This is a genomic window from Natronorubrum halophilum (genome assembly GCF_003670115.1).
GTDB lineage: Archaea > Halobacteriota > Halobacteria > Halobacteriales > Natrialbaceae > Natronorubrum > Natronorubrum halophilum.
Genome location: NZ_QQTY01000006.1, coordinates 115,344 through 167,779, shown reverse-complemented (window position 1 = coordinate 167,779; position 52,436 = coordinate 115,344). Strand labels below are relative to the sequence as shown.

The following is a 52,436-nucleotide window of genomic DNA, read 5'->3' as shown; positions in this document are numbered from 1 at the left end:
GGGGATCGCACGCGATGCAATTTCTGTACGTCCCATCGACGAAAGGAGAGGGTACAGCAGTCTTTGCGACGAATCTCTCAATCGGGCCAGACGAGGCCGAGACGTTTTGTCGCCGGTACAACCGTCGCTGGCAGATCGAGAACGAGTACAAGTCGATCAAGAACGACTTCCTTGCGAAGACTTCTTCTAAGGATTACCGCGTGCGGCTCTTTTTTTTTTCGTCTTCGCAGTGTTACTCCACAACGTCTGGCGGCTCACCGATTTCTTGTTGAAGACGGGTGTCGGATGTGAGATAGACTACGCACCGATTCTCACAGCCGGTGAGTGTGTCGAATTGGTTTGCTCAGCGCAGATACCGCCGGATTAACTTTTACCCAACTCGGGCCGCCCGTCGTGAGTGGCGACACTCTACGAGACGTCGAATTCTGACGCGTTTTCGCTCACTTGCTGAGATCAATCCGAGAAGTATAGCTGAGACCTCACTAACGTGGCCCATTCGAGCCACGATTGGCCCGGAAAACACGAGAAAATAGCCTATCCTCCGAAACTGTGTGAAAAAGGATTTCATCACGCAAGCGAACTGGTTGGTCTGGCACCGACTGACGTGGGATAACGATACGAAAGTCGCCGGGCGCGTGCTCGGCAGCGAGTACCGCGAGCGCGTCGCCGATCTCAACGATGGGGAAGCGTTCGTGCAAACCGACTGGGGAGCAGACCGCGTTGACCGCGTGCAATTCCGACGGAAGCGCACGTTCGACGCGGGTGCGACGCCCGGACTCGAGGATTTCGACCGCCCGGAACTAAAATCCGTCGGCGAGAATCTGGTTTCCGAACTCGAGGAAATCAGCGCCCAAGAACAGCGCCGACAGGACCGGGTGGCACAACTCGAGGCGGAACTCGAAGACCGTGAAAACCGAATTGACGAACTGGAGCAGAAGCTCGAGAGCCAAGACGATATCGCGGCGGCGGCCACCCAAATGGCCGATGCCCTGTCGAACCACGGGGCCGACACGGAGGCTGATACGTCCGCGCCCGTGTCTGAGGTCATCGAGGAAAAGAATCGCTTAGAACGCGACCTCGAAGCCCGCGAGGACCGAATCGCTGATCTCGAACGCGAGGTAGAATCACTCCGCGAGGAACTCGCCGACCGGCCGACGCTCGAGGACTTCGAGACCGCACGGGAGGCGACCGAACGACTCGCGGATGCGTTCGGCGTCGGAACCGACGGCGAATCGGGGAAGTGGAAGCGCAAGTTCGAGGCCGCACAAGAACGAATCGATGAACTGGAGGCCACGCAGCCGACGGTCGATGTCCCCGACGACTACGAATCGTTTGTCGACGACGAGTACGTGCAAGAGGTGATCGACGAAGCGAAAGACGAAGGCTCGCCGCGGTATGTGCGAGCGGTCGTCGCCAGTATCCTCCGCCGCGGTGGTCCGGTCCCGCGCGAGGAAATCGCCCGCGATATCGATATCAAGTCGGACACGAACATCGAGAAGGGAATTAAGCCGTTGGCCGATCGCGGGATAGTGACGACCGACGGCACCGGGCCGGGGAAAACGATCGACTTCGACCTCGAGAACGTCCAAGTGATTCACGAGCAACAGGCTCGGAAAGAGCGGACGGAAGAATTGATGGACCAGTTCTGACGGGTCCACCCGAGACGGCGAGATAATTGGTGATTCACCGATCGGGGTGCGAGGATCGTGTTCTCGTGTGGTTCGCAACTGAGCGAACCATGAACCTCGAACCAATCGACCCGAAAACCGCAGTTGAATTGTACCTCGCCGAGCGCGAGGCCGAAGCGGCCGAATCGACGATCCGCTCGCACGGAGCACGACTGAGCCACTTCGTCCGCTGGTGCGGCGAGCGCGACATCGACAACCTAAACGACCTCACGGGGCGGAAGCTCCACGAGTACCGTCTCTGCCGACGGAACGACGGCGACCTGAAGAAGACGACTCTGAAGACGCAGATGGACACCCTCCGGGTATTTGTCCGGTTCCTCGGCACGATCGACGGCGTCGATCAGGACTTGCACGAGAAGGTCCGATCGCCCGATCTCCGCCCGGGCGAGGGCGTCCGCGAGGTGATGCTCGACCAAGAGCAGGCTGAGGCGGTTCTGGACCACCTCGAGCGGTACGAGTACGCGTCACTTCCGCACGTGACGCTCGCGTTCCTTTGGCACACGATGATTCGGATGGGAGCCGCGCGCTCGCTCGACGTCGAGGATATCCTCCGAGAGTGGGGACAGGATTTTTGAGAGGCTCAATCAGCTATAAGTCCGAGAATCGAGTCATTCACTTTGAAAAGACATTTCAGTGAATAATATATAAGAGAATATTGATGCCCAATCGACTAGCTGTACACTTCACGGCAAGGCGCGAAAACAAGGTCCAGACATGTCACGAGGTACAGGAGGGTGATAACGGCCTCCACCTCGTTAACGACCATAGTGAACAGGTGGGATACGTTCCGTATGACAAACTTCAATTCGTAGAGGGACTGGTAGACGAGTAACAATCTCTTAAAACGCGGTTTGTTTGGTTGTGCTATTTTGCACGTAGAAGCTTAGAGACGTCTAATTTCTGGATTAGTGAACGTCACACAGACATACATCTTAATTATGGATGCGGCCCATTATGTATATGGTTCGCCACTCCCACCAAGACGCGCTTTCTGAGTCTGAGTTTGAGCAGCTCGTCGAAGCGACCGACGAACTCTCGAAACCGTACGACGCCGAATGCCTGTTCGTGTTAGTAGCGGCAGGACGTCTCGGCATGCGGGCCGGCGAGATCTCGCACCTTCGCGAGTCGTGGATCGACTGGGACACCAACCAGATCCAGATCCCACGGTTCGATCCGTGCGACCACGGCAAGGGCGGCACTGTCTGTGGCTACTGCCGGGCTCAGTCTAATCTGGCGGTCGAGAACGGCACCTACGAAACTCTCGAGGAAGCCGTCGAGAACCGCTGGGAACCGAAGACCGAGAATAGCGCACGCGCAATCCCGTTCGACTACGATGATTTCGTCGAGACCGTGGTCTGTGAGTTCTTCGACGATCGTGACTGCTGGCCTCACTCGCGCGTTTCCATCAACCGGCGTGTCGATCGGATCCTCGAGGCCGCCGGCTATCCGACGTCCAAGTGCTACCCGCACTCGTTGCGTGCGACCGCTGCGAGTCACCATGCCTATCGTGGGCTGCCAGCGGCCGCCCTCCAGTCGCTATTCGGATGGTCGAACCTCCAGACCGCGCAGAAATATCTCCGGCTCAGTGGCGGTGCAACGGCCAAGGCGCTCAAGGACGCCCACGCAGACTAATCTTCGAGGATAGCTTCTATCTGCTCGCGCGTCGCGTCGTCGAGATCGTCACGGCGCTCATCTAAGACCACGCGCGCAAGTACGCGATTCAGTCCTTCGTTCAAATTCTGGCTTCTCGGTACGGTTTCCTTCCATTCTGCCCACAACTCATCAGGGCAATCGAGTGTATACTTCGTCATTGCGCTGGTACTCATGTACGCCGCCACCTACTACTTATAGCCACTTGTAGTTATTGACTACAGTGAACAACAAGTGATTGTAGTCACCAACAAGTATTAGTTGTTGCATGTTGTAGGGGTTAGTATGGCAGAGACAGACAGCGATCAAGTTGAATCGTTCACTGACCAATACGATCCGTTGGTCGGCCACGCATCAACGATATGGGGAACGCAACTGCTGACGTTCGGTCTTGTGCTCCAGATGTGGAATGACATGAGGGGGCTTTCCGGGATCGGAGAGCCGACGGCGTTGTTGGTGATGATATTGGGAATCGTGGTGTTCGCGTTTCCCATGATCGTTGCGGCGTACAGAACAATCCGAGGTGGTTCGGAATGAACGGTGAATCCGAAAACGAGGTCACGCACTGCGAACACACCCTCCCGACGTGGGACGAACTCGAGGAGGACTCGGAGTGATGAACGAAAACGGGACTGGCCGATGCGGTCACGAAGACTGCAACCTCGAACTCGAGGATGGTGAGGCGGTCCGTCGGGCAGGGTCTAACACCCGGTTCTGCACGAGTGAGCACCTGCTCGCTGATGCGAACGGGAAGAATCTCGACGAGGACGGAGGCGTTATCGAGCCAAAACTGGAGGCAGAACAATGAACGGTGAATCCGCAGACGCAATCCAGCGCGCTGCCGACGAGATCGACGGAATGGAGTACTACGGTGTCACCCTCTTCGTGAAGGATGTCGATGCCGACGAAGAGCGTATTGAGGTGTCGTTCCACAAAGACCGGTCAACGCGTCACGTAGACAGCACCTCGCTGTACTATGGAACGTCCTACTACGAAGATTCGGAGAAGTGGCGTTGCGTGATGAACGACAACTACGCAGTCACGGACAAGGCGCTCGAGACCCTCGAGTCGGCAACTGGCCGAACGGAGGTTCCAGCGTAATGCCCGCCGATGGTACTCAGCGCGACTACTCGAACCCCTACGTGTGGGACCACAACGACGAAGTAGTCGAACGACACCGAATCAGGGGCATAGTCGACTACCGTTGCCGAGATTGCGGAATAGTCTGGCGCGAATGTCTCCCTGAGGAAGATTCACGCTGCCCGGAGAGTGAACAATGAGCGATTCATCTGGAAATGGGATTCAGCAAGACGCTGAAAAGAACATCAAGAGAGGCCAGTTAGTCCAGGCTTTTATCGTATCGCTTCTACTGACTCTGTTCATGCTAACGATCCTCTCGTCAGTGGGGGTGCTCTAACGAATGTCCGAGAAAGAAACAGAACGATACACGATCACGATCGGCGACATCCTCGAGTTCCACAACATCGAGGCGAAGAGCATCGAAGAGTCGGAAGTGACGGCAAACGGCGTCCTCGCCGTCGATTACGTCCCGGAGGACGAGTCATGAGCGGTCAATCTGAGAAAGAAACAAACCGGTTGAAGGAGATGGTCTACGAGTACGTAGAGGAACGCCAAGGCGTTTCTTTCGTAGAATTAGAGGGCCTTCTCGAGGATGAGATCGAGATTGAGGGCGAACAGTGGATAGCATCCACAATTGACCCGAAGATCAATTTCTGGGTAGGGCTGAGCGAGGAGTTCTCAGACTTAATCATAGACATGCTGTCTGACGAGGAACTCTACGTTGATCCGTGTCAGCCCATCGTCTACATGGTGGACGGAAAGGTTCCCGACCTGGACATCGTTAAACAACCACCGGCGGACGGTTACAAGACCGAAAGGTGGCTTCCTGTGGCGTTTTACACATACGATCCGGAGGATGGCCATGAGCGGTGAGTCTTCCCAGCAAGGCAATCGCGAATACACCGACGTCCGGGAGATCCACCCAGACTACTACGAACAAGAGTGCTGGAACTGTGGGTACAGCGCGCTCCGAAAGCGCTCGTTCCAAACCTGCCCGAAGTGCTTCATGGGACAGGAACAGCACGAGGACAGGGACAGCGAGATCTACACCGACGAGGGCTACATCGACTATCGGCTTCTCTGGTACGGCGACGTATCGATGGAAGAGGCACATCGTCGATATGGGGAGACGCAAGAAGACGTCTGGAAGAACATGAATCCGCCACACGTGGATAAACGGACGGTGAGAATCTGATGCAAGACACGGATACTCGACTTTGGCGCTGCCCCACTTGTGGGCACGAACAGAGTCGACACCACGCCGAGAAGGAGCGGCCGTTCTGCGACGAGTGCGACTTTCGAGACGCGCTCCTGATCGAAATGAGGCCGATCGGCCCTGGGCGTGAGAAGTTCTACGACGAAAGCGGAAACGCGGTGAATCCATGACAGCGCGAGATCCGGACCATCAGACAGAGCAGCGATACGAGTATGTAGTTGCCCGAGCAACGGAACGCATCAACGATTACGCCGAAGACGGTTGGCGTCTCGTCGAGACTGTCGAAGAACACGGTACGACGAAGAAATTGATCTTCGAGAGGCCTACCGATGACGAGTGAAACGTGCGCGGGCGAGGTGAATCGATGATCGAATGGGCTTTGACCGGGATCTTATTCCTGGTCTTACTCCTGATCACCAGCTCGCTGGTGACGGGTTGGCCGTTCGGTGGGTCAATCGGGTGGATCAAATGAGCGAAAAAGAGAAGAACCCAATAGTTCGAACACTCACCCGCCCACTTGCGATCGTGGCAGTGATGGCGTTCGTGACGCTGGTCGTAACGCTCTTCGAAGGGGTCGCGGTCGGCCTCGAAATGATGCAGATATCGTTTATCGCATTCGGCGGACTGTGGCTCCTCGAGAAAGGCATTGCGTGGCGGGAGGGAGGTGATCGCCATGTCTGATGTGCAGAAGAAGATCGATAAGAGGTCGTACGAGCTCAACACGCTCGACGATGGCACGGTACAGTCCGACATCGTCGAGGTGAATGAGGTGGTGGTTAGAGATGCCTCGAACTGCCGAACACTGGAGGAGTTCCATGAGTAGCGATAGACAGAAGAGCCAGATGAACCGTATCATCAAGTGGACGAAAAGGGCGATCGACAAAGAGAAAGTCGAGTCGTCGGGGGATACCTGGAAAGAGGTGTATCGGTCTCAGAGGAGAGTTCCTGGATTCGTCCTCGCGCTCGTCTCTATCTGGTCGTATTGGCTTTACCAGTCTGGCCGGCTCAACTGGATGGTTGTTGCCGGTGGTCTGGTCATCGTAGCATACTCGTCCGTTCCCGCGATCGGTGCGTACCAGTATATGATGGAGTGTGAGTGCCATGACTGACAGACAGCGAAAGAAGACAGATCACGAGGTGTGCTAAATGGCGCTGTCAAAGGAAATGCTCGAGGCGTACGGGCGAAAAGAGTTGGATAAGTACACTCACTGGGTGTACGCGCTGAATTGCCGGAATACGTATCGTACGTTTGACGAACTCGAACGAAAGGCAGAGAATCGCTTAGGAGATAAGCCATGGTGGCTCCGTCAGGCGTTTGAGGCCAATCGACTGTACTACATCGGGCAGACCGAGAACTTGGAGAAAAGGATCGGACAGCATTTCAAGAATCAAAACTCGTCTGACTTCACCACACTGTTCGGACCGGCCGGGATCGAAAGACTAGAACCGGTGCACAGCAGGAATAGCGCAGAATATACTGAAAAACAGCTACATGAGGCGTGGAAAGACGTCGATGACTGGTTCGTATACTCAAAATGAATAGTGAGAAAGACGACACGGAGGTCGATCACCCGTGGATGTACAAACCGATCCTGATGCTGATGGACTGGTTCGGAGAGAGACGCAAACGGAGAGAGATCGAGGAGTTAAACGAGAAGATCCATGACAAGTGAACAACCCGAGGCACGCGGCGAAACGGGAGTTGACCGCTCACTAAAGAACGTTGGCGGGCCCGTTGGTATGGGTCCTGCCTTCGTTATAATTTTCCTCGCTATCATAGCTGTCGCGGTGACTGCCCCTTATCGGTGGCTCAAGAGGTGGCTCAATCGTGACTGAAAGACCCGAGGCACGAACCTCACTGATAATCTGTTATCGCTGTCAAACCCCAATCTCCGGTTCTGTCGCACGATACCGCGGAGAACCGGTACATCGGAACTGTGACTCGCCGTAAGAAACTAGGATCTTGCCGTTGTAGGATTATGTATGGTTATTAAAACTGTAGTAGAGACTAGCAGATGCCAGATCAGGGACGTCCACAAGCGGGCGATCAACGCAGGCCTCGCCATCGGCCTCGTCGACGACATCGCGACGCTGCACATCGGTAACGTCAGCGTGGATTTCCGGACCCAGTCCCAGAAAGAGCGATGGCGTGCCCGCTCTGCAATGGGCGAGGCAGACATCTTCGAGTTCCTCGAGCGCCATCTCGAAGACGACGACGTGTTCTGGGATGTCGGCGCTGCGGTGGGAACGTACTCAGTATTCGCAGCGACGCTCGTCGATCGGGTTGTTGCTTTCGAACCTGAGCCGCTGAACCTTTCCAGAATCCGCGAGAACACTGCACTGAACGGGCTAAACAACGTGCAGGCGATGAGGTATGCACTTTCCTCCTCGCCAGGGTCAGCGCGACTCGAGCGGAAAGACGGTGTCGGGCATGGCGGTCACACACTCTCTCCGGAAGGGAGCTTCGAGGTTGACGTTATCCGTGGCGACACGATCGACCCAGCGCCGGACGTCATTAAGATCGATGTCGAGGGTCACGAGGCACATGTTCTCGACGGCCTCGGCGATCATCTCGATACAGTGCGGACGGTCATCGTGGAGGTCCACGAGGATGCGCTACTCAAGGACGTCCTCGAGCCGCTGGAGCGAGCTGGCCTCGAGGTTGAGGAGTTCGGCGACCGTGATTCGCTGCTTGGCGGCGGGTCAGGAGAGTTCCATCTGCTGGCTCGTCGGTGATCTTTTCTGGAGACCGGTTCCGAGAACGTTAGTCTGGGGTTTGACCGTCCAGATTGGTGTGTCGTACTCTCCCCACCAACAACTACGCCAGTCGCTGGTGGGGTAGTTCTTCTAATCATCATTTGGGCGTCATCCCGGTTGTATAGATGGCAAATAGATAGAAAGTACTTACGAGGTGGTGTTGTAGAAAGGAGTGGTTCTGATACACTACTGAATACTTATAGTTCTGCACGTATTACGTTCAGTTAGGACAGTGTTTTGCACATGAACGTAGCGGGCTACATTCGAGTGTCCACAGAGCAGCAACGAGACGAAGGTTCCCATGAAAGCCAACGGGAGCAACTCGAGGAGTGGGCCGACCGGAACGACCACGACCTCGAGGTCTTCGAAGACATCGCGATATCGGGCCAGTCCGAAGAGCGCGAAGCGTACGAGGACCTGATGGGACGAGCTGAGGACTTCGACGCGATCGTGGTTAGGGAACTCTCCCGCTTCGGCCGCTCACTCCGCAAGGTGCTCAACGATGTCCACGATCTCAGCGAGAGGGACGTAGACTTCATCTCGATTAAGGACCAGTTCGACACGTCGACCGCTCAGGGAAAACTGATGATGCACATGATCGGAGCGTTCAATCAGTTCTGGGCCGACCTCGCACGTGAGCGCGCGAACGAGATGGTCCAACGACGACGGGAGCAGGGCAAACCGATCGGCAGGCCAAAGAAAGTCAACGAGGAGCAGCTCGAGGACGTCCTCGAGTGGAACGAACGAGGCATGAGCTACAACGAGATTGCCGTGCTACTCGGAGAGATTCACGATGTGGATGTTGATCGAACGACAGTCTACCGATACTGCAAGCAACACGGAGCAGAAGCATGAACGAGAAATCAGAAACACAGACTGATCAGGTGGAATGGGAAATAGAAGCAAGAAGCACGAACATCGTCGAACTCACACTCGAGACCGACACGGAACGAGTGACTTTCCCGACGTCGCGGGAGTCGGCGAAGGAGATCGGGAGGGCGCTATTCGAAGTCGCTCACGAACTGGAAGAACTGGAACAGGAGGCTCTTGATGACCTCGAGTGACAGACGGCCATCGCAGATCATTCCGTCGATTGGACTCCCACGACCACCAATCGTGCTTTTGTCTGGTTTTCTCATAGCTATAGTTTCTGCTGCTATCGCTCACCGTCTCGAGTCCGAGGCTCTTCTCGTATCCGGTTTCGTTATCGGGGTAGCGATGTGCACTATCAGTGGGTACGAAATCCTACACGGTGGTGAGGTGAGCCGATGAGCGATAGTTCCCCATCACGCACTGAACGGCTACGTACTCTCGCGGGCCTCGTTCTTGGGATGGATGCCGAGAACACAAAGGAACTCGACGAACCGATCGGGAGTATCCACGATGCGCCGCAAACATTGAACGTCGCGTACGACTGGGTCGATAGAATCCTCATCGACGACCCCGAGACGGACAAAACGTACCAAGTGGTGAAGGAAGACGATGAACTCGCCCTCGAGGAGGTCGACGATGACTGCACCAATTGAATACGGAGATCGTGCCTGTAAGACATGTTGGGGGGACACAGTCCACTCCTACGAAATAACAGGAGACACGGTTTACTGCTTGGAGTGTGGCAGCGAGTTAGGAACCATCGACTGGGATCAAGACGCTATCGTAGAAATATGACTGATATAGAGCCACTGCGAGTCTTTCTGAGTTTTATGCGAGAGTATTCGTTGTTCTTCGCACTCTGGGCTCTCGTTCTGTTTGCAACCATAATTCTTGGTTGGGGCACGATTGACAGCGTCGCGATCTCCACTGGCCACTCTTTCGCTATTGGAGTGTCCTTTGGATTCGTGATAGGAGTGCTCGCGATGCTACTCGCCGTTCAGTTCTTCAGGACCGTCAGCCGGAAGGAACAGCTCGAGTCGGCGGTCTGAAACACTGCAGGAACGGATCTCTCGTCAGTAGGATCGGTTGTACTGAAACTGCCCGTCTCGCTTCTGTACGCGCAAGTTCCCACCGCGCTTGCGTGCGACCCTCTGCGCTTCGTCCTCTGCCGCTGATTTTAGCCGATGCGTCGAGTGCGTGGACCCGTTGACCATCACCGTCCACTGCCCTCCCTGGGATCTGACTTCTACCGTCATACATCTAGTACAGTCTCTTTCTAGATAGGTTTATCGACGGTGTACGTACGCGTAGGGTAGGTATGACATGGGTGGAGACCGTACTAAGATACTGTATGAATCTGATACCAGACAAGCCGATGACCGACGTAGTGCTCGAGAATATCCAGAGTATCCAAGTGGTGATTCTGTTCGGTTTGCTCAGTACGATAAGCTATGCCCTCGGCTGGGGACACAGCAATCGAGAGCAGATCAAGAATCAGGACATCACACAGAGCGTCTTCGCAGAGATGACCTCAGCAGCCCAACCGGCGCTCGTCCCCAGCTGGGTCGAGCCGACGATCGTCATCCTCGGCATTCTGTTCTTCGCCACAGTCGTCCTCGAGGCGTACGCTGAACTCCGTCTCGAGTCGGTCGATATCTGAGTCGCACGGCCCTGCCTGCGGAGATCTACGGTTTTCTGGTCGGATCAACCTCTGACGGGGAGTACATCTAACTCAATAAACAAGGGCGTCTTAGTCAGGGGGTGGGGGTAACGGTCGGTCACATCACGTTGTCGTCGACGTCCTTCTTGAGCAGCGCTTTGACCTTTCGTGATTGCTTGTCACCGATGTCGTACTCCAACTCAATTAGGTCACGGTCGATATACTGTTGCCCGTGATTGTCAGAAATATACTCACTAATGGCCCCCTCGGAGGTGATCTTATTGTAGATATCTTTGGGATCCTGATCCTCGTCTTTCTTCTTTTCTTCCTCCGCAGCGATCAACTCCTCGAGCAGCTCCTCGTTAAGATCTCTCGTGTACTGTGACTTCTTCTCCTCGTAGGCCTGACGGAGTTCCTCGGATGGCGGCCGGAGAGTGAGGTACTTGTATCGCTTTCCGTTGAGCGTGGAGTACTTCTTGTAGATCTTCCCCGTATCCGTGTTCTGCTGGCATCGCTTGTACTTCGCGATCGTGTACCCAGCATCCTCGTTCTTCTCGTGCATCTGGACCAAGGCAGACATCCGGCCTCGAGCAGTCTTCTGCAGCTGGCCGAACGCAGGCAGCGTAAAGATAGCTCCCCGGTTTTGGTGCCTCCAGGTGTCGAGAACGTTCGACAGGACCTGGTTGCTCTTCGAGTACCATTCGTGGGCAGAAGCCTCCACAGAGGCCTCTTCGAAGACGATTACACTACCACGACCCAGAGAGTCATCGGTCACGAGTTCCATGAACTCACGGACACCAAACGCCACCTGATCGATGCTAAAGTCCGGGTCAACGGCCTCTGCAATCCGGATAGAGGCCCAGGACTTCCCAGAGCCCGTCTCGCCGACAACCGCCGCCATCCAGTTATCGTTGTGGCGATGCATCTTATTCCACACCTTGTGCCGGAGAATCGGGTTATCTCTAACCAGAGGTGGAACGGCGTCTTTTGATTTTGTTTTCTCGATGGACATTAGACAATTGCGTCAGCAGGGTCTGCGATTTTCGTCTTTGTTGCCGCGGCGAATCCAAGGTCTCGAGCGACGTGATCGAACGCGTGGGACCAATACAGCAGCCACGAGCAAGGAATACGGTATGGCTCTTCCTGGGTGACCTTCTCAACTCGGCCTCCTTGTGTGATGACCTTCGTTTCCGTCGTCGTCTCATGAGCCAACACATCGACTCTCTCAAGCTTGTATTCCTCCCACATGTCCTCGACGTCCTCCTGGTAGATGTGGAGTTCGTCGTAGACTCCAACGACTGAGGCTTGGAAAGAGGCCTGTATTGGCATTGTGACGGCCCCTGCGATCTTCGCCTCACGGTATTGCTTCCGCCGCACGTGCATCTCTTCGAGGGAGTCGTTCACCAGCCGAGTCACGCGTTCGCTCCGCTGCCTGTCCATTTCGTCGTTATTCATCGTTGGAGGCCTCCGGATGCTTGCGGATGATAATGCACTCCTCATGGACGATCACGGGGACGATCCCGTTGTGGATCATCATCTGGACTGGTGAGCCGGATCCGATCCCTATGTTTGCACAGTAATCTTTCGGCAGCGTGGATCGGAGCGATCCATTGCCATTGTCCCGAACATTTCGGGGTTCTGTCTCTCTGATTAGGCTGTCCATCTCTGTCGCGCGCTCGAGATCTGCGAGTAGCTCTTGTCCTGGTAACTGTGCCATAGAAGGTTGTACGACGTGAAACCACTTAAAGCACCATTACAAGTCCATACTTGTGACATACCTATTCCACTAGCATCCCATTCTCGTGCCACAAAACTAGACTATACCCCTTAGGACGTCGGTAAATCAATTGATGCCTCAAAAAGACAGCCTTACCGCTGTTTTCCGAGACGCCGACGAGGTCGTCGACGAGAACCGCGAGATGGCGCACAGAATGATGGACAACCGCGGGATCATGCCCGAAGTACGCATGATCGGCGGTGCGATGGTCACGATCCTGATCATCGCACTCGTTCTGACGGAGATTTACAACGCGGTCTCGATTAACAACACCAGCGCGTTCTACTCGCTGGTCGAGGACCTCGAGACGACAGGTGTCGCCGCAATGTCACTTCTCGTGGTGGGGTTACTTGTAGTTGCTGCATCCGCGATCATGCGGTACTTTGGCGGCGGATTCGGTGGAGGTCGATAAATCATGAGCGTGACAGAAAAACTCAAAGAAGCGACCGAGATCGAGCCGAAACGAAACGCAGCGGAATCTGTCGTCGACATGGACGGCCGAGGGATCATGAACGAGGTCCAGCTTATCGGTGGTGCGATGGTCACGATCCTGATCATCGCACTCGTCCTTTCGGAAGTCTACAGTGCTGTAGACATTTCCGAAGGTCCGTTTTCCGAGATTGCAACGGACCTTGAAACCACAGGTGTCGCCGCCATCAGTTTGCTCGTGGTGGGGCTCCTCGTAGTTGCGGCGTCGGCGATCATGCGCTACTTCGGCGGCGGATTCGGCGGAGGACGGTAACCCCTTCGCGGTAATTGCGACATTTTGTCATGAAGGGCACCATTTGGACTGTAACGATAGTTGCGATACTGGCCGGCGTGATGTTCGCCGGGGTCAGCATGCAGTATGGCGAATCGTTCCAGACCCGGGACGTCGTCGTCGAAGAGCACACGCTCTCGGATACTGAGCCGATCACTCTCGAGTATGCCGATGAGTGGCGGAACATGGTCAACGGAAGCGAGGAGATCAGACGAAGCAACGGAGACGTACTCACCCGCGGGGTTGACTACGAAATAAACTACGAGACAGGCGAAGTGACCGCAAACGAAACGCACGACGGCAGAGACGTAGAAATCGATTATCAGTACCGGGTTCGAGACGATGACACCGAGGCGATTAGTGCAGTCGTCGGCCCGCTCTCGCCATTAATCGGATTGCTAGTCCTCATCGCATGCGGTGGAGTGTTGCTCAAATGGATCGGCATGCTGCCATCAGGAGGTGGTTCCTGGTGACGTGGAGCGGCCTCTTCCTGGGCGTCTTCGCGTTCGCGACCGTGATGACACTCCTGTTCGCCGTCTACGAGGACGCAGTCGTGTTCTCGAGCGCGATGTCGACGGTGTGCTGGATCTACCTCGCGTTCGTCCCCGAGATCGTCGTGATCTCGGATGGCACGGACGTCCCGGTCCAAATCGGCCCCGTCCGCTGGCTTTTTGCTGGCATTGCGATCCTGTCAGCGCTGGCCCTCCTCGGATCGATGATGGGCTGGTATCCGGCGGAAGAAGCGCCTGAAGCTAGTCGAGAGGGCATGATATCATGAGCGACAGAGAAAGCGCACGAAAACAGGAGCAACAGTTTCGAGAAAACATGCAGGAGATGTCGGTCTCGTCGTCGCAGTCCGCACGACAGGCCGAGAACCTCGTCGAGGAAATGCAGAGTCGAGAGTTCCTCGACGAGTTCCGCGACATCAATTTCCCCGCTTGGCTCGAGGACGAGCTCGGCCCGGAGATCTCGCAAGTCTATCCGATCGCGAACGAAACGCGAGCGGACTATCGACGACACCGCTGGCTCAACGAGAACCGTGCAGAGCGGATCGTCACCGAGCACAGCCCCGGACGACTGTGCCGAGGGCCACTCCTCGAGTTAGCCCAGGGAATCAACGACCGACCGGACCAGTCTCCACGGATCCAGCAAACGGACCAGGAGCGCCGCCACGTCCGAGAGGCCGAAACGGCGAAGACTGCGATGCAGTCGCTCGGCCAGGACGCTCGAGGCCTCCGGGCAGTCACCGAGGCTGTCCACACCTCGCGGGTTGAGAGATCCGACAGCGACGGAGCGGACGGATCGGGCGGCCGCGTACGCGGGGCACTAAATAAGGTGTTCAAATAATGACAAGCAGTGACGACGAGCAACCAATCGAGATCGAACAGGCCGAACAGGCCGGAGACAAGACCGGGGGATTCCTGGCCATGCCAGTGCAGATCTGCATGGCCTTCTTCGCCTCTCTACTGGTAGGGGTAACGCGCCGAATACCCGGTCGCAAGCGGATCCAGAAGGGGATGATCAAGTCCGGCATCGAAGGCCTCTGGAAAACCAGCAGTGCGGCCGTCATCGTGATGGTGATCTACGGCGACGGCGTCGTGGTTCCCCGACCGGGAGAGATCGACAGCGAAGAAGGAAAAATCCGGACGGACAACGACGAGGAATGGACGCTGACCGACATCAACATGTGTCGGATGGGGAACGCTCCAGTCGTTTGGGGAGTCGCCGACGACCACGAGCTGGCGAGTCCCGTCGCTGCTCGAGTCGCCGAAGCGGTCGACTCCGACTGGGGACGAACGCAGGCAGTCAAAGAGACTCCTGAAGGGATCAAGCCCGTCGACTACCAGACGCCGCAGCAGGCAGTCGCCGACGGCGGCCAGCAGTCGATCCGCGAGCCGTTCGACGATGTCTGGGTCGACGCACGCAACCCCGTCACGGGAGCCGCCGGCTGGATCGTCTCGATGGCCAAGGGCTACGAGATGCACTGGAGCCAGTCGAGCACCGAAGAGATGCAGATGCAGGAGACTCGAGGCCGACTGGCCGAGATGGATCCGGAGAAATACGATAACCGAGCGATCAAACTGCTGATCGTTGCCGGCGCGTCGCTGGCACTCGGCCTCTTCGGACCTGCTCTGGCCCAGCGAGTCGCAGGTTCAGGGGCCGCAGAAGGCGCATCGTCACCGATCGGGTTCTGGATCATGCAAACGCTCCCGACTCTGGGGGTGATGTGAATGCGAATACCAGGCCGCGGAGGCGGTAGTGATGACACATCGACAGACGACGGTGCAGACGATACGGACGACCGGCGTGAACGCGAAAGGGAAGCAGTTGAACAGGACCCTGGTGGTGACATTGACACTGGGGATGACAGTGGAAGCAGTGGCGGGGGAAGCGACTACGATCGGCGTGACCGCGAACGTGATGCGGTAGAGCAGGACCCCGGCAGCGACGTTGATCCAGACGACGGCACGGACGATTCGGACCCTGGAGACCGACGTGACCGCGAGCGAGAGGCGGTCGAACAAGATCCGGGGTCCGATACCGGAGGTGACGGATTCGACGGAGGTAACACGGGGAACACGTCTCGGACTCGAGAAACACAACTCCAAGCTGCAGAACAGCAGCATGAGCGATTCAATCCAGGCACACGTGGCCCATCCGGAATCTCAGGGCTCGAAGACGACCCGAATCGGGTCGAAGACATCGGGGCGAATCAACAGTTCCGCGTAGGAGGAAGCACCGTCAGCGCATCCACAGCAGTGGCGACCCTCGAGCAAGAAGCGCAGGCCGCGGGACTCCAAGAGGGAGACTATGCTGTCGAATATGTGGATGGCAGTTTCGTCCTCGATGTCGCCGATGACCGGGTGGCACAACGGCAAGAAGAAGAATTAGAAGATGCTGCTGCCGATGAATGGGGAGTCAGCCCAAGCGACGTCATGGTGTCCGATGGGGAGGCGCAGCTAACCCCCAGTGCGGCAGAAGAGTTGCAGGCGGACACCGAAAACGAGCGAGAGACCGGTATCGGACAGTGGCTCGAGGTACAGAGCGACCGGTGGCAATCTGGTGCAGAACAGGTCGGCAGTGGCCTAACGAACGTCCTCCCCGATGTCCCAATGATCGCTGGAACGGACAGCATGGGCGTCCCTGTGATGTCCGATGACGAGGAGATGGATGACGTCTTCGGCGGCGCTGTCGAAACCGGCCTCTCGACGCTCGACCCTGCAGGAGCCACATTAGCCGCTGGAGACGCAGCACAGACCGCAGGCGAAGAACTGTACAACTATCAAGAGCACCGCCTCGAGACAGGCCTCGAGTTCCGAGATGAAGTGACGAGCGAAAATGTGGATGCCGGGGAAGCCGCCTCTCTGGGCGGAGAGGCACTGACCGGAAGCGGCTATCTGAGAGAGCGGGGTGAGGCTGCCGCTATGCTCGGCATGGAAGCAGGGCAAAGCCTCAGTCAGGACTTCGACGACCGGCCGCTGGAAACCAGCTTCCGGGGTATTGGCGCGGGCACGGCCGCCGTTGTCGCCCCGACGGCCGCGCGGTCGGCCGTTGGACGCGCTCGAAACTTAGACCTGTCCCCTCGAGGAGACATGATCGGACGTGGCGCGAATCGGGGTCAGATGGAACTGACGCTCCAGCGCACACGCACACGCACACGCGACCCCGACGAGTTGCCTGTTCGCGACCAGCCTGCAGATCCAACCGCACCGACTGCAGCAGGGCGAACGCCCCCCAGAGACGCGTTCCCGTCCGACGACGCATATCAGCAAGCGGTCAGGCGACGGGAGGAAGAGATCGCTCGAGAGACGGCCGACTCCACTCCCGTAGAGGTGGGTCCCGACGCGACTCCCGTCGAGCAAGTCCGGGCCAACCGTCATCTCTTCGACGACCCTGCGGAGTTCCAGCGCGAGCTCGAGGCAGCCCGTCAGATGCAGCGCTCGGATGCGCAAGACATGGATTCGCCGTTCGGAGATCCGTCTCCAGGCGGCTCAACAACGACTACTTCCGCGGCCCAGGATCCGGATTTCGACTCGTCGCAAGGCATGGATTCGATGTTCGGGGACCCGTCTATCGGCGGGACAACAACCACTGGAGTCACCACAGAGCCAGACACTGAGTCGATGCTTGACTCTGGGATGGCGACCGGAGACCTCGGCGGAGACACGACGACGTCCACTGACGAGTTCATGGGCATGGACTCCTCGGCTACTGCCGGGGGGCAGACGACGGACACCACGACCACGACGACCACTGGGATGGCCGAACCATCCCCCGCAGTGACAGAGACAGCGATGCCTGAGCCGATGCGGACAGTAACCCGCACCCGTCTCGGAGATGGTCCTGGTCAGTCTGCCCGACCGATGTGGCCAGAGCCTGAGCGAGATCCCGGCACGACGGATTCCGGATTCGGTACTGAGTCCGGGGGAGAGGGCTGGCAAACCGGATTCCTGCAGCCGGAGGATATTGACTCGGACTTCTTCGGCGGCGGTGCGTCCACCGATGAACACGAGTGGTGGTTCTGATGTTTTGGATCCTCTTCCGAGCGATGATCCTTGCCACGGCGGGCGGCCTGATCACGCTGGTCGCGATCGTCGCAGCAGACCCGTTGCTGGAGACCATGTTCGCAGTCACCACCAACCCGAACTCGCGTAACGCGTTCTGGGCTGACGAGGCGATGACGTGGCTGCCGGCGATCGTCTTCGGCTCCATCGTGATCAAAGTCCTCGCGGGCGCGGCTGTCCGCAGAGGTGCGATCTAATGGTGTTCGCTGGTATCCGGCGGTTCATCATCGGGATCTCGTCCATGTTTGCCGTGCTGATCCTGGGGTTGGTCATGGACACGGCTGGAGCCGAGCTCATCTCGATGAACCGCCAGTACGGCGTCGACGAGGGTCCGTTCGCGCCAGTGCTGTCGATCATGGACAATATGGTCTGGTTGATCGTCCCGGCACTGTTGCTCGGCATCACGCTCTGGATGCTCTGGAGTCCCGTCCGAGAAGAGCGCCGCGAAGAGCAGATGCGGAGGGTTGGCCCGCCATGAGTGTCGACGACCTCGAGCGCCTCCAGCTGGAGTTGCTCGCAGAAGAGAGAGCACAGACGACGGAAACGAAACTCGCAGCAAAAGCGACCATCCGAGGAAATCATGAGTGAGAGCAAGACAACGTTCAACGACGAGCAGCAAGCACAGATCCGGGAGATCATCCGCGAAGAAACGAGCACTAACGTCTCGAGACGTGGCGTTCTCGGCGCAGCGGGGGCCGGGCTCTTGGGCATCGGTGCTGGTGCCTACGGCGGCAGTCAAAGGGCAGCAGCTCAAGAAGCAGGTAGCGGGACGATCGGCACTGCTGAGGAGCCACTCGAGGCGATCTATGTAGATGACCTGTTCAACACGACGGATAACATCAGTACGGACAGCATACAGAACAACATCGGCGGTGCGGACATACAAACTGCATGGGATGGCCTTGTGGTCCCTGTCGGTCCCGGACTTGGGATGGACGATGCGATCGATCCGAATAGCTCCTCGTCTCCGGTACAGGACGCAATTGATTCGATCAATGTCGCAAGCGGCCAAGGAGCGGTCTTGCTCCCGCCAACGACCGTTCAAGAGACGGGGCCGCTCACAGATTGGGGTGGGATTCGTTTTCAAGGCCATTCATCCGATGCTGGCGGCTCTGAGATCGAGCTAACAGGATCTAACCCACTGATACAATGCACAAGTGCGAACGACCGAAGTAGCTATTGGGACGGGATTCAACTCGATGGTGACGGTGCATCACAGCCCGCGATGCAATTCGACGCAGACCCGGCCGGGTTCCATATCGGGCGGTTGCGCATCGACAATTTCACGCCGGGTTCAGACGGCGTAATCCGATTTAACGGAGGGGCACCGTGGGCGTCCGAATGGGGATACGTTAGAATTGGGACTGGTTGCACAGGCCGGGGAATAACGACAGTTCCAGCTACGGGGACACCGGGAAGCCCACAGCTTAGCATCGGCTGCTTCGAGTACTACGGCACTGGTGGGAATACCGCTATTTACGACGAGGACGGGCCGGATATTCATATCGGAGCGCTGAATATCGGCGGAGAGCCGAGCCAAGCAGTCTATTGCGACAAGAACTTTAGCCGCCGGCTATCCATCGGTTGGATCAATTTTGATCCGACAGGAGGGACTCATCCGAATATTGTCGAAATGCAAAACGAGGGCCAGGTGAAGATAGATTACATCAAAAACCGGAGCGGCGTAACTGTTGACTCAATGGTCCAAGGGGAGTTCGAACACGGGAATTCGATCATTGGACAGCTCGCAAACGACGGGACGGTAAACAACAATAAAATCGTTATAGACAGTGCCCCGAACGGTCCAAACTGGTACTTCGGACCCGCGAGTGACATCACGAACAACACGGGGACGGACAGTTGGTACGCTCTGGAAGGGGCCGGAACGACTGTATGATCAGTCCTGACGAGTAGTGTCCACTCATGAAAACACCCAGAAACTGATACAAAACAAATGATACCAAAACATAGTCGCGGGGGCTGGTAAGATGGTCGACCGGCGGAAAATCGCGGTCGCCCTCCTCGTCTTTGTCGCAGCCGCCGGAGCCGGATACGCACTCACGTCCGATTACACATTGGGATCGGAGACGCATCTTGAAGCCTCCAATGGCCCCGAGGTCGTCCTCAGTTCGGACACCATAACCAACTCCCAGCAACCGTTCCCGGACTCCAACACAGTCTACATCAATCCACACGGAACGATCTCGAGCGACGGCCCCACCCACGTGCGCGTTGATCAATGGGGTAGCGGATCGGGATGGACGCAACTCTCAGAGATCGACGCCAGCAACGAGCTCGAGATTAACATCTCCGATCGTCAGACCGTCTCTGTCCAAGGCGATGTCGACCAACTCGAGTACGGCGATATCACAGTAGACGATGGCCACCAACTGACCATCAACCAGACAGGGACCACAACGCTCCGAGTCCACGATATCGGGGAGGCCGCTGCAATCGACTCCGACACTGGCGAACTGCTGGACGTCGGACAAACAGATAGCGGTGTCACCACCTTCGATATCGAAGGGAGTCATAACGTCGAATTCACATCGCCCGATGGCGGACCAGTGATCGATGACGGCAGTGCCTTCCCGACAGGCGAGCAATCCACTGCACCGGACGAACTGGCCGTCAACGTCTCGAGTGAGACAGGCGGAGACATCGAAGTTGAGTTTACCCTCGACGGTGATGTGGTCGGAACGGATACGGTCGCTTCCGGCGAAAGGGCCTCGGTCAGTATCACAGAAGAATCCGCTGGGATACATAACTGGTCCGTCACGGCAACGGACATCTTCGGAGATAATGACTCGTCCGATTACCAGTACGGCCTACCGAACGAACTGGAAATCCGTGACGAAGAGACAGGCGACTTGATAACCAATGAGACCGAGGTGCGGTTCTTCCCCAGTGGCGATGAAGACGAAGTGTTTACGCGGAACACAACGACCGGTGTAGTGGACATGACCGGCCTTCCGGTCGATACACGTCTCATTGTGGACGCACAGACAGACGGCTACCACCCGCGTCAATTGGTCTTAGATTCGCTGGTACAGCAATCCAGTATCTACTTACTCAATGAATCATCGGATACGGTACTGACCGAATTCGAGATCATTGATAGGACCAATGACTTCGGTGCAGAAGATGGAACGCACCTGAAGATCCAACGTGCGATCCAACTCGACGGTGAAGATAACGCACGGTACCGCACGGTCATGGCAGACGAGATAGGGGCCAACGGCCGCGTGGACGCATACCTATCCGTTGGAGACCGCTACCGTCTCGTAGTTGAAAACGAAGATGGACAGTCGCGTTCGCTGGGATCGTATACGGCGGAACGTGAGGAGCTTGTCCAACTCGAGATAGGTAACATTGACATCACCCAACCGGCGGACGACGGATACGTGTTCTCGGCGGGGATGGCGGATGAAGAAGAGTTCGGCGAGAACATGGTCAAGATTACCTATGCGGACGATGCTGGACTTACCAGCGAACTGGAGTACTTCATCCACGCTCGCGGTAACGAGAACGATGTGGTCAGCGGTGTTGTGACCGTCGACGATCCCACAAGCTACAGTGAGCTTGTGGAGGTGCCTGAGAACGGAACCTACTCCGTAACCTGGACAGCGGACCGTGACGGCGAAGAGATCGGCGGGACGCTACCGGTCGGAACCGTTGGACCACTCGACCTACCGATATCCTCAACGACACTGCAAGCGCTGGGCCTATCGGCGCTTGTCTTGCTTGGCGGACTGTTCGGTGGGTCCATGAGCCGCACAGGTGCGATCGTGCTTGTCGTGCTCGCATCGGGCATGCGGATGCTTGGAATTGTGTCCCTCCCCTATCCGTTGCTGGTAGCCGCGGGGGTTGTGGCATTGATGTTCAAAATAGGCGACGCGAGGTATGGAACATGAGAGGAATGCCAGTCGTTGCGTTTGTCGTATCGCTCGGGCTCATACTGGGGATGTACTCAGCAATCGGTATGACCGATTTGGTGGGTGGGCCACAAGACACAGAACTGCAAGGCGAAGTCGAAGAAAAGGCAGAGGAACAAAACGATTCCAGTATTAACCCTGACGAAGCAGGGGAGGGAGGATTCCTTAGCTTCACTGTCAGTGCAATCCGGGAAGTCATTGGAATACTTCAGTTGATCGTATTCCTTCCGAAGACACTGGAAGCATTAGGATTCCCGGGGCCGTTTGCAACAGCAGCGGGCCATGGATCGCAAATCGTCATTGGGATCATGATAGCCAACGCGTGGCTGGGGGATGGTCTACGATGACTGTCGCAGAGGAATTCAACTGCATGTGGTCCGACGACTGCAGTTGGATTGACGTCGTTCTTAGCCCGTACACTGACTTGCTTGGAGATCCGACTGTAGGCATGGTGACGGCCGCTGTGGTCGTCCTTGCGTTCTACATCTATAACAACGACTTGGCCATGCCGACGGTCATTACGCTCCTGCTGGGTGGCTTCTGGATGAGTGTCGTACCAGGCGATATTCAGCAAGTAGGATTCGGGTTCCTCGTGGTTGGCGGTGCCGCGGGCGCAATGGAAGTGTGGCGGCGCTACGTGCTCTGACCGCCTCGAATTAACTTTATTCGATGTTCTCAATGTCCTCTGCATCGAGTTCGCCATCAAGATACTTCCGTCCTTTCTCCGTGATCGAATAGAAACCACCGGGCGGGTATTCTTTGACCACCAGCCCTGCATCGGTGAGGGCCGGTAGGCGACCGTTTATCGACGAATACGAGATCGATTCGTCATAGCGCGTTTTCATGTTGTGTTCAATTGCCCGCGGCGACAGCGCCAATCCAGTATCCTCCAAAAATTCAAGGAGGGTGTCATCTGTCCGGGTCATCCAAGGAGCTCGCGGGCGCATTCATCCATATGTTGGTTACCTCCCCGCTTAATTACATCGTTCTTCTGACTGGTTTGGACCATGAATTATGTGCCATTGCAACGTACGTTCCAAAGGTATAAGTAACCTTGGTGAGAAGGGTGATACGTCAGCGAATACGACCCTCTGGGTATGGTGACTATCCGGATAAAATACCGGACGTCCGTGTGACAGCACGAACGCCCAAGGCACCGCTGACAGATACATGATGAGATACGACCCGAAACCACATTATTATGCCGTCTGTAGAGACGGTTCAGCAGTCCGTAACAGTCGCACAAAATACAACCAATCCGATCTGACGCGCTCTCGTGGAAAGGTGCCGCGCCAGATCGTGGTCGCAGCCAACCGCCGTCCAGTATCTTGCGATAACACAAGCCGTAACGGAGGTGGCGTCTGTGACATCCTCAGGTGACGATTTAAAAGTTCCGTCAGGCAGCGATGAGAAACCAATTGTCGAAGGTATCCTCGTCGATGGGACCCAGCTGTTCTTGTTCGACAGCAGCCGGCTTGAGGATGAGACCTTCCTCGAGTCCGACTGCTACGTGACGCTCGAGGAGGCCCGATGATGGCGGGATGCTCACGCTGCGGGATCAGCGGCCACAGTATCGATGAGTGTCCTGACCGGCTTGAGGACCAGTTCGGTACGACAGCCGACGAGGACAGCCACGCCAGTCGAATCGCCGCGCAGCTCGCGCTTGCCGACGCAGAGGAGGATGACAATGAGTAAATCCGAGAACCAGATGAGCCTCGAAGAGTTCCAGACCGCCGCAGAGATCGCCGCAGAGGGCTACCAGAAACCGCAGTGGACGCCGATGGCCCACGGCGAGGGGAAGAACGAGGATCAGTGCCAGAACTGCGGGAACGACGTCTCGCTGCAGTTCCGGCGCGTCCTCGGCAACAACGACAACATCGTCTACGGTTGCCCTGAGTGCAAGACTGAGCGGGAGATCTACGACGGCATCGAATCACCACAGGACGGTGATCAGCAATGAGCACCGATCAGAAGAGCACTCGAGGCGCTATCATTGCTGCCGAGATCGCCGTCGCAAAAGGCGATCCGTTCGTTGCAGAGGAGGCGCTCGAGAAGGCGCTACGACAGGTGCGAGAGGAGCAGCAAGACGAGGTGGATGCCTGATGGCGTATCAGTGTGTCAACCGGCCGGACCGGACTGCGGACGTCCTGATGACGCTCCACGGCTCCGGCTGGATGACGAACAACGAACTCGCAGACGAGATCGGATGCACGGCCGCCAACGTGCGCAAGATCACTCAAAAGCTCGTCGGTGAAGGTCGAATCGAATCACGCCCAGACGTGCGATACCCCTGCAGAAAGGAGTTCCACGTCCTATGATATCGGTTACAAGTGGTTTTATAACCACGCGCTCTGATACGACATACTATAGAGTAGGAAAGAAGCTACCCGAAGAAGCCGGCTTGGACACCTGCTTCTTTGTCGGATTGGCTGTTAAATCTATCGGAGAGAGCTATCGCGATCTCCAACTCAGCCAGTCCGCCGAGTCAGCCGCTGCTCGGGGCTCATGTGGCATACACGAGGTGACAGCATGAGTACAACGCGCGATAACAGTGAAGAGGAAACAGGACTGCCATCAGAGACAGAAGCGCTCATAGAGGCACTCCATCGGAAAACGAACTACCAAGTGAATCGGATCGACGAGCTCGAGCAGAAGATCGAGGATCTCGAGGCAGAACTGAAGGAGGCACGAGAATGAGTACAGAGGAAGATGAGTCACCATCCACGTCGGATATGGACGGTGTAACTAATAGTACTGTACAGGTATCGCATCTTGTGCCAGAGCACGTTCGTGAAGCCGCGAAAACCAATGCGGAGTACGGGGAACTCTCCGAGAAGGTTAGAGTGCTATACGAGACGGTTGCGTTTGGGGAAGAGATCGGGCAGAGAACGCAGATCGAGCGAGAGTTGCAGTCAGTCCGAGAAAAGAAGGACAAGAAGAGAGCCGAGATCCGAGAAGCGCAGGCCGAACTCGAGAACTTGGAGCGCAGAGAAGTGAGGCTGGAAGATCAGAAGAGCTCGCTCTCGTCGAAGGAAGATAAGTTCGAAGGGGCGATCGAGATGATCGAACAGCAGTTGTACGATGGAACTCATATCTTCCCAGAATTCGGTGCGGTCCAGAAAGCTGCTGGTCTCGCAGGATCGGAGCCAGAGCAAGTGATCCAGCGGCTTAAACAGCGAAACCCAGGAGTGCCAGACTACGCCTTCCAGAGTATGGCGGCGGCACGTCGACGATGGGAAGGATGTACAGAAGAAGAAGCACGGTCTGAATAGACCGCTAATACCCGACCCGTTTTAAAGAACGCCTCAAGAAACCCATCAGAGGTGTGTGCTGCGATCTGAAGATGTACATATACATCTTAGATGTACATGTACATCTACATTCTACACTACGTACGTTCGTAGTAGTAGTAGTGTAGTAGACTATCTACTACTACTACTACTGTACGTAGGATGTAGAGGTGCTACGGCACCTCTACGGTGTACATGTACATCCTATACATCTTGTTTTCGGCCTCTGTTCCACTCCTGGATCTGTCTTGGTGAGCCGCATCCAGAGGATATACATCTACATCTATATCTTCTCAAGCGGGGGTCCGAACAAGATCTACATCCTCAGAACCTTTCATTCCCAGAAGACTTACTAGATAACGTGTCGTGTCTTAACGTGGTGGCCACACCCACCATCAGAGATTGCCGTTACGACACCTCTTCACCAGCCCACTCCCACTCGGTCCTCCCGTCCGGGGGCTTTTCAACTCCCGGCATCGCCTTCAACGAGTCCCGTCCTTTGACGACGTTGCTCCAGAACGAGTCCTTGCTCTTGTAACGCACTTCCTCGAGATCGACGACCTCGAGGAAGTCTGATTTCTCGGCTGTCCCTTGCTCGCGAAGCAGCTCGGCCATCTTGATGATCGTTTCTTTCCGCCGCTTCGCGAGATCGCCACTTCCGGGGACGTCGATCGTGACGTTCTCGAGGTCGATATCCTGGCTGGGTTCTGGTTCCCGCTTGTCGATCACTGTTTCGGGCTCTCGAGACTGGGGCTCGTGGCTCTCGTGTGTCCCTCCAAGTGCGTCGCTGGCGGCTTCGATGAACTCCGGCCATGTGAGGCCGTGATCCTCTTTCACATCGCGTACGCGGTCAGCTACGTCGTCGTCGACCGTGATGTTGAACGTCGTGACCATTCCGGTGGTTAGTTAGTTACTTAGCCCGCTTCAATCTCCCCTAAGTAAGTTGGTTAGTTACTTACTTAGTAATCTCATGCCGCTAAGTTCGAGAATCGAGTCATTCACTTTGAAAAGACATTTCAGTGAATAATATATAAGAGAATATTGATGCCCAATCGACTAGCTGTACACTTCACGGCAAGGCGCGAAAACAAGGTCCAGACATGTCACGAGGTACAGGAGGGTGATAACGGCCTCCACCTCGTTAACGACCATAGTGAACAGGTGGGATACGTTCCGTATGACAAACTTCAATTCGTAGAGGGACTGGTAGACGAGTAACAATCTCTTAAAACGCGGTTTGTTTGGTTGTGGTACTTATCGCTGTTTCTGACATTAGAGTTTTAGTGGGACCGAGGGGGGCTCCAACAGGTAATGTAATATGTGGTGAATATGAATAGTGGTGTTAGTCCACTATATGCCATCCAGCGAGTGCCCCACCTGTGGTGAGGAATTCAAAAACGAGCATGGGGTGAAGATCCACCACGCTCGAGCTCACGGCGAAAGTATCGCAGGTGTGTCTGTAGAATGTGCTTGGTGTGGCGATGAATTCCAAGTAGATACCGCGGAAGCAAATGCACATAACTGGCATACGTGCACAGACGAATGCAATTCTAAGTACCGATCAGAGAATTACAAACGTGAGAACAATCCAAATTCCGGGAAGTGGTATACGGTTGAGTGCGATCATTGTGGGAGTGAATATGATGTACCAGAACACCGCAAGGGTAGATCGAGATTTTGTTCTACCGACTGCTATTACTCTTGGATGTCTGAAAATCAGAGCGGTGAAAAATCACATGCCTGGGAAGGCGGCTTAGAGGTCCTCGACTGCGCGTTCTGTGGCGACGAATATAGTGTATATCCCGCACGGAAAGACGAGTCTCGATTTTGCTCCTATAAGTGCTTAGGAAAGGCCCGCTCAGTGGAAAACACCGGGTCAAACAACCCGTCTTGGAAGGGTGGAAATGTTGTTCTTGAGTGTGAATACTGTGGTGACGAATACGAAACTTATCCTTCGAAGCGTGACTCGAGTCGATTCTGTTCGTACGACTGCTTAGACCTGTGGCGAGCTGAAAATATGACTGGGCAGGATAGCCCCTCTTGGCGAGGTGGTGGAAGAACACGGGAAGCAGTCAAAAAACAGCTTCATGGCCGTAGTTGGCGAACAATCAGAGAACAATCTCTTGGTGACTCTTGTGTGATCTGCGACCAACGGTCTGATCTCTGCCTTCATCATATAGTCCCCTTGATGGATGGCGGAACAAACGGCGAGTGGAACTTGATGACGCTTTGTAGAACTTGTCATACCCGGACAGAGCACTATACTCGTCAATTCAGCAATGTTGTACTGGTCGGCCAGTACCGCCCGTAGACGGCCCACTCATTCCCGCTCACCCGTCCGAACGTCGAGGTGCACCTCCGAGACCTCCGTGACGCCGACGCTCTCGAGGGCCGCGGTCTCGACGGCAGAGAGTCGCGGAACCGGGACGGCCGCGTAGTCCTCGAGTTCGTGGTATCGAATCACGCTGCCGTCTGCATCGACGTCGTAGTACCATTCCCAGCCGGTTTCTGGGTCCTGGCACCGGAGGACGCTATCGCTCTCGAGTTCGTCGAGTGGGTTGCTCTCGTCGCCGTGGGTCTGTTCGATCGCCGCTCGCGTGTGTGGTTGTACGCTCATGTCTATCTCTCCGATTCCGGCGGGCTCGAGTGCTCGAGCGTCCGGAATCACAGTTATATGTTACGTGTAACTTTGGTATAAGTATACTCCCGACAGGCGACATTCTCGGTGTAGCTCTTTCACCCACTGATTCTTGCCCGAAGCGATATTTCACACGACAGAGACGCCCTACACGGTCGGCTGTGGCGGCCGGCCAGGCGAGGACGATGGGAACCACGGTCCCCGTTCCCTTTCGCGCCGATGGATTCACGATTCCAGAGTCCCGACTATCGCGTATGCCCGAACCCCGAACCCAACGGTTTCGTGGTCGCTCCCCGCCCGGTCGCCCCGAGTGGACGGTCTCGACGGTCGCCCGGCGCTCGAGGAATCGCTCGGAACCGACGTCGTGTGCCGTCACGGAAGCGCCGGTCGAGCTCGAGGACTCGCACTATTTCGTGACGCTCACTCGAGAGACACCCGGCCGGTTCCAGCCCGAGGACTACGAACACCTGGTCGTCGCCGATGGCGCGCTCGACGAGCTGGATGACTGGCTCGAGGATAGCGAGTAGTTTCACTTTCACCGCATTTCCTCAATCGTTAACTGGACAGGCCTCTGAAAGGTGCGTGTATGAGAGACGATATATCAAAAAGAGAGTTCGACCGCCTCAAAAACAAGGTGGAAACGATGGAACGGGAAAAGGACGATCTCGAGCGGGAAGTAAACACGATGCAAAAAGAAGTGAGCGACCTCGAGCGGACGGTAGACAAACTGGAACGCGCATTTCGGTAGCGATCACCCGACGCTTTTTATCGGAAGCCGCGGCCAACGCGGATATGCGAACGCCACAAGAGGACCTACTTGTCATCGAGGCGCTTGTCGAATATCACGCCGACCGAATGGACGTCCAACCCGAACGGGCGGTCCGAGCGTGGGTGATCGCGACTGAGCTCGCTGCGATGCACGGCCTCGGGATTGAGGATGCACTTCGGCAGCGAACCGCGCTCTAATCGTATGGTTAATAAATGAGAACTGGCGGATAGTCTACTCGTCGTCTGAATCGGAGTCCCTTTTGGTCGTTACGTCGTCAGAACCAGTTTCATCGGGATCTGAGTTCTTGAATGTATCATTGTTACCAACATCATCAAGTGGTGGAGGGTCGTCGTTCTCTGAGGAACCGCTGTCTGAAGAATCGGAATTGTCTGTCATACTACAAGCAATGATATAGTTGCAACTATTAAAAAAACTAGCCCGATAGCGGAAGTGATAACGGCCCGGTTGAGGTCTTCAGACATACTCTCTGTCGACTGTACAAGGTTATTGAGTGCGTTAGCGTACAAATTGAGCGCCTTGGATAGATAGGTGCTTTCATCGTAATCGTACTCTGCTATGCGTCTGTAGAGTTTGCTTTCTGGCCCATTCTGCACCCTTTGTCGTTGCTGAATTTGGTAGGTCAATTTTGTCGAATATACGAGTGCGCTAATCCCTATAGCTAGGAGTATTATTGACACAAAATGAAATTGATCGAGATTAAATAAGGATGGGATTAGAGTGGCTAAAATTGTAGCTACAAGCCCATTGAACTGCACAACACGCCACGCTTTCCTCGAAATATCGTTCACCGAGATGAGTTGCTGATCAACTGTTCGGCGAGCGTCTGTGAGTGCTTGCCGTCGAGCTTGAAGTGTAGTTTCTTTCACACCAGGTTGCTCTGCTTTCGATTGCCCTTCTTCGTAGGTAGCTTCTTTCCCCATCTGTTGAATCAATGGTTAGTCTGAATCATTGTGTAACCCCCTGTTGCTGAAAGAACTCGACTAATCCCAAATCGATCCGTTCGTTCTCGAAATGCCCGTTTTCGGACGACTCACTTCTCGAGTCAAGTGGTGAGTTCCCAGAACTGTTTTGTATAGCGACATACAATATATAGAGTAGGGTTTTGTACGCTCGAGTACTCGAGACTGTCGAAATCTGCCGAATTAGGGTCTATTTTATTCACTTGTTTAAATACCAGTTTGACCAAGTAGATTTACGAGGGTCGAAGCTGTACCCCACAGTGAGGATCATGGATTCAGGAAATTCGGGGGATAGAACCAAATCTCGAGGTCGAAACCCCATGGGTACGACCGTCGAAGACATGGTTTCGCGCTACCTCGAGCACAAACTCGAGTCGGGTGGCAGCCGCTCGACGATGCAACCCGTCCTTGACGAGTTCGCTGAGTTCTGCAAAGGCGAGGGTGTCGAGTCAATCGGCGAGCTGACCTCGAGCGATGTCCGCGAATACGGGCTCGCTATCCTCCGCAGGAAATACACGAATAAAGAGATCGCCGGCTCGACGGCACACACCTACTTCGCGTACGTCCGTGCGTTCCTGTCGTTTTGCGTTCGCGATGAGGAACTGGATACGAACCCCGCGGCGACCGAGCGGGCCGAAGAGTTCCTCCCCGAAGACGAGCCGACCACAGAAACCCAGTTCTGGACGCCTGAACAACGGAAGCGACTGCTCGAGTACGCCGACGAACGCCTTCACATGGCCCGAAAGGAAACCATCGACGTCCCGCTCGAGCGCGCGTACCGTGACCGAACCGCTGTCGTACTCCTCGCGGAACTCGGCGTACGTGGCGCAGAGCTCTTTCGCGACAAGAACGATAGCGACCGGGACGGATTGCAGTGGAGCGACGTCGACCTCGATCGCGGCCGGATCACGGTCTTCGGGAAGTCTCGCAACCGCGAACCCGTCGGGCTTACCGAACGGGCTCACAACGCGCTCTCGAGGTTGCAGCGTGTCCACGAGCCGCCAACTGACGACTGGCCCGTGTTCCCGACCGATCACGCTGCCTCGAAGTACGCGGCCGTCGAGGACGCGACCGGCGAACGACCGGAACCGGGCAGCGATATCGACGCGATCTGCCGCGATCGCGAGGTCGCGCCGCCGTCGATCACCAAAGAGGCCGGTCGGCAGATCCTGAAACGACTCACGAACGAGGCGAGAATCGAACTCAAGGGCGACCAGGACTACCTGCAACCGCACGGCGCTCGACGCGCACTCGGCGCGGAACTGTACGAGAGCGGTCACTCTGAACTCGCACAGTCGGCACTGCGGCACAAGTCCATCGAGACTACGCACGAGGCGTATTCGGATATCAAAGCCGAGGATGTCGCCAAATCGATCGACGAAGTACGGAAGTAGCTACCAAGAAGAATACCCCACGCCCAACTCATAGGATACCTCTGAGAATCCCTCAAAGAAACTCTTTGAAAGAGGGGATAGATCACTTTTAATTGACCATTGAATTGGGCATCTCCTCTGGCAGTAAGTAGCGTTAGAGAGAGTTCACATGGGGCAACTCCGCGATTCGCCTTGGAACGATTCTTTGGATTTAATTGAGAGTCTGCGAGAACCCGTAATCGGGAGATGTGCCTATGAAACGCGCATTCACACTCGCACTGACGGTGACAGTAATCGGCAGCCTCACGGTCATGGGCTTCGCTGGAACGGCAGCAGCCAGCGGAACCGCCTCTGCGACCGCTGTCGTAGATCAAGATCAGACCGTCGAGCAAAGTAACACCGCTACCGTGAATCAGCAGGTTGAGCAACAGGCTGATCAACAGGCTGAAAGCGGCGATTCCGGCATCGATATCGAGATCGACCTCGACCTCAACGGCGACAGGGATGTTGGCGGTAGAGGGTAATCGCAGTCGTAAGCTTCCTCGCCCTAAACAGTAATTCCGAATATCAATTATTCGAGACGGTCCCGCTGAAACAGCATGTCCTCGGCGGTGAGTCCGTGCGTCGACGCGAGCTCGTCGGCAAGCACCCACGCTCGAGCAGATCCCCGCGCTATACAAGCAGGTCGTCAGCGATGCCGTTGCTCCGTATCGCGACGATCGTCTCAAGGAGAAAAACGAGCACGCACTGAACGAGTGGCGCGAGGAGTTACGCGCTGTGATCCGCGAGCACGTCGACGAGGCTGGCTTTCCAGAGCATGTCGACGACCTTGAGGCCTGGATTGAAGCGTGGAATACCCGACTCGAGGAGATCGAACCCGTGGTGTCCGACCTCAGAGAGCGAACGGAAGAGGGATTCTACGATAAGTGGGTCAGCGCAGTCGAGACGATGCTCGATCAAACCGAGTGGCCTGTCGTCACCGTCCCTGAAGGCGAGGGCATGTTCCCTGAGGATCCACTGTTCGACAGCGACCGCTCGTATCCAGAGCACGTTGTTCGAGTGCAGCGTCACCAGAACGGGGAGTAGTAGGCGATCGCGACTCGAGCGCCGCTCGCGAGCGCTCGTTTCTATTTCTGGTTCTCATCTCGATATCATATGGCACTTTGAAATCCAATTCTTCAGATGTGTTTTTGCGTGAAACACACGCTCACGACAGATGCGAACTGACCGTGGATCCAATACAGACCATCTCAATCGCAACTGATAATCAGCGTATTTCCGTTAATCTGAATCTTGTACTCATCAACGATAAATGAAATAGAGAGCGTGCTACAACCAGTGACGAGCGTATCAAGGGATTCAGGATCAATGTGATCGTAAAGTGTGGTATCCAGTTGTACCGAAAGAGCAACGGATTCAACGTCTTCCAGGCAAGCGATAGCGTCAATGACGGCCTCGCTCGGGGCAATGTACGACCAGTCATACTGGCTCTGAATTGACTCATACCCATCTGATCCACCCATGCATTCCTATGATATCACACTCAAGTATATGTATTGTGATGTCATGGGACACACCTCAAGTATGGATGATACTCAGCACTTGTTCAATCTATTGCCTCTACTTACGGTCGTGTTTAGTTTGTAGCATTCTACCAGACGGCGAAAGCTTGGAGCCACGATTCTGCGGTTGATGGTCTGACGTGACTAAAACAGTTTGAGAGCGAAGAGGTACGTCGTTTTACCTCTCGAAAGACACATTCAACAGCGTTCCGATTTCCATGTTTTCGTATCGAAATCGGAGCCCATATCGGCGGAGTGCTGTCTGGAGATGCTGTGCTCCGTCGACGAGAAACACAGCGTCTTCGACATCGTGTTTCTCGGTTAATTCTCGCAAAAAGCGTTCAGTCAATGCGGTCATAGTCGTTGAAAACAGCCGTATGGAGAATTCTATTCGTTTCAGGATCGACTGCAGCGTACAGCCAATACTGATGATCATCGATTCGAATCACGGTTTCGTTTAGCGCAATGTGATTCGGAGTCGCGTCAGTTGCTGGCTGTAGATCGGCTTTCTGTACCCAATCGTGAACAGCCTTGCGCGATCGCTCGACACCGAGCTTCTCGAGTTCTCGAACGGTATTCGAAAGCGATAATCCAGCAAGATGGAGTCGAATACCGAGCTCCATCAGTCGACGCGGTGTCCGTTCTCGCTCCACAAAACTCAAATCGATCCAGTCGCTACAATCGTTGAGGCGGTCGATTTTTGCCATAGACCAGCATACAATCGTACCGCCTCACTTTTCACGCTTAACTAAACACGGCCCCGGGCACGCACACAACGTATAAATGCCCTACGTCCGTCGATACCGTACGACATGATAGACTGCCACTTCCACGTATGGACGCAGGACGTATCCACGCCGGAGAAGCGCGCACAGCGTGCTGAACAGTTCCGCCGGGAGGCAGAGGTGCTCGGTATCGACCGAACCTGCCTCATCGGCGAACTCGGCGACAGCGTCGAGGAGTGTCGCGAGAACAATCTCGCGGTGGCGGCGTTCGTCGACGAACACCCCGATCTCTTCTACGGCTGGGCGCGCGTCGATCCCGCGTGGGGAGATGCCGCGGTCGAAGAGTTCAGGCGCGCCGTCGAGGAGGACGGCCTCGTCGGCCTCAAACACCACTTTCTCGGGACGGAGATCAACATCACCGATCCCGTCTTCTTCCCACTCGCCGAGGCGGCCGTCGAGTTGGACGTGCCCGTCATCGCGCACGTCATGCAGAACGAAGAGCCCTACCCGACCGAACGCCCTAGCGAAGCGCGCTCGGAGGACGTGGTAGAACTCGCGAATCGGTATCCGGATCTGAAACTTATCTCGGCCCACATCAGCGCCGGCGGCAACTGGGAGTATCGCATCAAGAATATCGCCGACCACGAAAACGTCTACCTCGACATCAGTGGCAGCAACTGCGAAGTCGGACAGATCGAGATGGCGGTCGACTACCTCGGCGTCGGTCGGTTGCTGTTCGGGACGGATACGTGGCTCTCCGTCTGTGCGGGCAAACTCGACGGTGCCGACCTGCCCGCCGAGGAAAAGGCGGCGATCGCGTACAACTTCGAGTCCCTGCTCCGCGACGGCGTCGCAAACCGCCTCGAGCCCGACGAACTCGAGGCACGGATCAAACGCTCGAGGCGGCGCTTCGAGTCGCTCGAGGAACCCCGTGAGGAGACGATCGTCGACGCGAACGCGTACGTGGGCCGGTGGCCGTTCCATCCGTTCGACGCGTCGGCCGAAGGACTCCTCGAGACGATGGATCGGAAGGGCGTCGACAAGGCGGTCGTCTCCTCGCTGGGATCGGTGTTCTACCGCGATCCACAGCACGGGAACCAGGAGCTCGCACGCGATATCGAGGGTCACAAGGAACGGCTGATTCCGTTCGCGACGATCGATCCGACGTTCCCCGGGTGGGAGGACGATCTTCGCCACTGCGTTCGAGACCTCGGCATGCGGGGAGTGCGGCTGCTGCCTGCGTACCACGATTACGAGATCGACGCGCCCGAAGCCGAGAAACTGCTTCGCGCGTGTGCCGACCTCGATGTCCCGGCAATGCTCGTGCCGGCGCTCGAGGACCAGCGCGGCCGTCACCCGCGCATCTTCCTTCGACACTTCGAGGGGATCGGGCAGGCGACCCACTGGCGGGGGAACGAGGGCAAGATCGACGACGTGATCGACCTCCTCCTCGCGGTTCCCGAGGCGGACGTCATCGTCGCGGGTGCGTGGGCCGACGGCGCCCGCATCATCAGGGAGACGACGACCGTCGACCGGCGAGACGTCTGGCTCAACAACGCGATCCGAACCGGCGAGACGCTGCTCGTCATCGACGACCTGTTCTGCTACTGGACGCAGACGCAGGGTCGACGGATCGTCGACGAGATCGGCATCGACCACCTCGTGATGGGACCCCAGCTTCCGTTCAAAGTGTTCGAATCCTACTACAACTACACGCAACACCTCCCGGTGGGCGAGGCGGAGAAGGACCGTGTCCGCAGCGAGAACGTGCTGGCGCTACTCGAGTCGTAATCGGAGAAACGCGGATCGATGGCCTTCTGGACAGGGCGCTGGGTCGGGTCGATAGCCGATTACAGCGAGACCGTTCTCGCCGCGTCGTAGTTGTCGTGGTGCGTTATCAGTCGCTGACAGATCGCCGCGATGTCGCCGGGTTCGATCCCGGCGAAGAATTCGCGCATGCGACGCAGCCGTCGTTTTTCGTAGACCGTCTCGCCGGGTCGATCCGCGTCGTACTGCGCCGACGCGTCGATATCGTACCGCGGTCCGAAACACTGAGTGAAAACGAATCGCGCTCGCGCGGCGTGATAGTCCAAACTGACGAGCCGGACCGTCTCGACCTCTTGATCCAGTTCCTCGACGAGCGATCGCGTGAAGTAGCCGTTACCGATGGTGTCGACCGCCTGGGGCTCGAGATGGATCCGGTCCGGGTCAACGTCCGACTTAACGGCCCGCTCGCGCATGAGTTCACACTCGGCCCGCGGGACGTTCGGATTCGTCTGTGCCCCAGAGAGCACGAGCAGCCGCGAGTCGGTCTGCCGGAGCGCGTTGATGCCGACGTCCACGCGACCGTAGAGTTCGTCGTATCCGTCGGCAAGACCGGGCCGACACCGAGGACTACTACGACTATATGCGTGGTAGCGAAACGCGAACGATAAGCCTGGCGGCCCCGCAGTCGGCCCGGACACGAGTCGCTTCCGGCGTCGTTACTTCGTCTTTCGCGCCACCGCTTCACCTCGACGTGCGTCGCACCCCGCCAACTCCGACAACCGCGTTCGCGCGCGCTTACGGCTCGACGACGGGATTCTCGAGCGTGCCGACGCCCTCGAACTCGACCTCGACGACGTCGCCGTCGCGCAGCGGCCCCGGTCCGAACGGCGTCCCGCTGGCGATGATGTCGCCCGGTTCGAGCGTGATGAGTTCCGTAACGTCGGCGACGAGTTCGGCGACGGAGAAGATCATCATGTCCCGCGTCGTCTCCTGTTTCATCTCGCCGTTGAGTCGGAGCTCGAGGCGCGCGTCGTCTGGAACTTCGTTGGGGGACGCGATGACGGGACCGACGGGGAGCGATGCGTCGAACGCTTTCCCTCGGACCCAGTTTCGTTCGTCTTGCTGATCGTCGCGGTTCGAGATGTCGTTGACGCACGTAAAACCCTCGACGACGTCCATTGCCTCGGCCTCGGAGACGTCGCGACACTGCTCGCCGATGACGATGCCGAACTCCGCTTCGAACTCGACTTCCTCCCGTCCCGGCGGCAGTTCGATCGCCTCGTCGTGGGCAACGACGCAGTTCGGGGTCTTGAGGAACAGTTCGGGTCGCTCCGGCAGGTCGTCGAAGCCGGACTCCTCGCGGTGGTCCATGTAGCCCCCCGCCTGACAGACGATCTTCGTGGGTTCGCTCGGCGGCAAGATCGTGATTGCTGCGGCGTCGTACTCTCGGTAACCGGTATTGATACGTCCGTCGCTCCACGTTCCAGTCCGGACGTGTCCGGACGGATCTCTAAATCGAACGGTGTGCATCCTCTGTGTGCTCGCGCTATCTGATTAATGGTCTTTCGGTTCGGTAGCCGTTCGCACGGACCCGTCCTCGCAGAGTAGACGAACGACGACAAGAGCTCTTCGCCGTCACCTGCGCGACCCGGCCGGGGCCGAGTGTTTACCACTGGGAAACACGATGGCCTCTGAGATTACACACATACGTCTGTAATGCAGGAGCGAAGGATCCGGACTCGTCACCGCGAGATGTCGTCGAGCGCCGGAGCATCGTACTCCCGTCCGTACCCGCTACACGACACGACGCATGCCGCCGTATAGCACGCGTAAACTGCTCGCCCGTCGAACCGCTACGCCAGCGACGTGAGATTGATCTCGACGATGTTCACGCTCCGCATGATCATTTCCGGGAGTTCCCGCTGGAATCGTTCCTGGTCGAGCCGACTCGAGGGGCCGATGATGCTCAGCGCGCCGAGAACGGTGTCGTCTTGATTCCTGATCGGCGCGCCGACGCCGACCAGACCGTGGATCGTCTCCTGTTCGTTGAAGGCGATTCCGTGCTCTCGCACCTCCTCGAGTTGGTCGAAGAGGTTGGATTTCTCGGTGATTGTGTGTCTGGTCACCGGGCTGAGGCCGCGCGCTTCGATGATCTCTTCGGCGCGTTCTTTCGGGAGGTGGGCCAGGATCGCCTTGCCGACGGCCGTGTGGTGCAGTTCGCTCCGATGGCCGACGTAGAGCGGTGTATTCACGGCCTGGTCGCCGTAGGCGACGTATAGGCAGACGCCGATGCCATGTTCTTCCACCGTAAACAGCGTCATCTCGCCGCTTTGCTCGGCTAGTTTGTCGACTTCGGCCCGGGCCAACTCGAGCACCGGAACGCGAGATTTGGCGTAGTGGGCGACGTCGATGAACCGGAGGCCGAGGGAGTACGTGTCGTCTTCATCCTTGACGACGTAGTCGTTCGAGCGCAGCGTCGCGAGGTGGTTGTAGACCGTTCCCTTGGTGACGCCGATTTCGTTGGCGATCTCGGTGACGCCGGCGCCGCCTCGCTCCTGCAGGACGTCGAAGATGTCCAGCGTCGTCTGTACTGCCTGAATTCGTTTGGCGTCGTCCGGGGGGTCGAACGGGGTAGGCATGGTTATGGTATGGATACTCATACCAGATAAATGTTTAGGTGTGGTAAACGCTTCGGGTCGATCGGAACGCGACTCGGACGAAGCAGAGACGCGCGGCTCGTTACACACCTGAACCGAAACAGATCGAAGACAGCTGAAAAGGGACGAGCGGCTATCTGATGGCGCCGCTCACCGGAGGACCTCCGGGACGCGACCGGCGTCCCGAACGTCGATCCACTCGCCGGCGTCGGCCGACTCGTACGCCGCGTCAAGCACTCGTAGCACCGTTAGCGCGTCGGACAGGTCGGCAGGGACATCGACGGAATCATCGTCGCAAGCGTCCAGAAACTGCCGCGCGAAGTCGAGACCGAAGCCGCCGCCGTAGCCTGGCGTGAGGTCGTATTCGTACGTGAGGTACCGACGAGGCGTGCTCGCGTGCGCCTCGCGGCAGGACTCGATCTCGACGGTCGTCTCGTCGTCGAAGCCGAAGTAGTCTCCCATCGGATCCCACGTCGTCCGGCCGTCGGTGCCGGTGATCGAGAGCGCCGTGTCGTACCGACCCTCCCACAGGTAGTAACCACACTGGAGCGTCCCGAGGGCGCCGGAGGCCAGTTCGAACTGCAGGACGGCGCCGTCCTCGACGTCGACGCCGTCGACCCCGTAGGTCAGACTCGCGTTCACGCGAACGATCGGGTCCTCGAGGATCCACGGCAGGAGGTCGATCCAGTGGATGCCGAGCCACTGGGCGATGCCGCCCCGACTCGCGCGCTCGTCGAAGAGGTAGTGGTCGCTGTCCCGGTAGGCCAGTTGGGAGGCCAGAAAGCGCGCCTCGACGGCTCGAACGTCCCCGAAGAAGCCGGCCGCTGCGCGCTCTCGAAGCTCCCGCGAGGCAGGGTGACCCCGCCATGTGTATGAGACGCCGACCGTCGCGTCGGCGTCCTCGACGGTCGCCGCGAGCGACTCGAGGTCGGCCGCGGTTCGGCCGGCCGGTTTCTCCGTGTAGACGTCGATCCCGTGGTCGACGGCGGCCTCGACGACGCCCGGCGCGTCCCGGTTGGGCAGCGTGATCCAGACGGCGTCCGGCGCTTCGGCGTCGAGCAGCATCGTCGGATCGCGGTAGATCGGGACGTCGCCGAGTCCGTCCACCGCGTCGGCGTCGAACCGGCAGTCCGGTTCGCACGCACACGTGACAGCGACGGGGAGTTCACCGAGGGTCGCGAGGTAGGGTTCGGTGTGGTGATGGTTCAATCCGATGTATCCGACTGTTCGTTCGGTCATGGTCAGCTGAAAGCGGGGATAACCTCGTCCCCGAAGCGCTCAAGGCACTCGAGCGTAGTCTCCTGCGGTTGTCCGGGGAACTGGACGCGGACAACGACGTGATCGACGCCGAGGTCGCGGTAGGTTCGAAGCCGCTCGATGCACTCGTCCGGAGAGCCGAGGACGAACTTCTCCGCCAACTCGTCGTAGTCCACTTCGACTTCGTGTTCGTCCATGTACGTTTGCCCCCATCGGGCGTACATCCGGTACAGTTCAAGCAGGTACGGCTCGATCGTGTCCCGGGCTTCCTTGTACGAGTCCGCGACGAAACAGTCTCGCATCAAGATGACGTCGTTTTCCGAGCGGTCCATCCCGAACTCCTCTATGGCGTCCTCGTAGACGCCGATCTGGCGCTCGAGGTTCTCGGTCGTCGACGACGCGCTCGCGATCCAGGCGTCGCCGCGGTAGGCCGCCCGCTTGATGGCGATGTCGGCGTGGCCGCCGATCCAGACCGGCATCCCGTTCGCTGGGCGCGGACTAATGAAGACGTCGTCGAACGACCAGTGATCGCCGTCGTGGGTGACCGACTCCTCCGTCCACAGTCGCTTGAGCAGCGCCAGCGACTCCATGAACATCGGCACGCGGTCTTCCATCGAGACGCCGAAGGGCGTCAGCTCGCGCTCGCGGTAGCCGATCGCCGCGCCGAACCGCATCCGGCCGTTCGAGAGCCGATCGACCATCACGACCTTCTCGGCGAGGTGGAGCGGGTTGTAGAGCGCCGGCAGCATCGCCATCGTCGCGAGTTCGAGCCGATCGGTCTGCGCCGCGAGGGCGGCGAGCGTTGTCAGCGGCTCCGCCACCCCGTCGTCGTGGACGTGGCGCTCGCCGATCGAGACCGAATCGAAGCCGACCGACTCCGCGAGTTCGACCTGCTCGTACAGATTCGTCACCTCGAAATCGCCATCGGGCGTGTAGTACTGGTTCAGAAAGACGCCGAACTTCATCGTCGCTCACCCGCGTTCGAGACTCGAGCGGGCCGCGACTCGACGACGCCGATCGCGACCGTCGTCCGCGGGGGTTCATGTTCCGGCGCGTCGGCGCCGGATGTGGCTGATCTAGGAGCGTGCATTCGTCCCTTCGATAGTGGCGATAGGTTATAATTGTGCGGGACGGTGACGGTTCACTTACCAGTCGACGGCGATCGGACTCGAGAAGTCGATTACCGCGGACCTGGGACACTCGCGCCCGGCGGCAGCACAGCTAACTGGGTAGCGGCGGCGTACGACGTATGAAGGTTGTACCATCGCAGCGGGATCGCTGTCGGTCGAGGACGCCCTGGCGGTCGCCGCCGACGCCGACTACCGCGGCGTCGAGCTCTGGGGGCGAGACAACGTCGGCGATCGATCACCGCGGACCTGCGACGAGATTCGCGCGGCGGCCAACCGGCGCGGATTCGAGATTCCGGTGTACGGCTCGTACCTGCGCGTCGGGACGGCGGACTACGAGGAGTCGGTCGAGGGGGGACTCAAGGTCGCGAGTCGCCTCGGCGCGCCCTCGTCGACCGCGATCGTTTCCTCGGCCGCCTCGAACTCTTCGCCTTCCGCGCGGACCGCGTACTCACCCGGTTCGACCGACGTCCCGGAACACCCGCGTCCACGATCGTTCCGTCCTCGGCCGCGTCGTCGCTGCTCTCTGAACACCCGGCCGCGAGCGTGACAGCCATTGTCGTTCCAAGGATGAATCTCCGTCTCCGCAGTGCTGGCGGTGCCATGACTCGAGCGTCACAAGCAGTCCCTAAGTAGGTTTGGAAACCGATACCGATCGGGACGCCGTTCCGGTCCCTACCACATCCTTTATCGCTCACCGGCCGAATGCGGTTCACGTGACACAGATGCCTGAACAGGACTCCATCTACGACGAACTGGGCGTTCCGCGAGTCATCAACGCGGCGAGCACGAAGACGCGAATCGGCGGCAGTCTCATCCGACCGGAAGCGGTCGAGGCGATGGCTCGAGCCGCGGAGTCGTTCGTTCGCATTTCCGACCTCCAGCGCCGCGCCAGCGAGGTCATCTCGGACGTGACGGGCGCCGAAGCGGGCTACGTCGCGAGCGGCGCGGCGGCGTGTCTGACGCTCGGGACCGCCGCGTGTATCGCCCGGGACGACCTGGGGACGATGAGCCGGCTCCCCCACGCCCCGGAAGCGCCGAACGAGGTCATCATGCCCCGGACGCACCGCAACGGCTACGATCACGCAATTCGCCTCGCGGGCGCTCGGATCGTCGACGTCGGAAACAACGACAACCATCTCGGCACTGGCTCGGTGAACACGGAGCTGTGGGAGATCGAGGACGCGATCACCGAGGACACGGCCGCGATCGCCTACATGCAGAAGTCGTACTCCCAGCCCGAACTATCGGACGTCGCCGATGTCGCCCACGAACACGACGTGCCAGTGATCGTCGACGCCGCCGCCGAACTCCCGCCCAAGCGCAACCTCACGCGCTTCATCGACGAGGGCGCCGATCTGGTCGTCTTCAGCGGTGGGAAGGCCATCCGTGGCCCCCAGTCGTCGGGCATCCTCGCGGGCAAGCAGGACCTGATCGAGTCTGCGGCCCTCCAGCACCTCGACATGCACGTCGCGGAATCGGTGTGGGAACCCCCGCAGGACGTGATCGACCTCGAGGGGTACGCAGGCGTCCCCCGGCAGGGCGTCGGTCGGCCGCTCAAGGTCGGCAAGGAGGAGATCGTCGGACTCATTCGCGCGCTCGAACTGTTCGTTGAGGAGGACCACGAGGCGTGCGTCGCGGAGTGGACGGAGCGAACCGACCGCATCGCCGCCGAACTGCGCGAGGAGTCCGGCCTGTCTATCACCGTCACCGAGGGGGAAAAGACGGCCGTCGCGCCGGAGGTGTTCGTCCGCATCGATCCGGAGACGGCGGGAATCGACGCGACGACCCTCGTCGGGCAGCTCCGCAAGGAGAACCCCCGGATCTTCGTTGGTCCCGACAACCTCCACGAGTCTGCGTTCACCGTGAACCCGATGTGTCTCACGGACGACGAGGCCGACTACGTCGTCGAGCGCATCCGATCGTACCTCGAGTGAACGGCCACCTCTTGGTTCGCTGAACCCGGGCGATTCGGGACGCCGGTTCCGGTGTCGTCACCGTCTCGACGAACCCACGCTGCGTCGTCAGGGCGAAACACCTATGACCGATTCGGAAAAAAGAGTGGACGACGACCCATGCCAACATTTGACGTTAGGGTACCCGACGGACCGCTCAACGTGCTCGTCATCGGCGCCCACATCGACGACTGCGAGATCACCTTCGGCGGAACCGCGCGCAAGTACGCCGACCTCGGCCACAACGTCCGCTTCGTCTCGATGACGAACGGCGAGGCCGGCCACCACGAGATCGGCGGGATCGAACTCACCCGCAGGCGTCAGGCCGAGGGACGGAGAGCCGCCGAGATCCTCGGCGTCGAGTACACGTTCCTCGACACCCACGAGGGCGAACTCAGGCCGAGCATCGAGAACCGAAACAAGGTGATTCGGCTCATCCGCGAGTTCAAGGCCGATCTGATACTAACGCACCGACCGAACGACTACCATCCCGACCACCGGTACACTTCCGACCTGGTACAAGACTCTGCATACATGGTTACGGTCCCGAACATCTGCACGAACACGCCCCACATCACCTACAACCCCGTCATCTGCTACCTCCACGACGACTTCCAGAAACCGTATCCGTTCAATCCCGACGTCGTCGTCGACATCGACGACGTGGTCGAGACGAAACTCGACGCGATCCACGAACACGACTCCCAGATGTACGAGTGGCTCCCATACAACGTCGGAAAACTCGAAGAAGTGCCGGAAGACGACGACGAACGCCGCGAGTGGCTGGCCGAGGACCGACTCCCCGGATTCGCGGCCGTCGCCGACCGCCACCGCGACGCGCTCGTCGAGCGCTATGGCGAGGAGCGCGGATCGGAGGTTCGGTATGCCGAGGCCTTCGAACACTGCGAGTACGGCGGCCAACTCACCGACGAGAACCGAGATATCCTCTTCCCGATCGAGTGATCGCGACGCGTTGAACGCCGTCTACGGCGCGATCACGAATCACGTCCGCGCCCGTCGATCGAACGGACGCCGTGGGCACACAGTTCGAGGAGTCGCTCCTCCGTCTCCCGACTGGGTCCGTGCCGGCTCCCGTCGGGTTCGGTCTCGAGGTGGTGCTCGACGGCGGTCTCGATTCCCGCCTCGAGCGGCGTCGACTTCCAGCCCAGCGCGGCGAGCCGCTCGGTCGAGACAACGTACGGGAACGGGCGACAGAGGCTGAAGTTCTTGGGGAAGAGGTCGATCGTCGCCAACTCCCGAGGCGAGGGCCGAACGATCGTCACGGACGTCTCGAGCGCCGTCGCAATGTGTTCGATCAGTCGATCGAACTGGCACTGCTCACGGTTCGCGACGTTGTACGCTTCGCCCGGCGTCCCCTCCTCGGCGAGGACGGTGATCGCTCGAGCGGCGTCTTCCGCGTACCCGAGGTGCATCGGCATCCAGTACTCGTCGCCCGGAACGACGATCCGGTCGTAGCGCCGCACGCGGTCGATCCAGTAGTCGAGTCGCTGCGTCGGATCGTGCGGCCCGTATATCGCGGTCGGGCGGACGCTAATGGCGTTCACCCCGTCGTCGGCCGCCTCGAAGAGGATTCGATCGCACTCGGCCTTCCGGGCGCCGTAGCTCTCCCACGAATCGTCGGTCGCCTGCTCGGGCGTACACGACTCGAGGGGCGTCTCGTCCTCCCGGATCGGAACGGCCGTCGAGAGCCGATAGGCGCTCGTACTCGAGACGAACAGGTAGGCATCGACGTCGGCGAAGATATCGACGGCCGCGCGGACGTCGGCGGGGTGAAAGCCCGCGAAGTCGACGACGACGTCGGGATCGACGGCGTCGTACGCCGCCCGCAGGTCCGCCTCGTTCCGTCGGTCGCCCTCGACGTGGTCGACGTCGGATTCGGCGAACGGAATTTCGCTGTTCCCGCGGGTGAACAGCGTCACGTCGTCACCGCGCTCGAGAAACTCGCGGACGGTGAATCGACCCATGAACCGGGCGCCGCCGATAGTCAGTACCGTGGCCATACCCACTCACTCGAGGCGACGAGCATAAAATCGACCGGTCGACGGGACGAAGATGGGAACGGAGACGGGAACGATGTCGCCGTCGGTGTTCGGTCGCGTGCGGTCGATCAGAACCGGTTTTGGAGCGGGTGCCGGGCCTGCGCCGGCGGACAGTCGCCGTGCTCGCTCAGGTTCGTCACCGCGACGTCGCTGTCGCCGTCGGTCACGACCTGCTCGCCGGTGACGTCGATCCTGGCGTTCCGGATCGTTCCGGTCGCGTTCTCGAGCGTGACACCGTCGCGGTCGGCGCCCGACTGTGCCAGACAGAGATTCTGGATCGCGACGGCGCTGTCGGTGAGTTCCAGCGCCGTCCCCCCGCTGGCGTCGCCGGTGATGCTCGTGTTCTTCATCGCGATGTCGGCCGTCCCGTTGGTGAGGTCGACGGCCTGGTTGCCGTCGGCGTTCATCTCGAACCGGCAGTTGCGCATCGCTACCGCACCGTCGTGTCCGGCGTAATCGAGGACGCCGTAGCTGCTCTCGTGGTTGCAGCGCACGTCGATGTTCCTGAGTTCGCCCCCGAACTCGCTCCACAGCCACACCGCGCGGGCGGTGACCGCTCCCCAGGTGTCGTACTCGGGGATGTAGCCGTCGAGGACGACGGTGCAGTTCTTCGCGTAGCTGCCGGGCGTCCCGAGACGGATCGAGGAGACGTTGTTGTTCTCGAAGTAGCAGTTCTCGACGCCGACCGAGCCGTTCCCGTTCCCGCCGGGACCGGAGGCGTAGATCGCGTTGTCGGCCAACCCCTTGAACGAGCACCGCTTGAACAGCAGGTCACCCGCGTGGTCGGGGAACACCCAGGCGCCCGTCTCGCGGCCGTACCCCATCGAGCCGTCCGGTACGTGGAAGTTCTCGATCAGGCCGGTGCCGTCCGGTTCGACGATGCCCGGACCGATCTTGACCGTCCCCCACGTGTCCGCGAGCCCTTCGTAGACGATGTCGCGCACCACCAGGTCGTTCTGGACCAGGTACGACATCCCGACGTTCGTCTCCGCGGCGGTCTGATCAATCCGGAAGTTCTCGACGCGAACGCCGTCACCCCAGAGGGCGAGGACGAACGTCTCCACGCCCTCTGCCGGCCGAAGCGTCACGTCCCCCTGGCCGACGAGTGCGACGTCGAACACGTACTCCTCGGGCGTTCCATCCGGATCGAACGAGGCCGCGGTGCCAGCGCCGTTTCGGTGGAAGCCGCCCTCCTCAAGGTAGTACTCGCCCTCGGGGAAGATCACCTTCGTGTCGTTTTGCACCGCCTCGTCGAGGACGTCGTCGATCGGTTCCTCACCGGTCGGGTCGGCGCCGAAGTCGTCGACGAGGTTCACGACGGTGCCGTACTCGTCGCTCGCGGCGACCGATCCGGTTACGCCGAGTCCAAGCCCGACGACCGCCGTCCCGGCGGCAGCGGTGCGCAGGACGGACCGCCGCGTTGGCAGGTTTCGCCCCACGGGACTCGCATCTGCATTCGCTTCACTCGTTCGGGTTCGGTATCGTTCACTCTCACTGTCGCGTGATTCTCGAGGCATGCTATCAATCACCACTACTGGGTACTCCGATAAAACTGTAACTACACATGTACTCTCGTTATAAGCTCGATGGCGGACCGGTTTTCTCGGGAAAGAGACCGTCTGCGGCGCCGATACGTGTGCCTCGAGAGTCGGGGAAGGGATAGACATTTGTGATCGGAACGGAAGGTATGGGTATGCCGAGTCGACCGAACATCCTGTTCATCATGACCGACCAGCACCGCGGCGACTGCCTCGGTGTGGACCCGGACTCGCCGACCGACGACGACGACCGCCCGCTCGTCCACACGCCGAACATCGACAGCTTCGTCGAGGACGGCGCGCTGTTCACCCGCGCCTACACCCCCGCACCGTCGTGCATCCCGGCTCGCCGGTCGCTGTTGACGGGCCAGACGCCGTCGACGAACGGGGCGCCGGGCTGGGTGACGACGCCGTGGGACTTCGACGACACGCTGCCGAGCGTGCTCCGCGACGCGGGCTACCAGACGAAACTCACCGGAAAGATTCACTCTATCCCGATCCGCAGCCACGTCGGCTTCGAGAGCCTGGACCAGCATGAGGCGCTCTTTGCCCACCCCGACGACGACTACACGCGCTGGCTCGAGCAGGAGAGCGACGGCCTGTTCGACGAACTCTCCCACGGCCTCGGCCGGAACTCGTGGGACCCCCGACCGTGGCACGTCGACGAACACTACCACCCGACGAACTGGACGACCGACCGCGCGCTCGACTTCCTCGACCAGCGCGACGAGATGCGGCCGTTCTTCCTCAACCTCTCGTACGTCCGCCCGCACACCCCGTTCGATCCACCCCAAGCGTACTGGGACATGTACGTCGACCGCGAGATCCCGGCGCCGTCCATCGGCGAGTGGGCCGACGACGTCTACGGCGAGAAAATCCCCGACTATCCGCCTGTCGACGCCTGGGTCGCCGACCTGCCGCCGACGATCGTTCGTCGCGCGCGAGCCGCCTACTACGGCCTCATCACGCACATCGACCACCAGTTGAAACGCGTCTTCGACAAGTTGCAGATGATCGGCGAACTCGAGAACACGTTCGTCATGTTCATCTCGGATCACGGCGAGATGCTCGGCGACCACTACCTCTGGCGGAAGACCTACGCCTACGAGGGCTCTGCGCGGGTTCCGATGGTGCTGCGACTCCCCGAGTCGATGGACCTGCCGCGAAAACAGCTCGTCGACCGGCCGGTCGGCCTCGAGGACGTCATGCCGACGCTGCTGTCGGTCGCGGACGTCCCCGTCCCCGAGACTGTCGAGGGGAGCGACCTGCTCGAGTTGGTTCGCGACCCCGACCGGGACGACTGGCGGGAGTGGTACCACGGCGAGCACGCCGCCGGGAGCTACGACCCGGAGAATGGCTGTCAGTACGTCGTCGACGGCCGACACAAGTTCGTCTGGAATCCGGCGACCGGCGAGGAGTTGCTGTTCGACCTCGAGGAGGACCCCAACGAACTGTACGATCGCACCGACGACGAGGCGTACGCGGACGTCCTTAAGCGGGGACGAACCGCAATGGTCGACCGACTCTCGAATCGTCCCGAGGGGTTCGTCGAGGACGGGGCGCTCACCACGACGACGGCCGGCTCGGACGACGTCGGCGATTCGGACGACTGTGCCTCGAGCAGCTAACTGCGGTTCCGATTCCCGACTCCTGTTTCGAGCAAAAGGGTTTTAGCCGCGTTCTGAGTTACTCGACGTGTGTTACGGACTGCCATCCAGCTGTTCACGCTGAAAGACGTCGACGAGTCGACGCCGGAGCTGATCGCCCGCGTCGGCGAGACCGAGTTCGAGGGCGTCGAGTTCTACGACGCGCACTTCGACGAGTTCTACGACGGTGCCGTGAGTCGGACGCGGGACGCGCTCGAGGACGCCGGGCTCGCGGTCGCCGGCGCCCACGTCGACATCGACCGGCTCGAGACGGAACTCGACGACCTCGTCGGACACTGCCTGGCCGTCGGTTGTTCGACACTCGTCGTCCCCACCTACGAGCCAGAGGCGTTCGCGACCGTCGAGGGAATCGAGTCCGCGGCCGACCGCATCGGCGACGCGGCGGCCGAACTCGCCGAGTACGACATTGACCTGCTCTACCACAACCACACATTCGAGTTCGCGGACGTCGATGGCAGGGTCGCCTTCGAACGGTTCGTCGACCGCGCGGACGGCCGGTTCGGGTTCGAACCCGACGTCGGCCTCGCGAAACACGCCGGCTACGATCCGCTCGCTCTCCTCGAGGCCGTCGACGGTCAGGCCCCTGTCGTCCACCTCACCGACTCTATCCCGTCGGATCCGGCCGCCCTGCACGCCGACGTCGGGAAGGGCGCCGTCAACATCGAGGCCTGCACGTCCGCCACCGCGGCCGCCGGCACCGAGTGGTTTGTCTGCGAGAACGGCCGCACCGACGACGGACTGAAATCGCTCGAGTACGGGAGCGCCGTGTTCGCCGACGTTCGCGACCGCGTAGTCGACTCGTCGTGAGTTGCTAATCGGTAGCGACTGTGAGACAAGTACGCACAGACTTATCGTCTCGGACGCGAAGCACTCGAGCAAGAGCATGCCAGAGTTAGCCATCAACGGCGGACCGGCAGCAGCGGAGGCACTGAAACTCCCCGAGTGGCCGCGACTGACCGAGACGAGCAGGCAGTACGTAACGGAGTCACTCGAGAGCGGACGCTGGTGTCGGACCACCGGCGGCGAGTTCTGCGATCGACTCGAGGAGGCGTTCGCCGCGTACCACGACGTGGAGACCGCGATCGCCGTGAGCAACGGCACGACCGCGATCGAACTCGCGTTGCGGGCCTGCGGCGTCCAACCGGGCGACGAGGTCGTCGTCCCGTCGTACTCGTTCATCGCCAGCGCGAGCGCGGTTCCCTGCGTCGGCGCGGTGCCGCGGTTCGTCGACACCGACCCCGAGACGTACAATATCGATCTGGACCACCTCGAGGAAGTGATCACGGACCGGACGGTCGGCGTCGTCGGCGTCCACTTCGCCGGCTACACGATGGATATGGATCGACTCCTCCCCATTATCGAGGAGCACGACCTGTTCCTGATCGAGGACGCGGCCCACGCGCAGGGGTCGGAATGGCGAGGTGAAAAGGTCGGCACGTTCGGCGACTTCGGCACGTTCTCCTTCCAGGAGTCGAAGTCCCTGCCCAGCGGCGAGGGCGGCATCGTGACGACCGACGACACGGTGTTGGCCGACCGCGCCCGCACGATGGCCAACATCGGCCGCCGGCAGGGGACGGTCGACTACTACCACCACTTCCTGGCGTCGAACCGCCGCCTCTCGGAACTGCAGGCCGCGCTGGCGCTGGCTCAACTCGAGAAACTCGACGACGAGAACCGGATCCGCGAACGGAACGAGGAGGTCCTGCTCGCCGAACTCGAGTCGATCGACGGCATCGCGACGAAGCCGCGAGACGACCGAATCACGGCTCGCGGCTACTGCATCGAGAATTTCCGGTACGACGCCGACGCGTTCGGCGGTCTCCACCGGGATCGGTTCATCGAGGCGCTCGTCGCGGAGAGCGTTCCGGTGAGCGAGGGGTATCAACTGCCCCTCTACAGACAGCCGGCGTTCTACCGCAACGAGGTGGCTCGCTTCCTCCCGCGGGGAACCGAGGTTCCGGACTATCCCAACCTCCACCTCCCCGGTACGGAAGAAATCTGCCGGACCAACGTCACCTACAGCCACAAACTGCTGCTCGCCGACGAAGCGGGGATTCGCTCGGTGGCCGAAGCCGTTCGCAAGATTCGGGCGAACGTCGACGAACTACTCGAGTGAGAACGCAGAATCGGCGGTGATCCGTGGTTCGCCTCGGTCCGATCAGAACCACATGCGGTGGCGCGCGCTGGACCGTGACGAGCGACCAGCGAGTCTCGGGCCAACGATCGTGCGAGGTCTTCGCGAGCCTCGCGAGCGAAGGCTTGGAAGACGCGAAGCGTCTTCCTGTGGATGAGCGAGTGAGAGCGCGGCGCGTTGCGGCGAGGCGAACGGCCAGTGGCCGTGAGCCTGAAGCGAACGGAGCGAATCGGCTGGGGAGGAGGTGAAAATCACAGCCGCCAGCGACTGCAGGACGCTCGTCTTCGCCGTCGATGGGCGTTGGACTCGAGGTTCCGTTCACCGTGTGACTCGTCGTCTCGAGAGAGACCGAGACTGGTTCCGACTGAACGCTAACCGACGAGCCCGTATCAGAGCGACTCGAGCAGCGGTTCGACGTACTCGGGCGAGTACCGCTGACACCGGTAGATAGTCCCCATCGATCCCGATTCGCCGAACGGACTGACGAAGTCCCAGACGACCTCGCCGTCGGGCGTCACCTCGAACAGGTGGGTCTTTCCGCCCTCGCAGATGAGCGTGTTTCCGTTGGGCAGGCGACGCGCGCCGGAGATGTACTTGCTGAAGAACTCCTCTTTCGGCGAGCCGGTGTACTCCCAGACGATTTCCTCGGTCAGCGGATCGAGTTCGAGCACCCGCGAGTAGCCGCGCTCGGTCCCGTTGTCGAAGACGAGCACGTTGCCGTTCTCGAGGACGTGCGGGAGGTGCTGGCCGTCGAGTTCGCCGGGCCCCCACGCCCAGACGATCTCGCCGCTCGGGTAGTCGATGACGCCGATGACGTCCACGCTCCGGTAGGAGAAGACGATGTTCCCGGGCTCGAAGCGAACGGGGCCGTCGCCCTCGAGTTCTCTTCGGTAGGTCTCGTTCTCGGGGATGACCTGGAGCGTGTTGTTGTGCGCCCAGTCGAACGGGAACTCGGACTCGATGCGGTCGCGAACGTACGCCCAGTCCTCCGCGGGGAGCAGGTCGCCCAGTTCCTCGAAGTGCTCGTCGCCGCGCCACTCCCAGTGGATCTCCTTCTCGCGATCGATCTCGAGGACGTAGGAGTTGCGCTTGAGTTCGGGACTGATCTCGGGCACCATGTAGTCCGAGATGGTGTGCAACAGCAGGTTGCCGTTCTCGAGGACCGCGTAATCGTGGTCGATCCGGCAGTGGTACGACCAGACGACCTCACCGTCGGGCGTAAGCTCCCGCAGGCCGGCCCGCGAGAGGTCGGATCGATCGCGCGTCGGGTAGAGGAGGTTGCCGTTCGGCAGGAGGGTGCAGAACGACTGGACCGCCGTGTCGACGCGCCACTCGTGGACCGGCTCGCCGTCCATATCGATGAGGTAGATCTTCCCCGTTCCGTCGGGCGCCTCTTCCGGGAATTGGTATGTTTCACAGAGGAGCGTGTACCCCTCGTCGGTCGCGTTGGGATCGTGGATGGTTACACCTGTCGACATAATCGCGTGTTCGGCTACCCGGTTGTCACCGGGATAAGTTAACTGTACCCACAACGGGTCGAAGACGATCACCGCTCGAGCCAGTCGGCCGATCGATTCGCGAGGAGCTAGGAGCCGACCGTCGCCTCGAGAATCGCGTCCCAGATCTCGGGCAACCGCTCCCACTCGAGAAAGTCGAGGGGCGCCCAGTGGGGCGCACAGTCCGTCGCGAACGCGAACGCGCGCCCGTCGCCGTGATCGCCGACGACGAGCAGCGGGTCGTCGCCGACGGACGCCCAGACGTCGGCGTCCGGGTCCGCCTCGAGGCGGTTGTAACCGAGCACGACGGGCCACTCTTCGGGCAGCGAGTCCGGGCCGCCAGTTCGGCGGGGCGCGACGCCGCCCGGCACTTCGATGCGGTCGTCGTGCGGCGCGATCCGGACCGGAAGCGCGTCGGCGACGGCGGTGCGTGCGTACCGCGCCTGTCCGCCGACGCCGGCGAAGCTCATGTAGCCGCCGATCATCCCGAGCGCGCCGCCGTCGCGGACCCACCGTTCGAGCAGGGCACACCGGTCGACGTCGGTCTCGCCGGCCGCGACCCGCGGCGTGATCTGGAGCGAGTCGGCCCCGATGTCGCTCAGGAGCACGAGGTCGTACGCGTCGAGTTCCTCGCGCGAACGCGGAAAGGCGTCGACCGCGACGTGGCAGGGCTGGAACTCGACGCTCGCGCCCGCCGCCTCGAGGGCGGCGACGAGGTGATCCGCGCCCTCGACGTACTCGCCGTCGGCGACCACGTTCCGGCCCTTGATCTCGAACGAGAGGGTCCGCCAGGATTCGCCGGCGAGGAGGATAACTGGGCCGTCGTCGGCCGACATCTACGGCCGGAGCACCGCCTTGACGATGCCGTCGCGGCGCTCTCTGATGGTTTTGAAGGCCTCCTCGAACTCCTCGAGCGGGAACTCGTGGGTGACGACGCCGTCGACGGTCAGGTCGCCCCGTCGGAAGAGCTCGATGACCTCGTCGACGGCGTGGGAGGCGGTGACGCCGCCGACCACGGTGAGTTCCTTCGCGACGATCTGGTCGGGATCGATCGCCTTGCGCTCGCCGAAGACGCCGGTGAGAACGATCTTCCCCTGCTTCGCCGCGCTCTGCACGCAGGTCTCGAGGACGTCGCCCGCGCCGGCGGCCTCGACGCAGATATCGACGCCGCGGCCGTCGGTGTGCGCTCTGATCGCCTCGACCGGGTCCTCCTCGCAGATGTTGACCGTCCGCGTCGCGCCGAGCTTTCGCCCGGCCTCGAGCGGTTCGTCGCGCGTCCCGGTCAGCACGACGTCCGTGACGCCCTGAGCTCGAAGCAACTGGACGCCGTACAGGCCGAGCGCGCCGGGGCCGAGGACGGCGGCCGTGTCGGTGAACGACGTCTCGACGCGGTTCATCGCGTGGAGGGTACAGCCAGCGGAGTCGATCTGCGTCGCCTCGACGTCGGAGACGTCGTCCGGCAGCGGCGTCAGCGTGTAGG

The 52,436-nt window shown here is 59.2% G+C and carries 74 protein-coding genes and 2 pseudogenes (2 of these 76 cut by a window edge); 52 read left to right on the top strand and 24 right to left on the bottom strand.

Annotated elements, in window-relative coordinates; all coding sequences use genetic code 11:
• From DWB23_RS21975 to DWB23_RS21960, 4 genes and pseudogenes are all read left to right on the top strand, one after another.
• A pseudogene (locus DWB23_RS21975) lies at positions 1-367 on the top strand (transposase); its annotated part reaches 745 nt to the left of the window's first position; the annotation flags it as partial.
• Positions 368-551: 184 nt separating this feature from the next.
• Positions 552-1,649 carry a hypothetical protein gene (locus DWB23_RS21970; protein ID WP_238717536.1) on the top strand — a complete coding sequence of 366 codons (1,098 nt, stop codon included), beginning with the start codon at positions 552-554 and terminating at the stop codon, positions 1,647-1,649.
• A gap of 89 nt (positions 1,650-1,738) precedes the next feature.
• Positions 1,739-2,263 carry a site-specific integrase gene (locus tag DWB23_RS21965; protein ID WP_121744795.1) on the top strand — a complete coding sequence of 175 codons (525 nt, stop codon included), beginning with the start codon at positions 1,739-1,741 and terminating at the stop codon, positions 2,261-2,263.
• Between the two features lie 385 nt (positions 2,264-2,648).
• Positions 2,649-3,320: a tyrosine-type recombinase/integrase gene (locus DWB23_RS21960; protein WP_162989934.1), complete on the top strand. Its 672-nt coding sequence runs from the start codon at positions 2,649-2,651 to the stop codon at positions 3,318-3,320.
• Here DWB23_RS21960 and DWB23_RS21955 read toward each other — a convergent pair.
• A complete protein-coding gene (locus tag DWB23_RS21955) occupies positions 3,317-3,514 on the bottom strand; it encodes a hypothetical protein (RefSeq protein ID WP_162989933.1) in 198 nt (65 codons plus the stop codon). The genes DWB23_RS21960 and DWB23_RS21955 overlap by 4 nt on opposite strands.
• Positions 3,515-3,623: 109 nt before the next feature.
• Here DWB23_RS21955 and DWB23_RS21950 point away from each other — a divergent pair, with 109 nt between their 5' ends.
• The 17 genes from DWB23_RS21950 to DWB23_RS21880 all read left to right on the top strand — a co-directional run bounded on the left by DWB23_RS21950 (position 3,624) and on the right by DWB23_RS21880 (position 10,313).
• Complete coding sequence (locus DWB23_RS21950; RefSeq protein ID WP_121744915.1) at positions 3,624-3,875, top strand: hypothetical protein; 252 nt, start codon at positions 3,624-3,626, stop codon at positions 3,873-3,875.
• Between the two features lie 79 nt (positions 3,876-3,954).
• Positions 3,955-4,146 (top strand): hypothetical protein, encoded by a 192-nt coding sequence (locus tag DWB23_RS21945; protein WP_121744914.1) that lies wholly within the window; start codon positions 3,955-3,957, stop codon positions 4,144-4,146.
• Positions 4,143-4,439: a hypothetical protein gene (locus DWB23_RS21940; RefSeq protein ID WP_121744913.1), complete on the top strand. Its 297-nt coding sequence runs from the start codon at positions 4,143-4,145 to the stop codon at positions 4,437-4,439. The genes DWB23_RS21945 and DWB23_RS21940 overlap by 4 nt, the downstream gene beginning before the upstream one ends.
• Before the next feature lie 319 nt (positions 4,440-4,758).
• Positions 4,759-4,905 carry a hypothetical protein gene (locus DWB23_RS23335; RefSeq protein ID WP_162989932.1) on the top strand — a complete coding sequence of 49 codons (147 nt, stop codon included), beginning with the start codon at positions 4,759-4,761 and terminating at the stop codon, positions 4,903-4,905.
• Positions 4,902-5,291 carry a pathogenicity island protein gene (locus tag DWB23_RS21935; RefSeq protein ID WP_121744912.1) on the top strand — a complete coding sequence of 130 codons (390 nt, stop codon included), beginning with the start codon at positions 4,902-4,904 and terminating at the stop codon, positions 5,289-5,291. The genes DWB23_RS23335 and DWB23_RS21935 overlap by 4 nt, the downstream gene beginning before the upstream one ends.
• Positions 5,281-5,613, top strand: a complete 333-nt coding sequence (locus tag DWB23_RS21930; protein ID WP_121744911.1) for a hypothetical protein — start codon at positions 5,281-5,283, stop codon at positions 5,611-5,613. The genes DWB23_RS21935 and DWB23_RS21930 overlap by 11 nt, the downstream gene beginning before the upstream one ends.
• 187 nt (positions 5,614-5,800) lie before the next feature.
• The gene (locus tag DWB23_RS21920) at positions 5,801-5,974 is read left to right on the top strand and encodes a DUF4177 domain-containing protein (protein WP_121744909.1); all 174 of its coding nucleotides are present in this window, start codon (positions 5,801-5,803) and stop codon (positions 5,972-5,974) included.
• 128 nt (positions 5,975-6,102) lie between these two features.
• Positions 6,103-6,315 carry a hypothetical protein gene (locus DWB23_RS21915; RefSeq protein ID WP_162989931.1) on the top strand — a complete coding sequence of 71 codons (213 nt, stop codon included), beginning with the start codon at positions 6,103-6,105 and terminating at the stop codon, positions 6,313-6,315.
• Positions 6,308-6,457 carry a hypothetical protein gene (locus tag DWB23_RS23330; protein ID WP_162989930.1) on the top strand — a complete coding sequence of 50 codons (150 nt, stop codon included), beginning with the start codon at positions 6,308-6,310 and terminating at the stop codon, positions 6,455-6,457. Before DWB23_RS21915 ends, DWB23_RS23330 begins: the two co-directional genes overlap by 8 nt.
• A complete protein-coding gene (locus DWB23_RS21910) occupies positions 6,450-6,743 on the top strand; it encodes a hypothetical protein (protein ID WP_121744907.1) in 294 nt (97 codons plus the stop codon). The genes DWB23_RS23330 and DWB23_RS21910 overlap by 8 nt, the downstream gene beginning before the upstream one ends.
• Positions 6,744-6,780: 37 nt before the next feature.
• Entirely contained in the window at positions 6,781-7,173 is a 393-nt protein-coding gene (locus DWB23_RS21905; protein ID WP_121744906.1) for a GIY-YIG nuclease family protein, read from the top strand.
• Positions 7,170-7,307 carry a hypothetical protein gene (locus tag DWB23_RS23325; protein WP_162989929.1) on the top strand — a complete coding sequence of 46 codons (138 nt, stop codon included), beginning with the start codon at positions 7,170-7,172 and terminating at the stop codon, positions 7,305-7,307. The genes DWB23_RS21905 and DWB23_RS23325 overlap by 4 nt, the downstream gene beginning before the upstream one ends.
• 310 nt (positions 7,308-7,617) lie before the next feature.
• Positions 7,618-8,370 (top strand): FkbM family methyltransferase, encoded by a 753-nt coding sequence (locus tag DWB23_RS21900; RefSeq protein WP_121744905.1) that lies wholly within the window; start codon positions 7,618-7,620, stop codon positions 8,368-8,370.
• Positions 8,371-8,634: 264 nt separating this feature from the next.
• Positions 8,635-9,246, top strand: a complete 612-nt coding sequence (locus DWB23_RS21895; RefSeq protein ID WP_121744904.1) for a recombinase family protein — start codon at positions 8,635-8,637, stop codon at positions 9,244-9,246.
• Positions 9,243-9,455, top strand: coding sequence for a hypothetical protein (locus DWB23_RS21890; RefSeq protein ID WP_121744903.1), 213 nt, complete (start codon positions 9,243-9,245; stop codon positions 9,453-9,455). Before DWB23_RS21895 ends, DWB23_RS21890 begins: the two co-directional genes overlap by 4 nt.
• Positions 9,456-9,722: 267 nt before the next feature.
• Positions 9,723-9,917: a hypothetical protein gene (locus DWB23_RS21885; protein WP_121744902.1), complete on the top strand. Its 195-nt coding sequence runs from the start codon at positions 9,723-9,725 to the stop codon at positions 9,915-9,917.
• Between the two features lie 138 nt (positions 9,918-10,055).
• Complete coding sequence (locus DWB23_RS21880) at positions 10,056-10,313, top strand: hypothetical protein (protein ID WP_121744901.1); 258 nt, start codon at positions 10,056-10,058, stop codon at positions 10,311-10,313.
• Between the two features lie 24 nt (positions 10,314-10,337).
• On the opposite strand, the gene DWB23_RS21875 is transcribed toward DWB23_RS21880, so the two are convergent.
• Positions 10,338-10,520 carry a DUF2188 domain-containing protein gene (locus DWB23_RS21875; RefSeq protein WP_121744900.1) on the bottom strand — a complete coding sequence of 61 codons (183 nt, stop codon included), beginning with the start codon at positions 10,518-10,520 and terminating at the stop codon, positions 10,338-10,340.
• A 95-nt stretch (positions 10,521-10,615) separates the two neighbouring features.
• On the opposite strand from DWB23_RS21875, the gene DWB23_RS21870 reads away from it, so the two are divergent.
• Entirely contained in the window at positions 10,616-10,924 is a 309-nt protein-coding gene (locus tag DWB23_RS21870) for a hypothetical protein (protein WP_121744899.1), read from the top strand.
• Positions 10,925-11,042: 118 nt separating this feature from the next.
• Here DWB23_RS21870 and DWB23_RS21865 read toward each other — a convergent pair whose 3' ends face one another.
• The 3 genes from DWB23_RS21865 to DWB23_RS23320 are packed head-to-tail and all read right to left on the bottom strand — an operon-like array spanning position 11,043 to position 12,641.
• Positions 11,043-11,936: a zonular occludens toxin domain-containing protein gene (locus DWB23_RS21865; RefSeq protein ID WP_121744898.1), complete on the bottom strand. Its 894-nt coding sequence runs from the start codon at positions 11,934-11,936 to the stop codon at positions 11,043-11,045.
• The gene (locus DWB23_RS21860) at positions 11,936-12,379 is read right to left on the bottom strand and encodes a hypothetical protein (protein WP_162989928.1); all 444 of its coding nucleotides are present in this window, start codon (positions 12,377-12,379) and stop codon (positions 11,936-11,938) included. Before DWB23_RS21860 ends, DWB23_RS21865 begins: the two co-directional genes overlap by 1 nt.
• Complete coding sequence (locus tag DWB23_RS23320; RefSeq protein WP_162989927.1) at positions 12,372-12,641, bottom strand: hypothetical protein; 270 nt, start codon at positions 12,639-12,641, stop codon at positions 12,372-12,374. The genes DWB23_RS21860 and DWB23_RS23320 overlap by 8 nt, the downstream gene beginning before the upstream one ends.
• A 133-nt stretch (positions 12,642-12,774) precedes the next feature.
• On the opposite strand from DWB23_RS23320, the gene DWB23_RS21855 reads away from it, so the two are divergent.
• Genes DWB23_RS21855 through DWB23_RS21830 form a run of 6 tightly spaced genes read left to right on the top strand, consistent with a single transcriptional unit; the run spans position 12,775 to position 15,692 of the window.
• Entirely contained in the window at positions 12,775-13,113 is a 339-nt protein-coding gene (locus DWB23_RS21855) for a hypothetical protein (protein ID WP_121744896.1), read from the top strand.
• Between the two features lie 3 nt (positions 13,114-13,116).
• On the top strand, positions 13,117-13,443 hold the full coding sequence (locus DWB23_RS21850) for a hypothetical protein (RefSeq protein ID WP_121744895.1): 327 nt from the start codon (positions 13,117-13,119) through the stop codon (positions 13,441-13,443).
• A 29-nt stretch (positions 13,444-13,472) separates the two neighbouring features.
• Positions 13,473-13,934, top strand: coding sequence for a hypothetical protein (locus DWB23_RS21845; protein WP_121744894.1), 462 nt, complete (start codon positions 13,473-13,475; stop codon positions 13,932-13,934).
• Positions 13,931-14,239 carry a hypothetical protein gene (locus DWB23_RS21840; protein WP_121744893.1) on the top strand — a complete coding sequence of 103 codons (309 nt, stop codon included), beginning with the start codon at positions 13,931-13,933 and terminating at the stop codon, positions 14,237-14,239. The genes DWB23_RS21845 and DWB23_RS21840 overlap by 4 nt, the downstream gene beginning before the upstream one ends.
• The gene (locus tag DWB23_RS21835) at positions 14,236-14,808 is read left to right on the top strand and encodes a hypothetical protein (RefSeq protein WP_121744892.1); all 573 of its coding nucleotides are present in this window, start codon (positions 14,236-14,238) and stop codon (positions 14,806-14,808) included. Before DWB23_RS21840 ends, DWB23_RS21835 begins: the two co-directional genes overlap by 4 nt.
• Positions 14,808-15,692 carry a hypothetical protein gene (locus DWB23_RS21830; RefSeq protein WP_162989926.1) on the top strand — a complete coding sequence of 295 codons (885 nt, stop codon included), beginning with the start codon at positions 14,808-14,810 and terminating at the stop codon, positions 15,690-15,692. Before DWB23_RS21835 ends, DWB23_RS21830 begins: the two co-directional genes overlap by 1 nt.
• 435 nt (positions 15,693-16,127) lie before the next feature.
• On the opposite strand, the gene DWB23_RS23315 is transcribed toward DWB23_RS21830, so the two are convergent.
• A complete protein-coding gene (locus DWB23_RS23315) occupies positions 16,128-16,340 on the bottom strand; it encodes a hypothetical protein (protein ID WP_162989925.1) in 213 nt (70 codons plus the stop codon).
• On the opposite strand from DWB23_RS23315, the gene DWB23_RS21820 reads away from it, so the two are divergent.
• The 7 genes from DWB23_RS21820 (at position 16,326) to DWB23_RS21790 (ending at position 22,607) form a co-directional block, all read left to right on the top strand.
• On the top strand, positions 16,326-17,987 hold the full coding sequence (locus tag DWB23_RS21820) for a hypothetical protein (RefSeq protein ID WP_162989924.1): 1,662 nt from the start codon (positions 16,326-16,328) through the stop codon (positions 17,985-17,987). The two genes, DWB23_RS23315 and DWB23_RS21820, sit on opposite strands and share 15 nt — an antisense overlap.
• Positions 17,987-18,223, top strand: a complete 237-nt coding sequence (locus tag DWB23_RS21815) for a single stranded DNA-binding domain-containing protein (protein ID WP_121744888.1) — start codon at positions 17,987-17,989, stop codon at positions 18,221-18,223. Before DWB23_RS21820 ends, DWB23_RS21815 begins: the two co-directional genes overlap by 1 nt.
• Positions 18,223-18,504, top strand: coding sequence for a hypothetical protein (locus tag DWB23_RS21810; protein WP_121744887.1), 282 nt, complete (start codon positions 18,223-18,225; stop codon positions 18,502-18,504). The genes DWB23_RS21815 and DWB23_RS21810 overlap by 1 nt, the downstream gene beginning before the upstream one ends.
• 102 nt (positions 18,505-18,606) lie before the next feature.
• A complete protein-coding gene (locus DWB23_RS21805; RefSeq protein WP_121744886.1) occupies positions 18,607-19,923 on the top strand; it encodes a hypothetical protein in 1,317 nt (438 codons plus the stop codon).
• Positions 19,924-20,014: 91 nt separating this feature from the next.
• The gene (locus DWB23_RS21800) at positions 20,015-21,940 is read left to right on the top strand and encodes a hypothetical protein (protein WP_121744885.1); all 1,926 of its coding nucleotides are present in this window, start codon (positions 20,015-20,017) and stop codon (positions 21,938-21,940) included.
• Entirely contained in the window at positions 21,937-22,308 is a 372-nt protein-coding gene (locus tag DWB23_RS21795) for a hypothetical protein (protein ID WP_162989923.1), read from the top strand. Before DWB23_RS21800 ends, DWB23_RS21795 begins: the two co-directional genes overlap by 4 nt.
• Positions 22,305-22,607 (top strand): hypothetical protein, encoded by a 303-nt coding sequence (locus DWB23_RS21790; RefSeq protein WP_162989922.1) that lies wholly within the window; start codon positions 22,305-22,307, stop codon positions 22,605-22,607. Before DWB23_RS21795 ends, DWB23_RS21790 begins: the two co-directional genes overlap by 4 nt.
• Positions 22,608-22,623: 16 nt before the next feature.
• On the opposite strand, the gene DWB23_RS21785 is transcribed toward DWB23_RS21790, so the two are convergent.
• Together DWB23_RS21785 and DWB23_RS23310 are read right to left on the bottom strand one after the other, a co-directional pair.
• On the bottom strand, positions 22,624-22,887 hold the full coding sequence (locus tag DWB23_RS21785) for a winged helix-turn-helix domain-containing protein (protein WP_238717550.1): 264 nt from the start codon (positions 22,885-22,887) through the stop codon (positions 22,624-22,626).
• Positions 22,888-23,357: 470 nt separating this feature from the next.
• Positions 23,358-23,510, bottom strand: coding sequence for a hypothetical protein (locus DWB23_RS23310; protein ID WP_162989921.1), 153 nt, complete (start codon positions 23,508-23,510; stop codon positions 23,358-23,360).
• Positions 23,511-23,648: 138 nt separating this feature from the next.
• Between DWB23_RS23310 and DWB23_RS21775 the strand changes: the two genes are divergently transcribed.
• From DWB23_RS21775 to DWB23_RS21765, 5 genes are all read left to right on the top strand, one after another.
• On the top strand, positions 23,649-23,921 hold the full coding sequence (locus DWB23_RS21775; protein ID WP_238717549.1) for a DUF7563 family protein: 273 nt from the start codon (positions 23,649-23,651) through the stop codon (positions 23,919-23,921).
• Positions 23,918-24,064 (top strand): hypothetical protein, encoded by a 147-nt coding sequence (locus DWB23_RS23305; RefSeq protein ID WP_162989920.1) that lies wholly within the window; start codon positions 23,918-23,920, stop codon positions 24,062-24,064. Before DWB23_RS21775 ends, DWB23_RS23305 begins: the two co-directional genes overlap by 4 nt.
• Positions 24,064-24,279: a MarR family transcriptional regulator gene (locus DWB23_RS21770; protein WP_121744880.1), complete on the top strand. Its 216-nt coding sequence runs from the start codon at positions 24,064-24,066 to the stop codon at positions 24,277-24,279. The genes DWB23_RS23305 and DWB23_RS21770 overlap by 1 nt, the downstream gene beginning before the upstream one ends.
• Before the next feature lie 211 nt (positions 24,280-24,490).
• On the top strand, positions 24,491-24,658 hold the full coding sequence (locus DWB23_RS23300; RefSeq protein WP_162989919.1) for a hypothetical protein: 168 nt from the start codon (positions 24,491-24,493) through the stop codon (positions 24,656-24,658).
• Positions 24,655-25,233 carry a hypothetical protein gene (locus DWB23_RS21765; RefSeq protein ID WP_121744879.1) on the top strand — a complete coding sequence of 193 codons (579 nt, stop codon included), beginning with the start codon at positions 24,655-24,657 and terminating at the stop codon, positions 25,231-25,233. Before DWB23_RS23300 ends, DWB23_RS21765 begins: the two co-directional genes overlap by 4 nt.
• A 426-nt stretch (positions 25,234-25,659) precedes the next feature.
• On the opposite strand, the gene DWB23_RS21760 is transcribed toward DWB23_RS21765, so the two are convergent.
• Positions 25,660-26,145 carry a hypothetical protein gene (locus tag DWB23_RS21760; RefSeq protein WP_121744878.1) on the bottom strand — a complete coding sequence of 162 codons (486 nt, stop codon included), beginning with the start codon at positions 26,143-26,145 and terminating at the stop codon, positions 25,660-25,662.
• Positions 26,146-26,605: 460 nt separating this feature from the next.
• Here DWB23_RS21760 and DWB23_RS24080 point away from each other — a divergent pair, with 460 nt between their 5' ends.
• Entirely contained in the window at positions 26,606-27,562 is a 957-nt protein-coding gene (locus tag DWB23_RS24080) for an HNH endonuclease (RefSeq protein WP_121744877.1), read from the top strand.
• Positions 27,563-27,571: 9 nt separating this feature from the next.
• Here the strand turns inward: DWB23_RS24080 and DWB23_RS21750 are convergent, their stop codons facing one another.
• Positions 27,572-27,868, bottom strand: a complete 297-nt coding sequence (locus tag DWB23_RS21750; protein WP_238717548.1) for a hypothetical protein — start codon at positions 27,866-27,868, stop codon at positions 27,572-27,574.
• A 275-nt stretch (positions 27,869-28,143) separates the two neighbouring features.
• Here DWB23_RS21750 and DWB23_RS21745 point away from each other — a divergent pair, with 275 nt between their 5' ends.
• Both DWB23_RS21745 and DWB23_RS23290 read left to right on the top strand, forming a co-directional pair.
• Positions 28,144-28,416, top strand: a complete 273-nt coding sequence (locus DWB23_RS21745; RefSeq protein WP_121744876.1) for a hypothetical protein — start codon at positions 28,144-28,146, stop codon at positions 28,414-28,416.
• A 265-nt stretch (positions 28,417-28,681) separates the two neighbouring features.
• Positions 28,682-28,855: a hypothetical protein gene (locus DWB23_RS23290; RefSeq protein WP_162989917.1), complete on the top strand. Its 174-nt coding sequence runs from the start codon at positions 28,682-28,684 to the stop codon at positions 28,853-28,855.
• Positions 28,856-28,889: 34 nt separating this feature from the next.
• Here DWB23_RS23290 and DWB23_RS23285 read toward each other — a convergent pair whose 3' ends face one another.
• Positions 28,890-29,054, bottom strand: coding sequence for a hypothetical protein (locus tag DWB23_RS23285; protein ID WP_162989916.1), 165 nt, complete (start codon positions 29,052-29,054; stop codon positions 28,890-28,892).
• Positions 29,051-29,599 carry a hypothetical protein gene (locus tag DWB23_RS23280; protein WP_162989915.1) on the bottom strand — a complete coding sequence of 183 codons (549 nt, stop codon included), beginning with the start codon at positions 29,597-29,599 and terminating at the stop codon, positions 29,051-29,053. Before DWB23_RS23280 ends, DWB23_RS23285 begins: the two co-directional genes overlap by 4 nt.
• Positions 29,600-29,907: 308 nt before the next feature.
• Between DWB23_RS23280 and DWB23_RS21740 the strand changes: the two genes are divergently transcribed.
• The 3 genes from DWB23_RS21740 to DWB23_RS21730 all read left to right on the top strand — a co-directional run bounded on the left by DWB23_RS21740 (position 29,908) and on the right by DWB23_RS21730 (position 32,097).
• On the top strand, positions 29,908-31,032 hold the full coding sequence (locus tag DWB23_RS21740; protein WP_394341764.1) for a tyrosine-type recombinase/integrase: 1,125 nt from the start codon (positions 29,908-29,910) through the stop codon (positions 31,030-31,032).
• Between the two features lie 233 nt (positions 31,033-31,265).
• Complete coding sequence (locus DWB23_RS23635; protein WP_238717546.1) at positions 31,266-31,535, top strand: hypothetical protein; 270 nt, start codon at positions 31,266-31,268, stop codon at positions 31,533-31,535.
• Between the two features lie 253 nt (positions 31,536-31,788).
• Entirely contained in the window at positions 31,789-32,097 is a 309-nt protein-coding gene (locus DWB23_RS21730) for a hypothetical protein (RefSeq protein WP_121744875.1), read from the top strand.
• A gap of 164 nt (positions 32,098-32,261) precedes the next feature.
• Here the strand turns inward: DWB23_RS21730 and DWB23_RS21725 are convergent, their stop codons facing one another.
• Entirely contained in the window at positions 32,262-32,534 is a 273-nt protein-coding gene (locus DWB23_RS21725) for a HalOD1 output domain-containing protein (protein WP_121744874.1), read from the bottom strand.
• Between the two features lie 128 nt (positions 32,535-32,662).
• Positions 32,663-33,280, bottom strand: a pseudogene (locus DWB23_RS21720) (IS6 family transposase).
• Positions 33,281-33,385: 105 nt separating this feature from the next.
• On the opposite strand from DWB23_RS21720, the gene DWB23_RS21715 reads away from it, so the two are divergent.
• Entirely contained in the window at positions 33,386-35,089 is a 1,704-nt protein-coding gene (locus DWB23_RS21715) for an amidohydrolase family protein (protein ID WP_121744873.1), read from the top strand.
• A 59-nt stretch (positions 35,090-35,148) separates the two neighbouring features.
• Here DWB23_RS21715 and DWB23_RS21710 read toward each other — a convergent pair whose 3' ends face one another.
• From DWB23_RS21710 to DWB23_RS21690, 5 genes are all read right to left on the bottom strand, one after another.
• Entirely contained in the window at positions 35,149-35,763 is a 615-nt protein-coding gene (locus DWB23_RS21710; RefSeq protein WP_121744872.1) for a YdcF family protein, read from the bottom strand.
• A 97-nt stretch (positions 35,764-35,860) separates the two neighbouring features.
• Positions 35,861-36,595 (bottom strand): fumarylacetoacetate hydrolase family protein, encoded by a 735-nt coding sequence (locus DWB23_RS21705; RefSeq protein WP_121744871.1) that lies wholly within the window; start codon positions 36,593-36,595, stop codon positions 35,861-35,863.
• A gap of 323 nt (positions 36,596-36,918) precedes the next feature.
• On the bottom strand, positions 36,919-37,704 hold the full coding sequence (locus DWB23_RS21700) for an IclR family transcriptional regulator (protein WP_121744870.1): 786 nt from the start codon (positions 37,702-37,704) through the stop codon (positions 36,919-36,921).
• 168 nt (positions 37,705-37,872) lie between these two features.
• Entirely contained in the window at positions 37,873-38,961 is a 1,089-nt protein-coding gene (locus DWB23_RS21695; RefSeq protein WP_121744869.1) for a Gfo/Idh/MocA family protein, read from the bottom strand.
• Between the two features lie 2 nt (positions 38,962-38,963).
• Positions 38,964-39,944 carry an LLM class flavin-dependent oxidoreductase gene (locus tag DWB23_RS21690; protein ID WP_121744868.1) on the bottom strand — a complete coding sequence of 327 codons (981 nt, stop codon included), beginning with the start codon at positions 39,942-39,944 and terminating at the stop codon, positions 38,964-38,966.
• A gap of 887 nt (positions 39,945-40,831) precedes the next feature.
• On the opposite strand from DWB23_RS21690, the gene DWB23_RS21680 reads away from it, so the two are divergent.
• Positions 40,832-42,043: an aminotransferase class V-fold PLP-dependent enzyme gene (locus tag DWB23_RS21680; protein WP_121744866.1), complete on the top strand. Its 1,212-nt coding sequence runs from the start codon at positions 40,832-40,834 to the stop codon at positions 42,041-42,043.
• Positions 42,044-42,181: 138 nt separating this feature from the next.
• On the top strand, positions 42,182-43,024 hold the full coding sequence (locus tag DWB23_RS21675) for a PIG-L deacetylase family protein (protein WP_121744865.1): 843 nt from the start codon (positions 42,182-42,184) through the stop codon (positions 43,022-43,024).
• Between the two features lie 32 nt (positions 43,025-43,056).
• Here the strand turns inward: DWB23_RS21675 and DWB23_RS21670 are convergent, their stop codons facing one another.
• Together DWB23_RS21670 and DWB23_RS21665 are read right to left on the bottom strand one after the other, a co-directional pair.
• Positions 43,057-44,082: an NAD-dependent epimerase/dehydratase family protein gene (locus tag DWB23_RS21670; protein WP_121744864.1), complete on the bottom strand. Its 1,026-nt coding sequence runs from the start codon at positions 44,080-44,082 to the stop codon at positions 43,057-43,059.
• A gap of 107 nt (positions 44,083-44,189) precedes the next feature.
• Entirely contained in the window at positions 44,190-45,560 is a 1,371-nt protein-coding gene (locus DWB23_RS21665; RefSeq protein WP_121744863.1) for a hypothetical protein, read from the bottom strand.
• A 254-nt stretch (positions 45,561-45,814) separates the two neighbouring features.
• Between DWB23_RS21665 and DWB23_RS21660 the strand changes: the two genes are divergently transcribed.
• From DWB23_RS21660 to DWB23_RS21650, 3 genes are all read left to right on the top strand, one after another.
• Positions 45,815-47,287 (top strand): arylsulfatase, encoded by a 1,473-nt coding sequence (locus tag DWB23_RS21660; RefSeq protein WP_162989913.1) that lies wholly within the window; start codon positions 45,815-45,817, stop codon positions 47,285-47,287.
• 69 nt (positions 47,288-47,356) lie between these two features.
• Positions 47,357-48,133, top strand: coding sequence for a sugar phosphate isomerase/epimerase family protein (locus DWB23_RS21655; protein ID WP_121744861.1), 777 nt, complete (start codon positions 47,357-47,359; stop codon positions 48,131-48,133).
• Positions 48,134-48,209: 76 nt separating this feature from the next.
• A complete protein-coding gene (locus DWB23_RS21650; RefSeq protein WP_121744860.1) occupies positions 48,210-49,442 on the top strand; it encodes a DegT/DnrJ/EryC1/StrS family aminotransferase in 1,233 nt (410 codons plus the stop codon).
• Between the two features lie 407 nt (positions 49,443-49,849).
• On the opposite strand, the gene DWB23_RS21645 is transcribed toward DWB23_RS21650, so the two are convergent.
• From DWB23_RS21645 to DWB23_RS21635, 3 genes are all read right to left on the bottom strand, one after another.
• Positions 49,850-50,938, bottom strand: coding sequence for an aryl-sulfate sulfotransferase (locus DWB23_RS21645; protein WP_162989912.1), 1,089 nt, complete (start codon positions 50,936-50,938; stop codon positions 49,850-49,852).
• Positions 50,939-51,045: 107 nt separating this feature from the next.
• Positions 51,046-51,792 carry a glutamine amidotransferase gene (locus DWB23_RS21640; protein WP_121744858.1) on the bottom strand — a complete coding sequence of 249 codons (747 nt, stop codon included), beginning with the start codon at positions 51,790-51,792 and terminating at the stop codon, positions 51,046-51,048.
• Positions 51,793-52,436 carry the 3' portion of a zinc-dependent alcohol dehydrogenase gene (locus tag DWB23_RS21635; RefSeq protein ID WP_121744857.1) on the bottom strand. 421 nt of this gene lie beyond the right edge of the window, so only the last 644 of its 1,065 coding nucleotides appear in the window; its start codon lies off the right edge, out of view; it ends in the stop codon at positions 51,793-51,795.

Coding starts and splice junctions, on each gene's coding strand:
- DWB23_RS21965 (WP_121744795.1), top strand. CDS start 1,739: ATGAACCTCGAACCAATCGACCCGAAAACCGCAGTTGAATTGTACCTC.
- DWB23_RS21960 (WP_162989934.1), top strand. CDS start 2,649: ATGGTTCGCCACTCCCACCAAGACGCGCTTTCTGAGTCTGAGTTTGAG.
- DWB23_RS21955 (WP_162989933.1), bottom strand. CDS start 3,514: ATGAGTACCAGCGCAATGACGAAGTATACACTCGATTGCCCTGATGAG.
- DWB23_RS21950 (WP_121744915.1), top strand. CDS start 3,624: ATGGCAGAGACAGACAGCGATCAAGTTGAATCGTTCACTGACCAATAC.
- DWB23_RS21945 (WP_121744914.1), top strand. CDS start 3,955: ATGAACGAAAACGGGACTGGCCGATGCGGTCACGAAGACTGCAACCTC.
- DWB23_RS21940 (WP_121744913.1), top strand. CDS start 4,143: ATGAACGGTGAATCCGCAGACGCAATCCAGCGCGCTGCCGACGAGATC.
- DWB23_RS23335 (WP_162989932.1), top strand. CDS start 4,759: ATGTCCGAGAAAGAAACAGAACGATACACGATCACGATCGGCGACATC.
- DWB23_RS21935 (WP_121744912.1), top strand. CDS start 4,902: ATGAGCGGTCAATCTGAGAAAGAAACAAACCGGTTGAAGGAGATGGTC.
- DWB23_RS21930 (WP_121744911.1), top strand. CDS start 5,281: ATGAGCGGTGAGTCTTCCCAGCAAGGCAATCGCGAATACACCGACGTC.
- DWB23_RS21920 (WP_121744909.1), top strand. CDS start 5,801: ATGACAGCGCGAGATCCGGACCATCAGACAGAGCAGCGATACGAGTAT.
- DWB23_RS21915 (WP_162989931.1), top strand. CDS start 6,103: ATGAGCGAAAAAGAGAAGAACCCAATAGTTCGAACACTCACCCGCCCA.
- DWB23_RS23330 (WP_162989930.1), top strand. CDS start 6,308: ATGTCTGATGTGCAGAAGAAGATCGATAAGAGGTCGTACGAGCTCAAC.
- DWB23_RS21910 (WP_121744907.1), top strand. CDS start 6,450: ATGAGTAGCGATAGACAGAAGAGCCAGATGAACCGTATCATCAAGTGG.
- DWB23_RS21905 (WP_121744906.1), top strand. CDS start 6,781: ATGGCGCTGTCAAAGGAAATGCTCGAGGCGTACGGGCGAAAAGAGTTG.
- DWB23_RS23325 (WP_162989929.1), top strand. CDS start 7,170: ATGAATAGTGAGAAAGACGACACGGAGGTCGATCACCCGTGGATGTAC.
- DWB23_RS21900 (WP_121744905.1), top strand. CDS start 7,618: ATGGTTATTAAAACTGTAGTAGAGACTAGCAGATGCCAGATCAGGGAC.
- DWB23_RS21895 (WP_121744904.1), top strand. CDS start 8,635: ATGAACGTAGCGGGCTACATTCGAGTGTCCACAGAGCAGCAACGAGAC.
- DWB23_RS21890 (WP_121744903.1), top strand. CDS start 9,243: ATGAACGAGAAATCAGAAACACAGACTGATCAGGTGGAATGGGAAATA.
- DWB23_RS21885 (WP_121744902.1), top strand. CDS start 9,723: ATGGATGCCGAGAACACAAAGGAACTCGACGAACCGATCGGGAGTATC.
- DWB23_RS21880 (WP_121744901.1), top strand. CDS start 10,056: ATGACTGATATAGAGCCACTGCGAGTCTTTCTGAGTTTTATGCGAGAG.
- DWB23_RS21875 (WP_121744900.1), bottom strand. CDS start 10,520: ATGACGGTAGAAGTCAGATCCCAGGGAGGGCAGTGGACGGTGATGGTC.
- DWB23_RS21870 (WP_121744899.1), top strand. CDS start 10,616: ATGAATCTGATACCAGACAAGCCGATGACCGACGTAGTGCTCGAGAAT.
- DWB23_RS21865 (WP_121744898.1), bottom strand. CDS start 11,936: ATGTCCATCGAGAAAACAAAATCAAAAGACGCCGTTCCACCTCTGGTT.
- DWB23_RS21860 (WP_162989928.1), bottom strand. CDS start 12,379: ATGAATAACGACGAAATGGACAGGCAGCGGAGCGAACGCGTGACTCGG.
- DWB23_RS23320 (WP_162989927.1), bottom strand. CDS start 12,641: ATGGCACAGTTACCAGGACAAGAGCTACTCGCAGATCTCGAGCGCGCG.
- DWB23_RS21855 (WP_121744896.1), top strand. CDS start 12,775: ATGCCTCAAAAAGACAGCCTTACCGCTGTTTTCCGAGACGCCGACGAG.
- DWB23_RS21850 (WP_121744895.1), top strand. CDS start 13,117: ATGAGCGTGACAGAAAAACTCAAAGAAGCGACCGAGATCGAGCCGAAA.
- DWB23_RS21845 (WP_121744894.1), top strand. CDS start 13,473: ATGAAGGGCACCATTTGGACTGTAACGATAGTTGCGATACTGGCCGGC.
- DWB23_RS21835 (WP_121744892.1), top strand. CDS start 14,236: ATGAGCGACAGAGAAAGCGCACGAAAACAGGAGCAACAGTTTCGAGAA.
- DWB23_RS21830 (WP_162989926.1), top strand. CDS start 14,808: ATGACAAGCAGTGACGACGAGCAACCAATCGAGATCGAACAGGCCGAA.
- DWB23_RS21815 (WP_121744888.1), top strand. CDS start 17,987: ATGTTTTGGATCCTCTTCCGAGCGATGATCCTTGCCACGGCGGGCGGC.
- DWB23_RS21810 (WP_121744887.1), top strand. CDS start 18,223: ATGGTGTTCGCTGGTATCCGGCGGTTCATCATCGGGATCTCGTCCATG.
- DWB23_RS21805 (WP_121744886.1), top strand. CDS start 18,607: ATGAGTGAGAGCAAGACAACGTTCAACGACGAGCAGCAAGCACAGATC.
- DWB23_RS21800 (WP_121744885.1), top strand. CDS start 20,015: ATGGTCGACCGGCGGAAAATCGCGGTCGCCCTCCTCGTCTTTGTCGCA.
- DWB23_RS21795 (WP_162989923.1), top strand. CDS start 21,937: ATGAGAGGAATGCCAGTCGTTGCGTTTGTCGTATCGCTCGGGCTCATA.
- DWB23_RS21790 (WP_162989922.1), top strand. CDS start 22,305: ATGACTGTCGCAGAGGAATTCAACTGCATGTGGTCCGACGACTGCAGT.
- DWB23_RS21785 (WP_238717550.1), bottom strand. CDS start 22,887: ATGACCCGGACAGATGACACCCTCCTTGAATTTTTGGAGGATACTGGA.
- DWB23_RS21775 (WP_238717549.1), top strand. CDS start 23,649: ATGAGTAAATCCGAGAACCAGATGAGCCTCGAAGAGTTCCAGACCGCC.
- DWB23_RS23305 (WP_162989920.1), top strand. CDS start 23,918: ATGAGCACCGATCAGAAGAGCACTCGAGGCGCTATCATTGCTGCCGAG.
- DWB23_RS21770 (WP_121744880.1), top strand. CDS start 24,064: ATGGCGTATCAGTGTGTCAACCGGCCGGACCGGACTGCGGACGTCCTG.
- DWB23_RS23300 (WP_162989919.1), top strand. CDS start 24,491: ATGAGTACAACGCGCGATAACAGTGAAGAGGAAACAGGACTGCCATCA.
- DWB23_RS21765 (WP_121744879.1), top strand. CDS start 24,655: ATGAGTACAGAGGAAGATGAGTCACCATCCACGTCGGATATGGACGGT.
- DWB23_RS21760 (WP_121744878.1), bottom strand. CDS start 26,145: ATGGTCACGACGTTCAACATCACGGTCGACGACGACGTAGCTGACCGC.
- DWB23_RS24080 (WP_121744877.1), top strand. CDS start 26,606: ATGCCATCCAGCGAGTGCCCCACCTGTGGTGAGGAATTCAAAAACGAG.
- DWB23_RS21750 (WP_238717548.1), bottom strand. CDS start 27,868: ATGAGCGTACAACCACACACGCGAGCGGCGATCGAACAGACCCACGGC.
- DWB23_RS21745 (WP_121744876.1), top strand. CDS start 28,144: ATGCCCGAACCCCGAACCCAACGGTTTCGTGGTCGCTCCCCGCCCGGT.
- DWB23_RS23290 (WP_162989917.1), top strand. CDS start 28,682: ATGCGAACGCCACAAGAGGACCTACTTGTCATCGAGGCGCTTGTCGAA.
- DWB23_RS23285 (WP_162989916.1), bottom strand. CDS start 29,054: ATGACAGACAATTCCGATTCTTCAGACAGCGGTTCCTCAGAGAACGAC.
- DWB23_RS23280 (WP_162989915.1), bottom strand. CDS start 29,599: ATGGGGAAAGAAGCTACCTACGAAGAAGGGCAATCGAAAGCAGAGCAA.
- DWB23_RS21740 (WP_394341764.1), top strand. CDS start 29,908: ATGGATTCAGGAAATTCGGGGGATAGAACCAAATCTCGAGGTCGAAAC.
- DWB23_RS23635 (WP_238717546.1), top strand. CDS start 31,266: ATGAAACGCGCATTCACACTCGCACTGACGGTGACAGTAATCGGCAGC.
- DWB23_RS21725 (WP_121744874.1), bottom strand. CDS start 32,534: ATGGGTGGATCAGATGGGTATGAGTCAATTCAGAGCCAGTATGACTGG.
- DWB23_RS21715 (WP_121744873.1), top strand. CDS start 33,386: ATGATAGACTGCCACTTCCACGTATGGACGCAGGACGTATCCACGCCG.
- DWB23_RS21705 (WP_121744871.1), bottom strand. CDS start 36,595: ATGCACACCGTTCGATTTAGAGATCCGTCCGGACACGTCCGGACTGGA.
- DWB23_RS21700 (WP_121744870.1), bottom strand. CDS start 37,704: ATGCCTACCCCGTTCGACCCCCCGGACGACGCCAAACGAATTCAGGCA.
- DWB23_RS21695 (WP_121744869.1), bottom strand. CDS start 38,961: ATGACCGAACGAACAGTCGGATACATCGGATTGAACCATCACCACACC.
- DWB23_RS21690 (WP_121744868.1), bottom strand. CDS start 39,944: ATGAAGTTCGGCGTCTTTCTGAACCAGTACTACACGCCCGATGGCGAT.
- DWB23_RS21680 (WP_121744866.1), top strand. CDS start 40,832: ATGCCTGAACAGGACTCCATCTACGACGAACTGGGCGTTCCGCGAGTC.
- DWB23_RS21675 (WP_121744865.1), top strand. CDS start 42,182: ATGCCAACATTTGACGTTAGGGTACCCGACGGACCGCTCAACGTGCTC.
- DWB23_RS21670 (WP_121744864.1), bottom strand. CDS start 44,082: ATGGCCACGGTACTGACTATCGGCGGCGCCCGGTTCATGGGTCGATTC.
- DWB23_RS21660 (WP_162989913.1), top strand. CDS start 45,815: ATGCCGAGTCGACCGAACATCCTGTTCATCATGACCGACCAGCACCGC.
- DWB23_RS21650 (WP_121744860.1), top strand. CDS start 48,210: ATGCCAGAGTTAGCCATCAACGGCGGACCGGCAGCAGCGGAGGCACTG.
- DWB23_RS21645 (WP_162989912.1), bottom strand. CDS start 50,938: ATGTCGACAGGTGTAACCATCCACGATCCCAACGCGACCGACGAGGGG.
- DWB23_RS21640 (WP_121744858.1), bottom strand. CDS start 51,792: ATGTCGGCCGACGACGGCCCAGTTATCCTCCTCGCCGGCGAATCCTGG.